This window comes from Planomicrobium soli (assembly GCF_003014655.1).
Lineage (GTDB): Bacteria > Bacillota > Bacilli > Bacillales_A > Planococcaceae > Planococcus > Planococcus soli_B.
The window spans coordinates 1-51,425 of record NZ_PYAT01000017.1 but is presented as its reverse complement, the minus strand read 5'-3'; the positions used below and the strand labels follow the sequence as shown (position 1 = coordinate 51,425).

Here is a 51,425-nt window from a genome sequence, read left to right as displayed (position 1 = left end):
CAATGAAAACCTGCAAAAGTCGCAAATGGAGCGGAAGGCGGCGACTCCAGCGGGACCAGCGCGAGCCGAAGACCCTGGACAGAGCGAAGCGAAGGAAGCGGCTGAGGCCGTGCCCGCGGAAAGCGTCCGCCTGGAGCGAAATGAAAAAAGCTGCCGAGAGTTTCTCGACAGCCTGAAAAAGCAGATGCCAATCGGCATCTGCTTTTTTAATGTCGTTCCATTTCGATCAGCAAGTCTCCGGTCGAAATACCTTCGCCTGTACCGACATAAATTTCTTTTACTGTACCATCAAAAGGAGCTTGGACAGTCGTTTCCATTTTCATTGCTTCAGTCACCAGCAAATGGTCTCCACGATCAACTTTAGCCCCTTTTTCAACAACCACTTTTAAGACCGTTCCCGGCATGGTTGCTGCAATATGGGATTCATCTGTCGGATTTGCTTTTTGTTTTGCTGTAACATCTGTTTCTACTGTCATGTCCTGGATATTCACTTCGCGCGATTGGCCGTTCAGTTCAAAATAAATAGTCCGCTTGCCGTCTTTTTGCGGTTCGCCGATGGACACCATTTTGATCATTAAGGTTTTACCTTTTTCAATTTCCACTTCGATTTCTTCCCCAAGCCTCATGCCATAAAGGAAAGTCAACGTATCAAGAACCGAAACATTGCCAAACTGCTTGGATGTTTCCGTATACTCTTCAAAAACTTTTGGATATAGTGCGTATGCCAAAATTTCATGGCTCGTCACCGGACGCTCAAGCTTGTCGTATAAGGTTTTCTTGATGGCGTCAAAATCGGCTGGCTCAAGCAATTCTCCTGGACGGACTGTAATCGGCTGGCGGCCCTTCAGCACAACCTCTTGCAGTTCTTTCGGAAACCCGCCATAAGGCTGGCCGATATAGCCTTCAAAAAACTCAATGACGGACTCAGGGAAATCGATTGATTTTCCTTTTGTCAGAACCGTGTACTCATCTAAATCGTTCTGAACCATGAACAATGCCATGTCACCAACAACTTTCGATGACGGCGTTACTTTGACAACATCTCCAAACAACAAGTTGACCCGGGAATACATCGCCTTCACTTCATCCCAGCGCATGCCTAATCCTACACCTTTTGCTTGTTGTTGCAGATTGCTGTATTGTCCGCCCGGCATTTCATGTACATAAATCTCAGAATGCGGGCTGTTCATGCCGCTTTCAAAATCAGCATAATATTTACGGACATCTTCCCAATAATGGGAAATCTCTTCGAGTGATCCAATATCGGTTCTTATTTCCCGGCCGCTTCCGTTCATAGCGTAATACAATGAGTTCGCACTTGGCTGAGAAGTCAATCCAGACATCGAGCCAAGGGCTGTATCAACAATATCTACACCCGCTTCAATTGCTTTTGCATAGAGATAGATGCCATTGCCGCTTGTATCGTGCGTGTGAAGATGAATCGGCAAAGAAGTTGTATCTTTCAGTTCAGCTATTAAACGGTATGCTGCTTCTGGTTTCAATAAACCTGCCATGTCTTTTATCGCTAAAATATGGGCGCCTGACGCTTCCAGTTCTTTCGCCATTTTCTTGTAATACTCCACCGTGTACTTGTCGCGGCTCGGATCCAGGATATCACCTGCATAGCAAATTGCTGCTTCAGCAACTTTTCCGGATTGGCGAACTTCATCAATTGCCACTTCCATGCCTTTAATCCAGTTCAAGCTGTCGAATATCCTAAAAACATCGATTCCTGCTTCAGCCGACTTGCGGACAAATTCCCGGATAACGTTGTCCGGATAGTTTTTGTAGCCGACAGCATTAGCGCCGCGGAACAGCATCTGAAACAAAACATTCGGAACTTCTTGGCGGAGTTTGATCAGCCGCTGCCAAGGATCTTCTTTTAAGAAGCGGTATGAGACGTCAAATGTTGCGCCCCCCCACATTTCAAGAGAGAAAAGATCGCTTTGAAGACGCGCAGTTTCTTTTGCAATTTCAAACATATCGTATGAACGCAACCGAGTTGCCAAAAGCGATTGATGGGCATCACGGAACGTTGTATCTGTCAAAAGCACATCTTTTTGGTCATGGATCCATTGAGCTAACCCCTCAGCTCCATGCGCATCCAAAATTTGCTTCGTGCCGCTTGGAGCCGGTGACGTTAAATCCACTTTCGGTTTTCTTGGATGTGAATAAATCGGTTTCTTTTTCTTTTCAATGCCCGGAAAACCATTGACGGTGACGTTACCGATATAACTCAGCAGCTTTGTCCCCCGGTCTTGTCTTACAGGGAAAATGAACAATTCAGGCGTCGTGTCGATAAAGCTTGTATCAAATTCGCCTTTTAAAAAATTCGAATGCCTTACGACGTTGGCCAGGAACGGTATGTTGGTTTTGATTCCGCGGATTCGGAACTCTTGCAAGTTACGGTCCATTTTGGCAGCTGCTTCATTGAAAGTGACTCCCCATGTCGAGCATTTTACAAGCAAAGAGTCATAATAAGGAGTTATAACCGCACCTTGGAAGCCGTTGCCAGCATCCAACCGAACGCCAAAACCACCGCCTGAACGATAAACCATCAATTTTCCGGCATCCGGCATAAAATCGTTTAATGGATCTTCTGTCGTTACACGCGATTGAATAGCAAAACCAAACAACGGAATGTCCGCTTGAAGCGGAATGTTGATTTCCTTGCTATGAAGAGTGTGGCCTCTGGCGATATTGATTTGGGCATGGACAATATCTATGCCCGTCACCATTTCTGTGATTGTATGCTCCACTTGAATTCGTGGATTTACCTCAATGAAATAAAATTCGTCATTAGCTACTAAAAATTCAACAGTACCTGCATTTATGTAATCAATATTTTTCATCAACTTGACTGCCGCTTCACAAATTTCGTTCCGCAATTTATCGTTGATTGAATTAGATGGAGCTATTTCCACTACTTTTTGATGGCGCCGCTGAATAGAGCAATCGCGTTCATAAAGATGGATAACATTTCCATCAGTATCTCCTAGTATTTGCACTTCGATATGTTTTGGCTTCTCAACAAACTTTTCAACATACATTTCATCAGAGCCAAAAGCTGCTTTCGCTTCAGATTTTGCACGTTCATACGATTGTGCAAGTTCTTCCGGCGTTCTGACGATGCGCATGCCGCGACCGCCGCCGCCAAGAGAAGCTTTGATCATTAAAGGAAATCCGGCGCTTTCGCTAAACGCTACTACTTCCTCAAGTGATTTTACCGGGCCGTCTGTACCTGGTATTACCGGAATGCCGGCTGCAATCGCTTGCGTTCTTGCTTTAACTTTATCTCCAAACATATCCAAATGGCGGGATGTCGGGCCGATAAAGACGATCCCTTCTTCTTCACATCGCCGTGCAAAGTGCACGTTTTCCGACAAAAAGCCGTATCCAGGATGAATTGCATCAACGTCTGAATCCTTGGCGATCCGGATAATATCTTCAATATCCAAATAAGCATCAATTGGTTTTTTCCCTTTGCCAACCAGGTAAGATTCATCCGCTTTGAAACGATGATAAGATCCGCTGTCCTCTTGTGAATAAATTGCAACTGTCCGAAGATTCAGTTCTGTACAAGCGCGGAAAACCCTGATAGCGATTTCCCCACGATTTGCTACTAAGATTTTGTTGATTGTCTTCACTCCGCAGCACACCCTTTACTTTTTCAATTTTTCAACTTTGTGGAACATGGAAACATTCATCAATACTCCCATAGCTAAAGATAACAAAATAACAGACGTTCCGCCATAGCTTATGAATGGAAGTGTGACACCAGTCAATGGAATAATTCCTGTTAACCCCCCGAGATTGACGAAGGTTTGAATTCCGATCATGCTAGCCACGCCGGCAGCCAGCATTCTCGCTAGCGGATCTTTTGTTGTCATGGCAATAGACAGTCCGCGAAGGACGATAAATGCCAGACCGACCAAAACGAAAGCTACGCCAAAAACGCCTAGCTCCTCCGCTATAACAGACATAATAAAATCCGTATGCGGTTCCGGCAAATATCCGAGCTTCTGAACTGATTGCCCAAGGCCAAGGCCGCTTAAACCGCCTGAACCTATAGCTAAATAACCGTTAACTATCTGCATGCCAAACCCTAATTCATCTTCAAATGGGTTAAAGAAAGCATCCAATCTGCCAAGCCGCTTTTCTGTAAAAACTTTGTCTTGCGCAAAAAAGATCATTGGCAAAATAAACAGCGCCGCTCCTGCAAGGACAATGGATGAAAGTTTCAAATACAATTTAAAACGAATTCCGCTTGCCAGCATTACGCATAAGCCGACAGCTCCAATGATTATCATGGAGCCTAAATCAGGTTCCAAAAATACAAAAAACAGTACGAGCGTCAAGACGATTACCGGCGGAGCAATCGATTCATTAAAATTGTTGATCATACCTTTTCTGTTTTTATTAGCAAATACGCCTGATAAATATAGAATAATGCCCACTTTCGCCACTTCTGATGGCTGTACGCTCGCAAATCCAAGATTGATCCAGCTTTTAGCTCCCCCACCGGCATAGCCGATAAGATGTACCAAAACTAGCCCAAGAAAAATAACGCCCAGTATGAGTTTCATCATTCCTTTATTGCTGAAATGCTTATACGGGAAAAGGGCGGACACGATAAATACGGGAAAAGCCAGTGATAAGTTGACTAGTTGCTGCTTATAGAAATGGTCCGCTTCCCAGCCGTAAACATTTACAGCCCATGCCATGCTCGCACTATAAATCATCACCAAACCGAAAATCGACAACGCTATGTATGTTAAAAGAAGTGGATAATCCAAATTTTTCGAGTATCTCTTTATGTATTGTTTCATTGCCTATTACCTCATTCATGTTGTGGGATTAGTAAAAAAACTCAAACAGGGTTCGTTTGAGTTTCAAGTCATTTATTCGTATACGCTTCTAACAGGACAGACAGTTTCTTCTCAAGCGTATCTATTAAATTCTTGCCGGTTTCGCGCTCGATCAAGCCTAACTTAACGGCAAAATCAATCTCACGAGACAAGCCGAACATTTGAGTGTCAAGAACTTCTTCATATAGTGGACATGAAGGCAATGTCAAATTGTCCATTTGAACTTTGATCAATTGCTCAATTTTTTCTGCATCTGCTTTGAGGAGTTCTAAAGCCTTGACTTGATAAGTTTGTTCTTCTGTATGTTCCATGAGGACTCCCCCATTTAATGAAATTTCATGTTCAGTGACTTGTTTAAAGTGTATATGCTAGACAGTAAAAATGCAAGCCTCTATCCTCTCGAGAATTAATCCCTTTGGGAATTCCCAAGGAAACGGTATACTGATAAAAGATGGATTATTTTAATGGAGGGTTTTGCATGGAATTTATTATACCGTTTAAAGGCGAGGTTAAGTATAAAATTACAATCGATCCAACAGTTTGGATTTTTGATGACCGCAAACTCGATCTGGAAACTTATTTTGTTGAAGCAAGAGTCGAGCGTGATGAGCTTGAAGAATACAAGCGCGGTATGGGGGAGCACTGGTCGAGAGAAATTATGGAAGGCGCGATTGTCCCCCCGACTTTAAACTCGGAAAAGACTTATAATAGAAAAGAAAAAAACGAGATGATGACCGGAACTTTCGGTATGATTTTCAAACCGTTTTTGGAAAACGCAGAACCGGCAGAGCATGCAAAATCTGTTGTGATTGAAACAGCTAATGGCGAACAGGCTTTTTCCATTGAAGAGGCGAAAAAACTGATTTTTAAATTCAGCCAAGATGGCAAGCCTTTAAAATCAGATGGACCTGTCCATGTGCTGTTGCCGGATGGTTCGAATCAGCAAAATCCGATTACAGATGTGACTGCGATCCGAGTCGAATAGGAGAGATCAATGATGCGTGTACAATGTGTAATTTGCGATAAGATTGAAGAGCTCAATGATGATACCCTCCAAGCTAAACGCTTACGGAACCGTCCCATTCATACACATATGTGCGACGAATGCCACGAACGGATCACAGAGCGTACAAATGAACGCCTTGCATCCGGTTCTTTCCGTTTTTACCGCAGCTCCCGCAGAATAGAGGATGACTTCTGATGAAGCTGCTCAAAGGCATTTGGATTGGTTTTTGGAGCGGCCTCTTAATCGGCTTCTTGCTGAAATGGATTCAATCAATAACAGGTGTTCAAGTATACGCCTTGCTTTTGAATGTTGATTTTATACCGATTGTGGGGTCAATTGATTGGTCGGAGCCGGTGGAATTTTCCTTCCACATTGCCATTTCGTTAATCATCGGCATTGTGTATGTCTATCTCGCCAAGCGACGGCCCTACCCTTTTGGACAACTGGTGCTAATCAGCTTGATTTTATGCGCGCCGACTTACCTGCTTTACTTTCCCTTGTCGATTCTTGCAGTGAATCCTGAAATCCCCGGGGTGTTCGATGGAGAAGCAATTCTTTACTGGGTATTTGCCCACTTGGCATATGCACTAGTATTGCCAGTTCTTTATAAAACTTTTGAACGAAAAAACGCTGCTTCTCATTGAGAAGCAGCGTTTTCGCGTTTTTCACGCCATAAGCGTATTTTATACAAAATTAAAATCAGTGCTGCAATAACAAGGCCTTCGACTACCGGCAAGAAAAGGGCTAAAAATGTCAGCCCTAGTCCACCGACCAGAAGAAACAAAGCAATCACGGCATTTTGGCCGATTGATAATTTCTTAGCAAAGCCTAATTTATAAACAAACGCAGATAGGAGGAAGATCACAGCAAACAGTGCATATCCTGCAATCTCGAAATTAGGCATTGTCTCATACAAAAACCGGGCTAACGGATACATTCTTTCATAGACAAAAGCTTGATCGCCCATGGGTTATACATCCTTCCCATTCATTTATTCTTCAATAGCAACTTTCTTTTTCTTAGCCATGCGCTCGCGTTCGTTCTTATCAAGAATTTTCTTGCGCAGACGGATAGTTTGCGGAGTGATTTCACAATACTCATCATCAGCCAAATACTCAAGCGCTTCTTCAAGGCTCATTAAACGGGCTTTTTTCAATGTAGTAGTTTGATCTTTGTTAGCTGAACGGATGTTTGTTGCAGCTTTGATCTTAACAATGTTTACTGTCAAGTCGCTGTCGCGGTTATGTTCGCCGACGATCATGCCTTCATAAATTTCAGCGCCCACTTCTACAAATGCTGTTCCACGATCTTCGATGCCCATTAGGCCGTAAGTTGAAACTTTACCGCGTTCCATGGAAACAAGTACACCTTGGCGGCGCCCACCAACGCGTCCTGAAGCAACCGGCTGGTAACTGTCGAACGTATGGTTGATAATTCCGTATCCACGAGTTTGCGTTAAGAATTCAGTAGTGTAACCGATTAAACCACGTGCTGGTACGTTGAATACCAAACGAACTTGGCCGCTTCCGTTATTGACCATATCTAGCATTTCACCTTTGCGCTCACCAAGTGATTCAATGATCGCTCCAGTGTATTCTTCAGGAACATCAACTTGTACACGTTCTACTGGTTCACAACGAACACCGTCAACCATTTTTACAATAACTTCCGGTTTTGATACTTGAAGTTCGAATCCTTCACGGCGCATGTTCTCGATCAAAATCGACAAATGCAATTCTCCGCGTCCAGATACAATCCATGCATCCGGTGAATCTGTAGGGTCTACACGCAGAGATACGTCAGTTTGCAACTGAGCATCTAAACGCTCCTGAATTTTTCTAGAAGTGATCCATTTTCCTTCTTTACCAGCAAACGGGCTGTTGTTAACAAGGAATGTCATTTGCAGTGTCGGCTCGTCAATGCGAAGAACAGGCAAAGCTTCCGGGTGGTCTGCCGGACAAACCGTTTCCCCGACGTTGATATCTTCCATCCCCGAAATAGCAATCAAATCGCCAGCTTCGGCTTTTTCGATTTCTATCCGTTTAAGGCCCATAAATCCGTGCATTTTTGTAACCCGGAAATTCTTGACCGAACCATCCAGTTTCATTAAAGCAACAGATTGGCCCACTTCGATAGTTCCGCGGAACACACGGCCAATCCCGATACGTCCAACATAATCACTATAATCAAGAAGCGCTACTTGGAATTGAAGTGGCTCATCTCTGTTATCGATTGGCGCTGGTACATGATCCATAATTGCATCGTAAATAACCTGCATGTTTTCTTCTTGGTCAGCAGGGTCAGATGAAAGGCTGGCAGTTCCATTCATGCCTGAGGCAAAAATAACCGGGAATTCCAATTGCTCGTCATTTGCTTCAAGTTCGATAAACAATTCGATGACTTCGTCAACCACTTCTTCAGGGCGCGCGAAATCGCGGTCAATTTTGTTAACAACAACGATTGGCTTTAAGTTTTGCTCTAACGCTTTCTTTAGTACAAAACGCGTTTGCGGCATACAGCCTTCGTAAGCATCGACAACTAGTAAAACACCATCAACCATTTTCATGATGCGTTCTACTTCTCCACCGAAATCGGCATGTCCTGGAGTATCCAAAATATTGATTTTAGCATCTTTATATTGAATCGCAGTGTTTTTTGCAAGAATCGTAATTCCGCGTTCTCTTTCGATGTCGTTTGAATCCATTGCACGCTCTTCTACGTGTTCATTAGAACGGAAAATCCCAGACTGCTGAAGAAGCTGATCCACTAGAGTTGTTTTACCATGGTCAACGTGGGCAATGATAGCAATGTTTCTTAAGTCGTTACGTAAGTTCGTCATACTTTCACTCCAATATTCTTTTTTCATGTCTATAACTGTGTTAGTATAGCACATATAGGGGGAAAACCCTAAGATTTTATTTCGAGCAAATCAGTGGGAGGCAAAACAAGTGAAAAATATAAAATGGATCTTCATGTTATATTCGTTGGCAGCCATTTTATCAATGGTTGGAATCGGCGCTGCAGTCGGACTTCGGAGCATACCAGGAGTTCTGATTGCTATATTAGCTTTATGCGCAGTTATGGGAATGGGTTTTAAGAAAAAGAAAGAAATGATGGACGCCGGTTTACTATAAAATAAGAAAAGGGCGCAGAAAAATTCTGCGCCCTTTTCTTATTTTACATGGATGTATTCAGTAAGGATTTTTGAATGTACCGATGGGTTCGCTGCGATAAACGAATCTTGTTTTAGCAAGTTGGCAGGTTCGTCCTTGAAATTAGTGGCGATTGCTCCTACTTCCTTTGCAATGACCATGCCTCCCGCAATATCCCAAGGAGACAGCCTCATAGATAGATATGCATCGATCCTCCCTGTAGCTAGATAGGCAAGTTCCAAGGCAGCCGAACCATAGGACCGGGTACCTCTTACATCTTGGATCAGCCGGATGCTGTCCTCATGCCTGATGTACCTGTTTGGCGTAACCCAGGTCGCGTTGATGCCGACTATCGATTTGTCCAATGAAGTCTCCTTTAACGGCAACAACCGTTCGTCGTTGCAGTAGGCACCTTCTCCGTTGACAGCATGATATAAATTGTCATTAACAACATCATATATGTATCCAAGCTTCCCGATTCCATTTTCATAAATTCCTAATGATATGGCAAAATTGCTTTTTTGATGGATAAAATTCATTGTGCCGTCAATCGGGTCCAATATCCAAACAGTACCGTCCAAATTCTCGATAACATCACCAAATCCTTCTTCGCCAAAAACTCGATGCCCTGGAAAATCGCGGCGGATCCGGGAGATGAAAAATTGTTCGATTTCCTTGTCCATATTTGTCACCAAGTCATTAGCATTTGATTTCGCTTCTATGACCAATTCCGTTGCTAATGAATTTCGAATCAAGTGACCTGCTTCTTTGATCAATGATTTTATGTATAAATCTAATGCGTGCAATTCCATTCCTTCGCCTCTTTTCTATTTTTTCCATTATAAACGAAAAAGGCACTTACTGTCTTGAACCAGTAGGTGCCTTTATGTGATGTATAAATTAGAACGCATGAAGTGCCTCCAGTTCCGCATGAATTTCGTGAAGCCGTTTTTTGCTTTTTTCTATCTCTCTGTTTTCATTCACTTTCAAGGCGTCGAACAAAGAAGCCAATTCATAATCTAGTTCAAGTTTCAATACAGAAATATATTCTTTTTCGACGTCCGCCTTACGGATTATTTGTATCATCTGTTTCATATTGAGCACCCCTTTCCGTCCTATTTTTCAATAATTCTGACATATTATTAGAGCAAGAGAAACGGTTGACCAGTGACTTGATGGGAGATAAGTATATTTATACTCTTTCTTCCCAAAGTCAGGTAAGATGAAACATGTAGTGTAAAAATTAAGGAGGATATTGACCGTGACAACTTTTTGGAAAGAGCGCGACTTTGAAGTTTTTGAAACACCAGGGTTAGAGGAACGAATGGCAGCACTGATCGAACGGGTGCGCCCTAAATTTGCAGAGCTGGGAAAAGAGTATTCATCTTTTTTCTCCGGTAAAACCGGCAATGAATTTTTCCCGCATATCGCGAAACACTTACGCCGTACGATAAATCCGCCAAAAGACAGCTGGGTGGCATTTGCTCCATATAAAAGAGGCTATAAAGCGGTTCCCCATTTCCAAATCGGTTTATGGGAAAGCCATGTGTTCATCATTTTAGCCGTTATTTATGAAGCAACAGGAAAAAGCAAAATGGCTGAACAATTGTTAAAGACTGAAATCATCCACTCCTTGCCGGATGATTTTGTTATTGCCGGGGACCATATGAAGCCGGAGGCAACTTCTTTAAAACAATTGGGCCAAGAAGAAATTGAAAGGCTGGTCATCCGTCTTCGTGACGTTAAAAAAGGGGAATTTGTCATCGGCCGGCATATTCCTAGAGAACAAGCTGTATCAATGCCTGAGAAAGACTTTGAAGAACTTGTCGACCAAACATTCGAGGAATTGCTTCCTTTATATAATATATTGACACAAAAGTAAAGAGAAATGCACGATTTGTCTGAATATTAAGTGATATTCTTTTTTTGCCGTTGCCTCTACTTTTGTCCAGCAGGCATTTCTTTTGCAAATCTTTATAATTCAGTTGCTATGAGAAAAACGAATAAAGCAAAACCCGCAGTTTTCCACTGCGGGTTTTGCTTTATTTTTTGTCCAGTCTTATAAAGTCGCCATCACTTTTCGCTTTCATTTCTTTGATAACCGGAAAGCTTGCATAACCGCTTTCTTCTTCAAATTCACGGAAATAGGTTTTTTCCTCTGAAATTGAAGGCACCACTTCCTTGAATTTTTTGTAGCGCTTAAACATATCCTCCCGATTGATGCCTTTTTCGTATGCCATTTCAATTCCTTCGAAAAAACGAACAACGTCGACAATATCATCTGTTGACCAGTCTATTGAAAATGGATAAGAATATTCCATTCATATTCCCTGCTTTCATAATGTAGTCGCCCATCTGTTGCGGATAGCCATGGCTTCCTTCTCCATTCTTTCCATAAGCTCCTGGACGCTTGGCACATCTTTAATCAAGCCAGTTACTTGGCCGGCCCATCCAAATCCTTCTTCCACATTTCCTTCATAGATAAACTTCTTATTGGCTTCCCCGCTAATGAATTCCTTTAATGCTTCATAGCTCGGGGTTTCCTGCTCGATTTGTAAAATTCGGTCTGTCCAACCGTTGTGAAGCGTTCTTGCAGGGGCGCCGATACTTCGCTTGATCACGACGGTTTCACTTTCCGAACTGCTGATCAACGCTTTTTTATACGCCTCAGAGGCATGGACGCATTCTTTTGTCGCAATAAAACGCGTACCCATTTCAATTCCTTCCGCACCAAGCGCATGTGCGGCCATCCACCCCCGGCCATCACCAATGCCTCCTGAAGCGATAACAGGTATTGATACAGCATCTGCCACTTGGGGGATGAGCACCATTGTCCCGACATCGTCGCGTCCTAGATGCCCCCCTCCTTCCTGGCCGACTACCATGACGGCATCTGCACCAAGTTTTTCAGCTTTTTCCGCTTGCCTTCTTGCAGCTACCAAAACCAATTTTTTTATCGGTGTTCCTGCCAGCTGTTCAAATATCGGCGTAGGATTGCCCCCGGTCATCGATACGACAGGAACTTCTTCTTCGATCGCCACATCAAGCATATGGGAAAATACGCGCCCATGGTCGCCTATTGCAAAGTTAACGCCGAACGGCCGATCCGTCAACCGGCGCACTTTTCGGATTTCTTCCCGCAATTGTTCGGGTGTTGCCAAGCTCATCGCCGTAATTTGGCCAAGGCCGCCAGCATTTGAGACAGCTGCTGCAAGTTCTGCATATGCTAGATATGCAAGCCCTCCTTGTATAATTGGCAGCCTTGTTCCCAACAGTTCAGTTACTCGCGTAGTAAATTGCATCCTATCCTCTCCTTTTCCCATATTTTTGTATTCGATGGCTAGAGGCAAAATCCTTTTATTTTTATAGTATAGCGTGTAGCATCATGCTATAATTCTTTTTGTTTTCATTTTTATAAAGCGAGGTGTGCTACCCATTGTCACAATTAGAAACTCCGTTATTCGATGCGCTGTTGAAGCACCGAAACCGGCACCCGATCCAATTCCATATTCCCGGCCATAAAAAAGGCCAAGGCGTCGACCCTGCGTTCCGGGAATTTGTCGGCGACAATATCTTATCCATTGATTTGATTAACATAGCTCCTTTGGATGATCTCCACTCACCTAAAGGCGCCATTAAACAAGCACAAGAACTGGCTGCTGAAGCGTTCGGTGCGGACTATACTTTCTTTTCCGTGCAAGGGACAAGCGGCGCCATCATGACCATGATTTTAAGCGTAGTCGGCCCTAATGATAAAATACTGGTGCCGAGGAACGTACATAAATCCATTATGTCCGCCATCGTATTTGCGGGAGCCATCCCGATCTTCATTCACCCTGAAGTCGATCCTGACCTCGGTATTTCACACGGCATCTCGGCAGAAGCGGTAGAAAAAGCATTAAATGAATATCCGGATGCGAAAGCGGTACTTGTGATCAATCCTACTTATTTCGGCGTAGCGGCTGATTTAAAGCGTATTGTCGATATCGCACATACCCGTGACATTCCGGTTTTGGTGGATGAAGCCCATGGCGTCCATATCCACTTCCACGAATCATTGCCGGTATCGGCGATGGCAGCAGGTGCTGATATGGCAGCTACTTCCGTGCATAAGCTTGGAGGATCTATGACACAAAGTTCCGTCTTGAATGTGCGCGATGGTCTTGTTTCACCAAAACGTGTACAGTCGACGCTTTCCATGTTGACGACCACTTCAACTTCATACCCAATTTTGGCATCTCTTGATACTGCGCGCAGACAGCTTGCCGTCCATGGCTACGATTTGATTGACCAGACAATCCGGCTGGCGCAGGATGCACGCAAACGCATCAATAAAATTGCCCATTTGCGTTGCGTCGGGAAAGAATTGCTGAAAACATCGGCTACCTTTGACATGGATCCGACCAAATTGCTGATCAGTGTCAAAGACCTTGGCATTACAGGCCATCAGGCAGAAGAATGGCTAAGAGAGAAAGCCAATATCGAAGTGGAATTGTCCGACCTTTACAACATATTATGTCTAATAACAATCGGAGATTCCCGAAAAGAACTGAACTTATTGATTAATGCCCTTCAAAGAATGAGCTCCACGTTCGATTCTGAGGCTGCTATTGTTGAGCCGACTGTTCTTATTCCGGATATCCCGCGCCTTGCTATGACGCCTCGTGACGCGTTTTACGCAACAACTGAAGTGGTTCCGATCAATAAAGCAGTTGGGCGTATTTCAGCTGAATTTATTATGGTTTATCCACCAGGCATTCCGATTTTTATTCCTGGAGAGATCATTACACAAGAAAACATTGAGTACATTCGCATGAATGTTGAAGCTGGCCTTCCGGTACAAGGTCCGGAAGACGATACGTTGAAAATGCTTAGGGTTATTAAAGAACAGCAAGCTATCAGATAAAATAAAAACAACGGCCCGGAAGCTCCATGCTCCCAGGCCGTTGTTTTTATTCTACACCTTCAATTTTATTTGGATCGATAAAAGAGTAGCCTTTTTCGCTTAAACCGTCTATTATGTCCCCCAAAGCTTCAGCAGTCCATTCACGGTCATGCATGAGCAGGTTGGCTCCATTTTGCAGTAGTTCTGAATTGACCATAATATCGGTCAAAGCGGCTGCATCCATATACTCTTTGTTCCAATCATAGCCATATGTCCAGTTCATGAGGAGCATACCTTCTTTTTTGACAAGCTCACGGCTAAAGTCGGTATTGGCTCCTAAAGGTGCACGGAAAAACTTCGGCTTATCACCAATTGTTTCTTCAATAGTCTTGCTTACAGCCAGAATTTCCTCCTGTTGCTGCTCTTCGGAAATCCCTTGCAGGTTTGCATGCGTCTCTGTATGATTTCCAATTGCAAAGCCCATATCAGATATTTCCATTAAAACATTTTTCTCATCATCAGTATCCAAGAAATGGCCGTTAACAAAGAAAATAGCCGGAACGTTTTTTTCTTTCAACGTTTTTGCCATTTCCAGCGAACGTTTATCCGGTGCATCATCAATAGTGATCAGAACAGCTTTCGCATTTGCATTATCGATAGGTTCAAATCCCCAAAACGCCGGATTGAGTTTGTACTCCGGTTTTTCTTCTGCAGCTTTAGCTTCTTCCGCTGCTTTAGCTTCTTCTGCAGCTTTTTCTTCTTTTGCTTTTTCCGCCGCAGCTTTTTCGGCGTCTTCTTTTTGAGCAGCCGTTTCTTCAACTGTCTTTTGCTCTTCTGCGGAGTTGGCTGATTCTCCAGAGGATTGTGCACCATTGCTGCATGCAGTCAGCAAAGCTATACTTGCGGCCATTATAAGGATTTTTGTATGTATCATTACGTATCACCTGTCGCCCTTTCGAAATTCAGTTTAGCATAAAATAATAGTGAGTTACAAAATATTACAGAATCTATTAGATATATATGTAGCCCGCAGCTCGGATTCAAGTTTTTTAATCATTAAGCTATTTGAGCTGCTGCAAATAAGCGCCAGTATATTAAATACAAAAAAAGAAGCCGCAAATTGCGGCTTCTTCTCAATTATTTAAGGATGTGGATTGGTGCTCCCATTGCTACTTCAGCAGCTTCCATTGTAACTTCAGCTAATGTTGGGTGCGCATGGATTGTCATTGCGATATCTTCAACAGTCATTCCTGCTTCGATTGCAAGACCAAGCTCGGCGATCATATCGGATGCGCCAGCTCCAACAATTTGTGCTCCAAGAAGCAAACCATCTGACTTGCGTGAAACCAATTTCACGAAACCTTCAGTTGCATTCAACGAAAGCGCGCGACCGTTTACACCGAACGGGAATTTAGCAGCGCTAGCTTCGAACCCTTCTGCTTTTGCTTGTTCTTCGCTCAAACCGACGCTAGCAAGTTCTGGATCTGTGAAGCAAACAGCCGGAATTGCCAAGTAGTCAACTACTGATGATTCTCCAGCAATTGCCTCTGCAGCAACTTTTCCTTCGTATGACGCTTTGTGAGCCAATTGAAGGCCTGCCACAACATCACCGATCGCATAGATATTTGGAACATTCGTGCGGCACTGCTTATCAACGTTAATCAAGCCACGTTCGCCAAATTCGATGCCAACTTCTTCAAGTCCCATTTCATCTGTGTTTGGACGGCGTCCAACAGTAACTAATACATAATCAGCTTCGACTGTTTTTTCTTCTCCGCCGGCTGCATAAGTGACTGTAACGCCTGTTTCAGTTTCTTCTACACCTTTAGCAGATGCATTAGTGATAACTTCAACGCCTTTTTTCTTCAAGCCTTTTTTAACGATAGCCGTCATTTGCTTTTCAAATCCAGCAAGAATATCTGGTGCGCCTTCAAGAATTGTTACATCAGAACCCATGTTAGCATATGCTGTTCCAAGTTCAGTTCCAATGTAACCTCCGCCGATAACCACTAGTTTACCTGGCACTTCTTGAAGAGCCAAAGCACCTGATGAGTTGATCACACGCTTAGAGAATTTGAATGTCGGAATCTCTACTGGACGTGATCCTGTAGCGATAATGGCATTTTTGAATTTGTATGTTTGAGCAGCATTTTCAGTGATAACACGAATTGTATTCGTATCAACAAAATAAGCTTCACCGCGTACAATTTCTACTTTATTGCCTTTTAGCAGTGATTCAACACCGCCTGTCAACTTTTTAACAACGCCATCTTTAAAAGCTTGTGCTTTTTCGAAGTTCAAAGAAACTTCATTTGCAATAACACCCATATCTTCTGAATGCTTTGCTTCTTCAAAGCGGTGGCCGACTGAGATCAATGCTTTTGAAGGGATACATCCAACGTTAAGGCACACGCCGCCGATGTATTCTTTTTCAACGATTGTTACTTTTTGACCTGTTTGTGCAGCACGGATCGCTGCAACATATCCGCCAGGGCCTGAGCCGATGACGAGCGTATCTGTTTCGATTGGGAAATCTCCTACTACCATAATTTACGCCTCCATTAATAATAGTTCTGGTTCGCTCAACAAGCGTTTGATGTGATTCAAAGCATGCTGGGCAGTTGCTCCGTCGATCATGCGGTGATCGAAGCTCAATGACAATGCTAACACAGGAGCCGCTACGATTTCACCGTTTTTAATTACCGGCTTCTCTGCAATGCGTCCGATTCCCAGAATTGCAACTTCCGGATGGTTGATAACTGGCGTGAACCATTGGCCACCGGCAGATCCAATATTGGTAATTGAACATGATGCGCCTCTCATTTCGCTTGGAGACAACTTGCCTGAACGGGCTTTTTCAGCCAACTCGTTGATCTCAGAAGAAATTGAGAAAACAGATTTGCGGTCAGCGTTTTTAACGACCGGCACTAATAGGCCTTTGTCAGTATCCGCCGCGATACCAATATTAAAGTAATGTTTTTGGACAATCTCGCTTGTAGCATCATCAAGTGATGTATTTAAAGCCGGGAATTCGCGCAATGTACTGACTAGCGCTTTTACCACATATGGCAAATACGTCAATTTGATTTGTTTCTCTGCAGCGATGTCTTTGAACTTTTTGCGGTGCGCTACTAGTTCAGTAACATCCACTTCATCCATAAGAGTTACGTGTGGAGCTGTATGTTTTGAATGGACCATCGCTTTAGCGATTGCTTTACGGATTCCAGACATCTTCTCGCGTGTTTCTGGGAACTCGCCTTCTGGAACAGGAGCAGCTGCTGGCGCTTTTGGCGCTTCTTCTTGTGCAGCAACCGGAGCTTCTGCTTTAGTTTCTTCAGGAGCAGGAGCAGCAGCCGGCTGTTGTCCGCCATTCAAGAATGCTTCGACATCTTCTTTCAAGACCCGGCCATTGTTGCCTGAACCAGAAACTTGTTTGATATCAATGTTTTGCTCACGAGCAAATTTCCGTACTGACGGCATTGCAATAACGCGCGCATTCGGATCTGCTTCCGTTTGGACTTGAGGCTGAGCGCCGGCACCAGTATCTCCAACGTTCGGAACGTCTTCTTTAACAGGAGCTTTGTCGATTTTTTGGCTAGACTCAGAAGTGCCGGACTGAACCAATTCCTCTGTGCTTTCTTCAACTTCTTGTACGTTTCCATCTTGTCCAGCGTGGCTGCCCTTAAATTGAATGTCCTCAGCGCCTTCCGCATCGATACGAACCAAGACGTCGCCAACAACAGCTACAGTTCCTTCTTCAACAAGGATTTCTAGAATTGTCCCTGTTACAGGCGAAGGCATTTCAACGACCGATTTGTCGTTTTGCACTTCGAACAGAATGTCATCCTCTTCAATTGTGTCTCCAACTTTGACGAACCATTTTACGATTTCACCTTCATGAATACCTTCTCCGATATCCGGTAAACGAAATTCAAAAGCCATTAGTTTCACCCTTTCTTTTACGCAACTATTAGAACGTAAGAACTTTTTTCGCTGTTTCTACTATATCCTTCGAGTTCGGCAGCCAAACTTGTTCAGCTTGCGAGAATGGGAAGATCGAATCTGGTGCAGCAACACGCAGTACCGGCGCTTCCAAACTTAAAATTGCACGGTCCATAATTTCTGCTACAACTCCAGCAGCAATACCGCCTTGTTTTTGCGCTTCCTGAACGACCATAGCGCGGCCCGTCTTCTCGACAGATGCGATAATCGTTTCAATATCCAAAGGCTGGATTGTGCGAAGGTCGATTACTTCTACTGAATAACCTTCAGTTTCAAGTTCTTCAGCCGCTTTTAAGCTTTCGTGAACCATTGCACCGTAGGTTACGATCGTAAGGTCTTTTCCTTCGCGTTTTACGTCTGCTTTGCCTAAAGGAATTGTATATGACTCCTCCGGCACTTCTTGACGGCCAGAGCGGTACAATTTTAAGTGCTCAAGGAAAACTACAGGATCGTTGTCACGAATTGAAGAAATGAGCAATCCTTTTGCATCGTAAGGAGTTGATGGAACAACCACTTTCAAACCTGGTTGAGAAGTCATCAAGCTTTCCAAAGAATCCGCGTGCATTTCTGGTGTGTGTACCCCACCGCCAAATGGTGAGCGGATCGTTACAGGAGAATTCAAACTGCCGCCGCTGCGGAAACGCATACGTGCCATCTGCCCGTTGATCGAATCCATCACTTCGTAAACGAAGCCGAAAAACTGAATTTCTGGAACCGGACGGAACCCTTGCAGCGCTAAGCCAATTGCAAGACCACCAATACCGGATTCCGCAAGTGGCGTATCGAATACACGGTCTTCGCCAAACTCTTTTTGCAAACCTTCTGTCGCACGGAAAACACCGCCGTTATTTCCGACATCTTCTCCGAAAACAAGAACGTTTTCATCGTTTTGCAACTCTGTTCTCAGAGCGTCCGTAATCGCTTGGATCATTGTCATTTGTGCCATTACTTACTTCGACTCCTTCGCTTTGTAGATTTCCAACTGCTCTTTTACGTTGAAAGGAACTTCTTCGTACATAATTTCCAACATATTTGTAACAGTTTGTTTCGGTGCACTATCGGCCTTTTTGATCGCCGCTTTAATTTCATCTTTTGCTCTTTCGATTACTTCGTTTTCTTTCTCTTCGCTCCATAAGCCTTTTGCTTCCAGGTATTTACGGAAACGTACAAGCGGATCTTTCTTTTCCCACTCGCTGTCGATATCCGACGTACGGTAACGTGTCGGGTCGTCCCCAGCCATTGTATGCGGGCCATAACGGTAGCAAAGTGTTTCGATCAATGTCGGGCCCTCGCCTTTAATTGCGCGTTCGCGTGCATCGCGTGTGACTGCGTAAACCGCTAGCGGATCCATGCCGTCAACCAATACTCCAGGAATTCCTGCAGCTACAGCTTTTTGTGCGATAGTTTTTGCAGATGTTTGCAATTCACGTGGCGTTGAAATTGCATACTGGTTATTTTGAACAATAAAGATTGCCGGTGAACGGAAAGACCCTGCAAAGTTGATCCCTTCATAGAAGTCACCTTGTGAAGAACCGCCGTCTCCTGTATACGTAATTGCAACTGCTTCTTTTTTGCGTTTTTGCATACCAAGCGCAACTCCTGCCGCTTGGATGTATTGTGCGCCGATAATGATTTGCGGCGGCAAGATGTTTAATCCTTCAGGCATTTGGTTCCCCATGAAATGTCCGCGCGAGAACAAGAACGCTTGGTGAAGCGGCCATCCGTGCCAAATAAGTTGGGGCACATCACGGTATCCCGGTAAAATGAAGTCTTCTTTTTTAAGCGCGAAATGAGAAGCCAATTGTGATGCTTCTTGTCCGGCAGTAGGTGCGTAGAAACCAAGGCGGCCTTGGCGGTTCAATGAAATTGAACGTTGATCCAAAATTCTTGTATACACCATACGGCTCATTAATTCCTGAAGGTCTTCATCCGATAGTTTCGGATCTGCCTCTTCATTGACAATTTCGCCTTCTTCGTTCAGAACTTGAACCATTTCAAACTTTTCTTCGATTGAGTGAAGCGTTTCCACTGGATCAAAGATCAGTGATTTTTTCTCAGCCATAAAAGCAACTCTCCTTTTTATCTGTATTAACATTACTCTATTCATTTAGTAATACAATTGCATTTCCTTACTCAGTATACGTTAGTAATTTTACATGGTCAATCATAGCGAACCTAATATTATCAAGCTTTGCTTTGTGCAAGAATATTCAACCTAAAACAAACTGTATCAGTGCGTTTCAACCGCCTGTATTATAAAACAGTGAAGAATACAGCCCTCTTTTATAGCACAGAAAAAAGCAGCCCGGAGGCTGCTGTATCTTCATTCTTCTGTTAAGTTGTCAATCGTGCTATCTTTCAGCTCATTAAACTGTTCTGTTTGTTCATTGAACACTGTAACAGCTTCTTGCACTTTAGTGTTCTGTTCGTTTACTTCTGCTGTTTTTTCCTGCAGCATTTGAAGATCAGTTTCTTCGTTCAGCAGCATTTCATATAATTCTTTCTGCAGGCTTGTTAAATTTTCGTATGCAGCTGCAAAATCAGCATGGGCATTAAAGCGTTCTTGCATCTTTTCTTTTAATGCTGTCAAGTCCGCTTTGACCTCATTTTCCTTCGCTTCTTCAATCACTGTATCGATTTCATTGAAAGTTTCTTCGGCAGTGCCCATCGATTCTTTTTCTTGTTCAAGAAGAGCCAGCCTATCATCTGCAGAGGCCATAGCTTCTTCTGCTTGCGCTTTCACTTCGTCTTGCTGCTCTTGAGTAAGAGCCATAATCGATTCAAATAATTGCTGTTCATTCTTTTCTAGTTTTTCCATTTCGCCTTGAGTATCGCGATAATCTTTTTCCGCTTCGAAAGTATCTTTCAATACCGTGTCCAGTTGTTCTCCAGGAGTCGGTCCTGAGCAGGCACTTAAAAGTAATGCACTTGAAAATAATATAGCTATCATTGACCTTTTCAATCAAAACCCTCCTTACATACATAAATTAACTATAGTCTTTCACTTAAGAAAACACAACTGACTCTCTAGGTTTTTTTCTTTCTACATGGCTTTTATTGCGTTATACTTATTGGCATGGTACGACCAATGAAAGGATGAAACCACTTGATACTTATGAAAGACATAATTCGCGAAGGCCATCCAACTCTTCGCGCGAAATCAAAAGAAGTTCAATTCCCATTATCAGAAGAAGACCGAAAACTTAGCGAAGATTTATTGGAATATGTAATCAACAGCCAGAACGATGAAATGATTGAAAAATACGATTTGCGGCCAGGCGTCGGAATTGCCGCGCCTCAAGTTAATGTGCCCAAACGTATTTTCGCTTTGCATTTTGATGAAAATTCCGGTGAAAATTTAAGCCTAATAGCCATAAACCCGAAAATTGTCAGCCACTCGGTTGAAAAAGCTTATTTGTCAGCTGGCGAAGGCTGCTTAAGCGTTGACCGTCCAATTCCTGGCTATGTACCGAGATATGCCCGAGTTACGGTTAAGGCATTCGATATTGAAGGCAAGGAATACAAAATGCGCTTGAAAGGATTGCCGGCCATTGCTTTTCAGCACGAGTTAGACCATTTGAATGGCATCATGTTCTTTGATCATATCAATCCGAAAAATCCGTTTGCGGAAATTGATAACGCCATTGCAATAGACAGAGCTTCGGGAGAATAACTCCCAAAGCTCTTTTTTAAATCAACCCTATATGGCGGAACGCTTTTGCCAACCCATCATTATCAACATGATCTGTCACATAGGACGCCTGTTTTTTCGTTTCTTCTACTCCATTTCCCATTGCTACACTGTAACCTGCCGTAGCCATCATTTGAACATCGTTGAACCCATCTCCAAATGCAATAGTGTCTTCGATCGAGTTCCCCGTTTTTTGAATCAGCCGCTCAATGCCACGCGCTTTTGTGCCGCCTTTTGGTACAACGTCGCAGGACACGCGGTGCCAGCGGATAAAATCCATATCAGTAAACGCCTCTTCGTATTGCGGTTCTTCTTCTTTTTCACAAAACAGTAAGGCTTGATAGATGTCATTTTTCAAATGAAAGTCTTCGATCATTGCCGGATGAGAATACTTTAATGTTTTGATTCCTTCATCAATATCCGGATGGTAATCGATACTTGATGCCATTTTTTCATGCGTCAAAAATACAAGCGGGTGGTCCCGTTTTTCCGCAAACTCTACAATAGCGGAAAGCGTCTCAGGATTCAGGGCTTCTCTGTAAATCGGCTCTCCTTTATGCACTATGTACTGGCCATTGAAGGTGATATACGTATCAATCTTGAGTTCGTCCAAAACTTTTTTTGCCATGAACGGCCCTCTTCCAGTAGCAATTGCAAGTTCGTGGCCATTGGCGCGAGCCGCAAGGAGTGCCTCTTTTGCAGACGCCGGCAATTCTTTTTTCGAATTCAACAACGTTCCATCAATATCCAAAAGCAATAATTTTCCCATTTTACATTCTCCATTCTTCTTAAGTTTACAGCTTTGATCCACTCCATTTACTTTTGTCAGAAAATACAGTATACTATAGGTGAGGAGTGATCAGCCATGTTAAAGCGTTTAAAAAGAAAACTCGTTAGACAGCTTAATGGCATCATGAACAAAAAGAAAATCGCATGACCCTTTTAGTCCTCCTTTATAAAAAGGAGGGCTATTCTTTATTTTAAAACAATGACATGATAATATAAAGAAAGTGAATTTATTTGAACGTGGAAAAAGGAGAGCATATTATGATTTTTAAAGTATTTTATCAAGAAAACCGTTTCGAGGTACCAGTTCGCGAAAACACTAAAAGCCTCTATGTTGAAGCATCTACCGAGCGTGAAGTGCGACAACATTTAAAAGACCGCAACTACAACATCGAGTTTGTTCAGCTGCTTGAAGGCAGTCATTTGGAATACGAACAAGCGAGCCAAAATTTCGAAGTTGAGAGTATTAACTAAGCATGAAATTTGTAAAGAATGACCAAACAGCTGTTTTCGCACTCGGCGGACTGGGCGAAATCGGCAAAAATACGTATGGCGTTCAATTTCAGGATGAAATTATCCTTATTGATGCCGGCATCAAATTTCCGGAAGACGATTTGCTCGGAATCGACTATGTAATTCCAGATTACACGTATTTAGTAAAGAACATGGATAAGATTAAAGGCCTGTTCATCACTCATGGCCATGAAGACCATATCGGTGGAATTCCTTACTTACTGAAAAAAATTAACATTCCTGTTTACGGCGGTAAATTAGCCCTTGGCTTACTTCGCAAAAAACTTGAAGAACACGGGCTTTTGCGCCAAACGAAAATGACGGAAATCGAAGAAGACGATGTCATTAAATTCCGTAAGACAGCAGTCAGCTTTTTCCGGACGACACATAGTATTCCAGACGCATTTGGCGTTGTTGTTAAAACGCCGCCAGGCAATATTGTGCATACGGGCGATTTCAAATTCGATTTCACTCCGGTCGGAGAGCCTGCCAACTTATTAAAAATGGCTCAGATTGGCAGTGAAGGTGTTCTATGCCTACTCTCGGACAGCACCAATGCTGAAGTTCCCAACTTCACGATGTCTGAACGCAAAGTCGGTGATACGATTCGGGACATTATGAGAAAAGTGGATGGCCGCTTGATTTTTGCGACGTTCGCTTCGAACATCTATCGCCTGCAACAAGTAACGGATGAAGCTGTAGCCCAAGGACGCAAAATTGCAGTCTTCGGCCGCAGTATGGATAACGCTATCACGATTGGCCGTGAGTTAGGTTATATAAACGCACCTGAAGATGCTTTTGTTGACACGCAAACATTGAACCGCCTTCCTGCAAATGAAGTTTTGATCCTTTGCACAGGTTCTCAAGGCGAACCAATGGCTGCATTATCCCGCATTGCCAATGGTACGCATCGCCAAATTCAGATTCAGCCGAACGATACGGTCGTTTTCTCTTCTTCCCCTATTCCGGGCAATACGAGCAGCGTAAACCGTACGATCAACTTATTGTTCCGTGCTGGAGCAGATGTTATTCATGGTTCACTTAATAATATCCATACATCTGGCCACGGTTCGCAGGAAGAACAGAAATTGATGCTTCGTCTGATCAAACCAAAATTTTTCATGCCGATCCACGGTGAATTCCGGATGCTGAAAATGCACTCGCAACTTGCCATCGATTGCGATGTGCCTGAAGAAAATACTTTTATCATGGAAAACGGTGAAGTACTTGCTTTAGGTCAAGATGAAGCTTCAGTTGCAGGCCGGATCCCTTCCGGAGATGTTTACATCGACGGCAGCGGCATCGGTGATATCGGCAATATTGTACTTCGCGATCGCCGCATTCTTTCAGAAGAAGGCTTGGTTATCGTCGTTGTATCCGTCGACATGGAGAAAAACAAAATGGTTTCAGGACCGGATATCATTTCCCGCGGATTTGTCTATATGCGCGAGTCTGGAACAATGATTTACGAGGCGCAGCAAATGTTGAACCGTCACCTGAACAAAAAAATAAATGGCAAAAACACGGAGTGGGCTGAGCTGAAAAGCGAAATTTCCGACGTACTTGGACCTTATCTTTACGAAAAAACCAAGCGTCGTCCAATGGTATTGCCTATCATTATGGAAGTATAAGACAAACAAAAGGAGTCCCTAATAGGGGCTCCTTTTGTTTGTAGAGAAACTTCATTAAGAGGTTAGAATTGATAACGTTCTTGCTATTCCTTAAAACAGCTGTGAAACCAATGTACGAAGCAACATCGTCCGATGGCATTCTGACGAAGCATGTAGTGATGCAACGGTTTTTACAGCAGGACAGCGGCTCCAGCCGTGCCTGCGGAATGCCTCTGCCTGAAACGAAATGCAAAAAGCTGCCGAGAGTTTCTCGACAGCCCGACAGAAAGTCCTTAATAGGACTTCCTTTTTTAGTTGAGAACTTTTTTCTCAAAACGATTAATGTCAGCATCTGAGCCGATGATGATTAAAATATCTCCCAAACGAATTTGCATATCCGCTTGCGGCGATACGATGATCTCTTCTTCCCGTTTGATAGCCACAATGTTGATGCCGTATTTGGCGCGTATATCAAGCTGAATTAATGTATAGCCAGCCAATTTTTCATTTGCCCGGATTTCCATTATGGAATGCTCATCCGAGAGTTCCAAGTAATCCAGTACGTTGTTCGATAACATATTGTGGGCAATACGAATTCCCATATCCCGTTCCGGATGGACTACGTGATCCGCCCCAATTTTGCTCAAGACTTTCGCATGGTAGTCGTTTTGCGCTTTTACCGTAATTTTCTTTACACCGATATCTTTGAGCATTAGAGTAGTCAAAATACTCGCTTGGATGTTTTCACCAATCGCCACAATAACATGTTCGAAATTCCGGATGCCAAGAGATCTCAGGACAGCTTCATCTGTCGTATCCGCAACAACTGCTTGAGTAGCAATCGAAGCAAACTCATCCACTCGTTCCGAATCTTTGTCAATCGCCATAACATCTGCATCTTGTTCAATTAGTTCTCTGACAATACTTCCGCCAAAACGCCCTAATCCGATTACTACAAATTCCTTTTTCATATTGTTTCCTCCAGATTCTATACTCTCTCTATTTTACCTTACCCTTACTACTGTAATAAAGGATAAGCTTTAATAGATTTAGATGTCCTTTTTCTTATCAAATATAAAAAAAGAAAGCCCCGTCTTATCGACGGGGATCCAGCGGCCGTACCGGCCGGTTTTCACAATATTCACAGCTGCTGTCGCTGCATTGCTCTTCTCGCCATTCGTTGCATGTAGCACAATAGCTAGCGTCAAACTCATCATCGAATGTAAGGGCAGCTAAGCACGTATGGCAATACGTATGGACTTCCATCCAATTGATAAACTTTTTATTGGCAACTAAATAAAGGCCTTGTTGGTTTTGTTTATAATTCATAATTGAAGATTTTCGGACTACCCTTTTTGTCGGGTCCAGAAAAAAATTCATTTTTCCGTTCAAGTGGATCACTCCCAAAGTAATGGTTAAGCTTTTTGTCTATGGCACCTTTAACATAATAGCATCAATTGGCCCGTTTGCGGCAAAAAATTCTTTTTCTCGTTTCCTTATAATAGAGACTTCCGAAGAAAAATTGCAATAGATATATGTCATTTCCTAATTTTTTTTCAATATCGGCTGTAAGCGTTGCCAAAAAATGATGTAACGGCCTAAATTTGCAGCTTATAAATTATATATACGCTAACATATTGAATATAAAACATAAATAGTGGAATCAGGTTTTTCTGCTTGTTTTTATTGTTCAGAATCGGGTATAGTTGTTCAATCAGCTATACTAAACTTTAGGAACACGAAACAATAAGAGAGAAGGATTGACAATGGCAACAAAATCAAATAATTTTGCGCTCTATGTGCTGATGTTCAATATGTTTATAGCAATGAGCGGAATAGGGCTAATCCTTCCAATCATGCCCGCTTACCTCGAAACTTTCGGCGTTGCCGGACAAGCACTTGGAACATTAATCGCCACATTTGCTCTTGCGCAGTTTTTATTTTCCCCTATTTCCGGACAATTATCGGATAAATACGGACGGAAAAACTTGATTGTTTTTGGACTGATTGTTTTTGGACTGTCTCAGCTTGTTTTCGGTGTGGCCACGGACCTTTGGATTTTATATTTAGCGCGTTTTTTCACCGGCCTTGGTTCCGCGTTTTTGATTCCGCCGATGATGGCTTTTGTCGCGGATATCACTTCTTATGAAGAGCGTGGCAGAGGCATGGGATTGCTTGGTGCCTCCATGTCGCTCGGGTTTACCATCGGCCCTGGAGTCGGCGGATTCCTAGCGGGAGTCAGTTTGCAATTTCCTTTTTATATCGCCGCATCCGTCGCCTTGATCGCTGCAGCCATATCATTTTTTGTTTTGCCGAATATTGTGCCTTCTGCACCCATCGACAATGAGAAGCGGGAAAATCTTTTCCGGCAGATGAAACGTTCTACTGCCACACCGTATTTTGTCATGCTGCTAGTTATGCTGATTTTCTCTTTTGGACTCGCAAATTTTCAATCGACCATTTCACTTTATGTCGACCATAAATACAATTATACGCCGACAGATATTGCCGTGTTGATGACAGTCGGTGGATTTGCAGGAGTTATTGTCCAAACTTTCGTCATTGGAAAATTGTTTAAGCGCTATGGCGAAATGAAAATCATCCAGGTGAATTTAATAATTTTGTCAATTTCCATGATTGCTGTTTTGTTCGTCCATACTTATTGGACAATCTTGCTTGTATCCTCTGTCTTCTTTACAGCGGCTGCTCTTCTACGTCCGGCAATCAACACATTGATATCAAAACTTGCAGGCAACGAACAAGGCTTTGCCGCTGGCATGAATAATGCCTATATGAGCTTAGGAACTATGATCGGCCCCACTTTAGCCGGAATTCTATTTGATATCAATATAAGCTTCCCCTATATCGCCGGAACCGTCATTTTGCTTAGCTGCTTCTTCCTTGCTACTATCTGGTCGTTAAAAAAACAGCACATATTGGAATTGAGCAGAACTTAAACTGGTTCCAACAATAAAAGCGAAAAAGAGACTAACTTCTCTTTTTCGCTTTTATTAATTGTTCAACGGTTTCCGGTACCTGATTCTCTTCTTCAGCTCTTCTTGTCTGTCGTGCCGGCAGCTTTATACCAAAGCGACGCAACGTAATGTCGATGAAAAACAGAATCATTGCAGCTAAAATTAAGCTTTGCTGAATAGACTGTTTTGTTCCACTTTCAAACGGAATATCCCGAAATGCCCCATCAAGAGAACTTAACACAGTTCCGCCTGTTCTTTCTGCAAGGGTCGTCAACATAGTTATGTTCGGCTCCACTATGTTGTATTCCTCCCCATACGGCACAGTCAATCCGGTTTTGTACGTTGCCCCGTCTTCATTGGCAATGCTGAAAAAAACCAAGCCTGGTTCTGCATCCAGCAACACTTCCGCTTTCCCTGGAGTTGTCGGCTCAGTTTGAACCGGCAGCTCCTCGCCTTTTTCATTTATTACAGTGATGTCCAGTATAGCGGATGAGTGAGATGGGTCTTCTACTGTATAGACTCCCTGCGCTTTTTTTGTAACAGCAAAAGGCACTTCTTCAAATGAAGGAAGCAACTGGGAAACAGCCCGGTTCCAAAAAGCTGGCCAGTTTTCCCAACTTTGGAAACCGCCGCTCCATGCTCCACTGCCAGACGTATAAGCGACTGCGTTGCCAATCCCGTAATTCCATGACGCAAGCACTGGATCCCCTTCTTCGCTTTCTAAAGCAACAGAAGCCGTTCTTTTTGAGGTTGTAGCAATATATGTGTTTATCTCAGGGACGCCATCTGCAAAAAGCGAGTTCCACTTGCTGTCATATACAATTGGATAAAAAGGTTCATCAACAATATAGGTACGGGACATCATAATGGTTTCTCGGGATAAAATGGCCGGAATAGTAGTAGCGTCCGAGACATCATAAAATCGTCCGCTCCCTGTTTCTGCAAGCCTCTCCAATAATCCTTTATCGGCATCCTGGCCAATCGATACAGTCGACAATGTAACGTTGCTTTCTATTCCGCCTTCTATCAACGAGTCATAATCGTTTGAAGTGGCTGATTGTCCGTCAGTCAGAAGAATAATGTGTTTACGCTGCAATTCTAAGTCTTCCAACTGCTCATAAGCTTTTTCGAGCGATTTGTATATTTCTGTGCCGCCTCCCGGCGTAACCGATAAAATCTTGTCTACCGCTTCTTTTTGGTTGCCCAATTTTTCTGTCGGGAGGATTTCCCATGGACGGTCATCAAATGCGATAACGCCTACTGTATCATCTTCCCTCAATAATTCCACAGAACGCGCCGCCGCTTCTTTGGCAAGTTCCATTTTCCCTCCGGCCATGCTTCCTGAACGGTCCATGACAATGACCAGTCCGAGGGAAGGCAGTTCGTGTTTGCCTTTCACTTCCATATCAACTGGCAACAGCTTTTCGATCGGGGTTTTAAAATAGCCGCCAAGTCCATAGCTTTGGTCACCGCCTATCATCATAAACCCGAGCCCAAATTGCTTGACCGCTTGTTCTATGACGTTCATCTGTTGTTCGCCAATCGCTGTGGCCGGTACATTATCAAAAATGATGGCATCATATCCGAGAATCGAAGACAGGTTTTGCGGAAGTTTCGGTGCAGGCATTTCCGAAACATGAATTCGTTCTGTATCCATCAGTGCCGGTATCGGACTCTGCTCTTTTCCGCTTACGATAAGCACTCTCGGCGTTCCACCCACATCGGTGATACTGGTCAGCTTGTTATTTTCTAAAAAGGCATCATCAGCTACTTCAATCCTTGCCTCATATTTAGCAAGACCGTCTTTTTCAGCTGGATAAGCATATGAAAAAACATTGTTCCCTTTCGATAAGGACACTTCCTTCTGATCATAATCCTCATCATTTAGCGAAAAGATTAAGCGGGCAGTCGTCTCGACGTCCGCTTGAATAGTTACAGTAAAGGTTTGCGATTCGCCAATAAAAGCACGCGCTGGGGTTTCAAATCGGCTGATTGCTGCATCGGTTCTTGCTTGTTGCGTTATTGGAAAAACATCTACTTGAAGCCGGTCGGACTGCAGCCGCTGCAAACTTTCAATTGCCGATCCTTGTGTTTCATTGCCATCAGTCAGCAATACGAGACGCGTGGCCAAATCTTTATTCCCGCTGTTTGAAGCGAGTTCCAGGGCCTGAGCGATATTGGTATGCCTTTCTTGATTGATTGCCATGTCCATAGGCAGAGGCTTTTTATCTTTTGTTATAGGAAGCAAGGTTTGGAAATCTTCTGCAAACGTAAAGACACCTGTCCATTGATGGCCTTCTTTTTCAGCGATGGCCGCATCGATTGCTTTAGACAGCTCCGCTTCCATGCCAGCCATCGAAGCAGAACGGTCCATCAGAAAAATAATTTGTTCCTGCTGATCCTTTTGATAAAAGAAAGGGTCAGTCAATGCAAAAATCAACAACGCGACGGCTGCAACTCGCAGACAATAGACAATCCGGTAAAGCAAAGAACTTTTTGTCCATGTTTTGATAGCGGTAAATCCAAAATAAAAAAGGATAAGCAACAAAAACAAAAGCCAAAAGGGATCATCGATGCGCATTTCCACGGCGATACACCTCCCACTCCACCAATAGAAGAAACACTACTGCAAATAGAAGCCAAGGAACGATCGAGAGTTCGGCCGTTTCAGCTGTTTCTTCCGCTTGCCCAATTCTGTAACTAGTTCCCTGGACTAATGTTTTCTCTTCGTTACTCAATTGCACAATCATCTTTAAGGTTTTGCCTTCTCCTACCACCTCGTAAATTCCCGGCTCTTGGGGTGCGGAAAATGCACCCTGTCCTTCAATATAAGAATAGAAAAATTCGCCATCCTTATAAATCTCCCATTCTCCTCTAGTGGAAGCGAGAGCCACTGCACGCTGTTCGTTTGGCTGGAAAAAGCCGAAAAAATTATCTGTTCCCGACAGTTCTCCAATAGCGCTCCATAAAAAAAGCGGGAAGGACGGATGAAGTGGCCAATCCGTCAATTGTATATCTGTCAATACAGCAATATCCCCTTCGGGTGACAGCTGGATTAATGGTTCTCCATCAATGGTGGCAATGGTTTCATATTCTTCAAATGGAGGGTAGATTTCCGATATATATATTCCATCAAACGGCGCATACGTGAAAAGTGCATGCGGAACAGTTTCTATTGCTCCTGCCACCCGGTGGGTTTTTTCATCATTCCGGCCGATCAGCAGTATGGGCATCTGTCCTGCCAATAAATCTGTCTGATTGGTCACTAGCGGCGAACCTCCCGCTTTCCGTAATTGCATCGGATCCATCAAATCAACTTCGACATTTAAAGACCTGAATCCGGCACCGACCAATTCGTGTAGTGAAGAATCAACCGCGACTCTAGTGGAAGCCTCCTGAACAAAAGCCGCCATCGAATTGTCAGCCGTATAATCATCTTTGACCTGCAGGACGGCTTGCCAAACTGGACTATCCGGCAATTGTTCAAAAGGTACCAGCAGCTCTTCCTCTGCTTCTAATTGAATATTCGCCGTTTTCTCTACTTCTCCATCTGTAAGGATTACTTTACCGGAGACAGGCTCTGCAGTCTCATTGACCAGTTGGACAATAGCACGTATGCCATCTTCTGTTTTCGCCAAGCCAAATTGCCGCATAGAGACGTTCTGGAGCGGTTGATCGATGCCATGGATTTCGTATGCCATGCCAGCTTTATTGGCAAGAATTGACCGGTCCAAGGCATCCGTAAAAACATGAATAACTGTAGACTCATCATCAATAAGTGTTTCGGCGAAAAGTATGGTTTGTTCAATTTTTGCATTTTCATAAGTGACGGCTAATCGATCTATGGCGGTTTCCAATGCCTCCCGATTAGGCTCTTTTCTCAAGACTATTTCCGGATTTGCTCCTGTCGTGACAATGGTAACCGGTTTGCCTCCAGTTTGGGTGGCCATTTCTTTCATCAGTTCCTGCTGCAGTTCAAAAGCAGCCGGTTCTCCTGCTAGCATGGTAGCTGAAGTGTCGACCACAAAGATGAATTCGTTGCCTTCTAGTGCCTCTGAAGTCAAATGCGGCCCTAAAAGCGCAAAAACGCAAATCAGAAGAGCTGCCAATTGCAAATAAAGCAGTATGTGATGCTGCAGTTTTTTTAAATAAGGCGATGCTTTAATTTCTTTCATTAGCTCCTGCCAAAACATAGTGGAAGCAACATGCTGGTCTTTATATTTTTTTCGGAAAAAATAATACAACAGTACGGCAAGCGGCATTACTGCAGTCCATACATATCCCCATCCTGAAAAACTCACGCCGCTTCACCTCATTCTATCCATTTTTTTCGCGCCATTTGTTGAAATAATACATGCTGAATTCCTTCTTCAATTGAAACTTGTAAATAATGGATTCCGTGTTTTCGGCACAGGGCCTCCAATCCTTTTTCATGAAGCTCGCGTTTTTCCTGATAGCTGGAACTTGAATTGGGTGTTAATGTGACATTGATGGCTTCTCCTGTTTCATCATCGATAAATCGCAAATCTCCAGAAAAATCCGGTAACCGTTCTTCTTCCGACAGTAAGTGAAGAAAACGGATGTCGTGCGAATATCGCGGAGCTTGTTTGAAAAAATGCTGCCATTCTTCTAGTGGTTCTAAACCATCTGTTAAGACAAACAAAACAGTGGAATCTTTTGCTGCATGAAAACTTGCCAATTTAGCAAATGACAAAGCAGCTGGCTCTGGCAAGTTCGATATATAATGTTCAAACAATTTCCGCGCAGATTTCCCTTTTTTCCTGAAGGGTGCAACTTCTTTTTGACCGGCTGAGATTGTCAAGCGGTCATCATTCGACAACACCATCATGCCTAGAGAAAAAGCCAGCTGCTTCGTAAATAACCATTTTCTTTGCATCGATTTCGAACTATCAAGCAGTAAATGAACACGCATCTCCTGTTCATCCAAAAAGCGCTTTATGTAGACTTTATCGGTTCGTGCATAAACATTCCAGTCAATGTGGCGGACATCGTCTCCAAGATGGTATTCGCGGAAATCCGAAAAATCCAATGAAGAGCCAAACCGCATTGATCGGTGAGATCCTTTATGATGGCCTCGAATCTTTGCTTTTGTACCTATTGAATAACGGCTTAAGCGGCTGACCCAATCATTGGGCAGATGAAGGGAAGTCATTTTAATACGCCTTTTCCGGCATTTTCTAAGATTCGGCTGATCAATTCGTCAACCTCCTGCCCAGTTGCTTCCCCTTCATAATTCAACAGCAGCCGGTGCCGCAATACCGGTTTTGCCACATGCTTCAGATCTCCAATCGACACATGGAAACGCCCTTCGACTAATGCACGCGCTTTTGCCAGGCGGATTAAGCTTTGCAAGCCACGGGGGCCGCTGCCGTACTGCACGAATTCCTGAATGTGGGTAATGCTGCTTTCAATGGGATTCGTGTCTTGGATAATATCGACGGCCACCATCAAAATATCATCTGCAATCAGGATGGATTTGACCAACTGTTGAGCTTCTACCAGTTCATTCGCATCCATCTTCTTTACCAATTCTATATTTTCCGCTCCTGTCGTCCGTCTGCTGATTTCTGCTAATTCTGCTCGATTTGGATAAGGCACAAGGATTTTGCAGAGAAATCGGTCCATTTGCGCCTCTGGCAATGGATATGTTCCTTCCATTTCAATGGGATTTTGAGTAGCCAAAACAAAAAATGGCCGTGCCATCTTTTTCGTTTCCCCTAAAATGGTCACCGTCTTTTCGCCCATCGCCTCCAACAGTGCACTTTGCGTTTTCGGTGTCGCCCGGTTGATCTCATCGGCCAAAACCATCTGGTGGAAAATCGGCCCTTCCCTGAATGAGAAATGCTGCTTTCCTTCTGCGTCACGTTCAATTAAACTAGTTCCGGTAATATCAGAAGGCATGAGGTCAGGGGTAAACTGAATACGTGAAAACGATAAATCCAAAACTTCGGAAATGGTGCGGATCAGCATCGTTTTACCAAGTCCCGGCAACCCTTCAAGAAGGGCATGTCCATCTGCTAAAATGGCATACAAGGAAAATTCGATTGCTTCTTCTTGGCCGACGATAAAGCGGCCAATTTCTTCCCGAACTTCTTGAAGCCGCCTGCTCATTTCTATAAATTTATCTGGTGTCAATGTCATATTCTCCCTGCTTTCTAGTTTTCAGTCTCAATTGATGTGAAATATTGCTCGACCACTTTCTGAAGATCTGGCGGCAATTGCATTTGCTCCGTACTTGAAAAATAAGAATCCGAATAATTGCCTACAACATCCGAATACGAGCGTGCAGTCCCTTTTTCAGCTGACACTGCACCTTTCTGCTCACCGGCTGCTTTTCCATCGCCAAGTTTGCCGTTATCTACAGCAGTTTCACCGGATCCCCCGATTCTAGAAGGGATTGTCAAGAGTTCCCGGTTGCCTTGACCAAATCCAGCTCCTTGACCTTGTCCCTGTCCTTGTCCTTGACCTTGACCTTGACCCTGGCCTTGTCCTTGACCCTGGCCTTGTCCTTGTCCTTGTCCTTGTCCTTGTCCTTGTCCTTGACCTTGACCTTGACCTTGACCTTGACCCTGGCCTTGTCCTTGACCCTGGCCTTGCCTTTGACCCTGGCCTTGTCCTTGACCCTGGCCTTGCCCTTGACCCTGTCCTTGTCCCTGACCCTCGCCTTGCCCCTGTCCCTGGCTATCAGAGTCCGAATTATTCGACGGATTCGCAGAGGCATTTCCCGCAGCCTGTTCCGAAGAGCCGGTAGCAGCCGATCCAGAATTCAGATTATTATTAGCAATCGTCCGTTCAAGCGGAAACGGCACTGGTTTGCCCATATTGCTAAGCGCCGTCTGGGTTTTTCCGGCTTCTTCAGCCAACTTTCCAGAAGCAGCCTCCAACTCTTTCTTCAATGTTTTTTGCGCTTCTCCACTTTTTAGCTGTTGATTCTGCAAATTCAGTTCTTTTTGCTTTTTGACCATTTGCTTTAAAGCTTGCTCAGCTGTTTCACTTTTCTTTACGGTATCCTGCAATTCCTGCAATTCTTTTTTTACTTGGTCAACCGTAGTTTTGTCTTTTGCTTCAGCAACTTTTTTTTCCATTTCTTCGATCAATTCACGCTCACGTTCATTTTCTTTCGCCTGCTCTTGCAATGTGCTCGGAAAAACAGTCAGAAGAATTAGCAAAACAGCACAGAGCATCGATCCTACCAACCATTTTCCATTAAGCCATTTTTTCGGCTCTTTTTTAAATAATTGAAAGCTATATGGCAAGACTTCTTCAGTGTTATTGACTAAAGCTCTAGTTAATTCACTGTCCTCTTTGGACTGCCAAACGGTCAAGAGCTGGTTATGCGGAGTATAGCGGTCTAAAACACGTACCGCTTGCTCCCGCTTTGGCATCTGATAAAGTGAAAAGAGGAACCACAGTATAAAAAGCAGGCAACCTGCTCCATACGAATAAAATGCATAATAAGGAAGGACGAACAGCCGGGAAACGAGCAGTATCGCGGTTGCAGCTCCCAACGCGCAAAATATGGCTCTTTGGAAACCTTTTCCTATATGCTCCCATTTTAAATACCTGCTGGTTTTAGATACGTATTTAACAATTTCCCGGCTATTCATGAATTCTCCCTCCTTATTTGTATTTATTCATATTAACGCGCAGCCGTTTGACTGCTATAAACATAGAGACCGCCACAAGCAGTGTATAGACGATAAGATAGCCTGCCCATAATGGCAAAGGCACTAATGTCATCCCTTGAATTTCTTCCCCATACGCCGGCTGCAGCAAGGTAAACATAACAACTGCTGGATTGATGCTTGCCCAAAAATGGGTTAAAGGTGAAAAACTTGCAGTTGTCATGCCCATTTGCGAAAGCTGCATCGAAATGATCATGAAAAAGCCAGTAACCGCTACGAGGAAAATCATGGCACCAAAAGTGGCTATGATGGCGACGATCGTTTTCCGGATTAAGGTTGAAAACATAACTCCGATGCTCCCGATTGTCAACAACGTCAAAAAGTAAAACAAAAAGATAACTATAAGCTGGCTTGGGGAAACACCTCCATACAAAAACACCAAACTGTATATAGGCAAGCCTGAAACAATCATCAAAAGCAAAAATGCAACAGATGATGTCATTTTCCCGAAAATGATTTGGAACGAAGTTTGCGATGTTGTCAGCAAAATATTCAATGTCTGCTTTTCCCGCTCTGTACTAATTGTACCTGCAGTCAGGGCAGGAGTGATAAAAAGAATTAACCCAAGTTGGATATATGTCATCATGCTAAAAAGCATAAAGCTTTCATCAGGCCGGAAATAACCGCTCCCGCTGAAGGAAGTGGTTAATAAAATAAAACCGAAAACAAAAATGCTCATCGCAATCAGATAGAATAAAATACCCGTAAAGCTTTTTAGATTACGGAATCTTAATTTGATTTCTTTGACCAATACCGGATTTGCCAGGAGGGTTTTCATTTGCTTTCCACTCCTTTCGTGATAGCCATAAAGACATCTTCCAAATCTGTTTCTTCTTCCGAAAAAGATAAAATTGGCAACTGCCGCTCAATCGCTTTCTGCAATAGCTTTAGCTGATCTTCCTCAGTCCCTCTGTACAAAAATTGTATGAGCTGCTTTTCCGGTGATTCGACAATCTTAGAAATAAACGGATCGTTTTCGAAAAATAGAACCGCTTCTCTTGTGGGGCCTGCCGTTTTCACCCGAAGCATTTTCTCACTTTGAAGCTGTGCTTGTATCTCAGCGACCGAGCCTTGTGCAATTAATTCACCTGAGTCAATAACACCAATACTGTCACACATTTCTGCAAGTTCCGGCAAAATATGAGAAGAAATTAAGATTGTTTTGCCCATTGCTTTTAACTCTTTTAAAATGTCCCGCATTTCGACCCGGGCCCGTGGGTCAAGGCCGGATGCCGGTTCGTCCAAAATAAGGATTTTAGGATCATGGATTAATGCCCGGGCGAGGCAGAGACGCTGTTTCATTCCGCGCGATAAAAAATCAACATATTCATAACGTTTTTGTTCCAAGTTGACAAGTTCAAGCAATTTAGGAATGAGCACTTCACGTTCTTTTGGTTTCAAGCCGTAGCTGGCCCCATAAAAATCCAAGTATTCATTTGCTTTTAGTTGATCGTAAACACCGAAAAAGTCTGGCATATACCCAATTTGTTTTCTCACTTCATGGGCATGCTTCGTGACACTTTGTCCATTGATAAAAGCGTCGCCGGCTGTCGGTTGAAGAAGAGTAGCCAAAATAGAAAAGGTCGTTGATTTTCCGGCACCATTAGCTCCTACAAAACCGAAGACCGTTCCGTCTTCCACAGTCAGATTCAAGTCTTTCAACGCATAAAAAGAGCCATATTTTTTTGTTAGCCCTACAGTTTCTATCATGGCGCAATCTCTCCTTTCAACTTTAGCTTAGGCAAAATGACTTCCGGTGTACCTGAAGCACTAGCTCTCATCTCGAGCGCAAATTTAATCGTTCCTTCAGGCGAGATGTATTGGTCCACTTGTTTATCAATCGTATGTGTGTTGCCTGAAATTTCTTCAAACTTTTTTGTTTTTTCGTTATATATGGAAATAGCAAGGCTTGTATTAGATATACGTACGCCAAGTTCTTTCCATTCTGCCTGTTTTAAATTGATGGCATCGATTACTTGATACGTAATTTCGTAATCCCCGTCATCAAAATAATAAGAATAAGGATCTTCTGAAACATTCTCAAAATACGATTGCTGATTTACACTTGCCACTTCCATATTGAACGTTTCTGCATCCAAAGTAATATCTCCGCTCAATGCCGTATTCGGCTTAAAGCTTTGGGCGATCAAATGAAGAGATGAAAGGGATGCACGTTGCTTGTCCAAAGAAATCGGCACGATGGCATCTTTTGTATAACCGATAACATAGGGCGTTTTTCCACTTTGTTCAAGTTCCTCATACGAAACTGAAACAAGTGACTGCCGCCTTGCATTATTCAATGCTTTCGCATCTGCAATCGGTTGATAACCATAGCTTTGGCCAACAGAAGATGCAGGAGCTAAAATATCAGAGTTGATCGTTTCTTCGACTTGAAGCTCTTGGCCTGGATTTAGGTCGCCTAACGCTATTAAGCGTGAACCTGTCCAAACTGAGACATCTTCCACTGCAAATGGAAAGTTATTCGTGATGGTTCCGCCTATTTTCTTGTTGGCCACATTCAAGCGGACATCGAAGCTTCCAGTATTTTCAATATAGGACTCTCCCATGATGGTAGCCACTGACCAATAGCGCATATCGCGTAATGTCAAGCTGTTCCCAGCAGCTTGCCGCTCCAGCATCGCAGCTGAATGAGGCACTTGCTCCGTCATTTGCGACTTTAACCGATATGTCATCGTTGTAGAAGATGGGGCGACAAACTGATAATCGCCTCCTTTGTTTGATAATATCGAGTTGACGTAATGGCCATTCAAGCCGTTAGTAGCATTTACTTCAAAAAATCCGGTTTGCTGTATTTGCGCATTGCCAAGGCGGTCTTTTGCTCCAAGCGCAAAAAGCCCGACCGATGTCACTACTGCTGCTGCCGGAATGATAATCCAGGCATATTCACGCTTATCCTTTTTCTTCAAGATAATATAAAGCACGGGAATAATTAACAAAATATATAAAATGACAATACCCATAATCAACATTTTTGATACGGCAAAGCTTTCAAACAGTTCGTTGACATCCCCTACTTGGTAAGCCATCCTATCGCGCAAAGGTTCGCCTTGAAAGTTTAGCTGTGAAACTTTGTTTTTTTGCAATAAGCTGCTAATCAATGGAGCATATCCTTTTTGCGTTGAAACAACTTCATCCCCTAAAGAGAAACTGGTCTGTGTCAGCGTCCCAGAGCCGATCTGCTGACTTGCTGCAAGCACTTGATCATTGGTTTCCAGTAAAGTTTTTGCATTCTTTTTTGCTTCCGCTTCAAACACCGGGACTTTTTCATCGAGGCCAGGTATAAGAACATCAATGGAGCTTCCTAGATTCAGCGGCAAAAACTCACTTAAGTTGCCAAGTTCAGCATCCAGATTCCCAGTCGAACCTACAACAACATGGCCCCCTTGCTGAACCCACTGAAGTACAGCTTGCTGGACGGAATCCGGCAAATCGCTGTAGGCAAACTCATCAATCACTAAATAATCCACTACTTCCCACGCCACAGCTTCCGACGGCAGCGTAAATTGATTCATTTGATTAAGATGGAAAAGTTGTGTTCCTTCGCTGTTGCCCATAGAAATTCCTCTGAGTTGCTGAAGGCGATCTGAATTGGAAGTTAAGCTCGCAATAAACAAAGACATTGGAGAAAAATAGGCAGGCTTTATCGTTTTTGATCCTGTAAATTTAATCGATTTTCCTTTTTCCCATCCATCCTCAAACAGAAATATGTTTTGAGCAGAGGTGCCTCCCATGTAGGACATATCTGATAGACCGGATGAAGCTACCTGGATTGTTTTGGTTTCGCCGGCAGATAGTTCAATCGGCACAGCTAATCCAACTCCCGATGAATAGCTTTCAGAATAACTGAACACCAGGTCTCCTAAAAACGCCGATCCATTATTTGTTAATGTGAATTGGAGCGGCAAGCCTTTCTCGTATTTCACTTTATTCTGCAGCCCCGCACTAGCATCGATTGTAATGCTTGGCGCAGCAAGCGAAACTTGCGGCATTAAAAATAACCCCATTAAAATTGCGCTTGCCACTATTGCCACCAAGCGTCTGTACATAACAAATCCCCCTTTTTTGCTCTCTTGTAATTAGTACGTTATGAACGAGAAATAGTTCCTTCTTCACAGAAAAAAAGTAGGTCGCCTTTGGGCGCCTACTTTTCAAAGTGATTTAAAAAATTGGTGAACTAAATTCGGCATGATGCCAAGGATCGCTTCGTCCGGATTCAGCTTGGAATGATGCAAACCGAAATTAGATTCGACACCTGCCCAAAACATCAAGCCCGGTATTTCAGCAGTAAAGTAACCAAAGTCTTCGCCAGTCATCGCCGCTTCGCTTCTGACCGCAGTAACGCCGTTGAAACTGCCAGCAAACTGAAGAAACTCTTCTGCCAATTCCGGATTGTTATTGACTTCTAAATAGCTGGAGCCATAATCGATAGACACCCGGCAATTGTATGCTTCTTCAACTGCCCGGCAAATCCTCTCGATGCGCTGTTTCACCTTCGCCATCGACTCGTTGTTCAGTGTCCGGATAGTTCCTTCTAACCGAGCGTGTTCAGCGATGATGTTCTGTACTGTACCCGCACTTAACTTTCCAACCGTCAGCACGGCGCTATCCATCGGATTGATATTGCGGCTGACAATTGTCTGCAGCTGCATCAGCAACGAAGCAGCTGCAACTGCCATATCTTCCGTCAAATGCGGGAAAGCGGCATGCCCACCTTTGCCATGCAAATCAATAAAGAGTTCCGAAGTATTGGCAAACAACAGACCCGGTTTTGTAGCAACCGTTCCAATCGGATGTTCCGGCGCTATATGAAGGGCACAAATAAGATCCGGCATAAAATCCGGTTTATCGTTTTTTAGCCAATCCAATAGTGGCAACGCACCTCCTGGCCCTTCCTCGGCAGGTTGAAACAAAATTACAACATGATCTTCAAGCGGCTCTTCAATCAATTTCCCTAAAAGTCCGAGGGCCGTCGCCATATGAATGTCATGGCCACAAGCGTGCATAAATCCGGAATGCTTTGAGCTGAAAGGCAGGCCAGTTTCTTCACTAATAGGTAGACCATCAATATCCGTTCGCCATGCTATCGTTTTTGCTGGATCTTTTCCCGCAACTTTAACTGCAATTCCAGTTCTCCATTCGGTTACTTCTAACCGCTCTTGCGGCAAGGAAGCAATAAGGTCAAGCAAATATCGCTGAGTTTTGAATTCTTGAAACCCGATTTCCGGAATTTCGTGCAATTCTCGTCTAATTTTAATTAAATCCATATACAGTACCTTTTACAGCTGTCTTAGTTCATGTTTGATTTCAGTTTTCGAACGTGTTTTTTCATCCATGAGCTTCAAGACGCGGGCTGGAGTTCCGCCAACGACTGAGTTTTCAGGGACATCTTCAATAACGACTGCTCCGGCTGCAACGACCGCGCCCTTGCCGATGCGAATACCTTCAAGGACAACCGCATTAGCTCCAATCATCACATCATCTTCCACAATCACTGGTGTCGCTGAAGCCGGTTCAATGACGCCAGCTAGTACCGCACCTGCACCGATGTGGCAATTTTTCCCAACTGTCGCACGACCGCCAAGCACAACGCCCATATCAATCATTGTGCCGTCGCCGATTACTGCACCGATATTGATTACTGCGCCCATCATAATGATACAATTATTTCCAATTTCAACATTTTCACGGATAAATGCCCCCGGCTCAATGCGGCTGTTGATGTTCTTCATATCCAACAGTGGAATAGCAGAATTTCTGCGGTCATTTTCAACAACATAATCTGCGATAGCTGCAGAATTAGCTTCTAATACCGGTTGAATTTCAGACCATTCCCCGAACACAGTTGCACTGTTATTTTCACCAAAAACTTTAGCAGAAGCACCAAAATCAAGAGAAGCAACTCTTTCGCCTTTTACATAAACTTTTACAGGAGTTGTCTTTTTTGCGTTTTGTATGTACGAGATAATTTCATTTGCATCCATTTGTTTCATCATTAAACCTCTTTCTATTATGTAATGAATCAAGTATAGCGGATTTCGAATAATAATTCATCCACTCTACTCAAATAAAGCAGCATGTTTTTTTACCACATCGACGAATGCTTCGACTTGCCTCAGTTGAAATGCGGATTCATAGCCAATAAGCCACGTATCCCGCGTCAATTCCAGCTCTTCTGCATTGCTCGAAAGCGGCACCGTATGCACATTTTCTGTTCCGTTTAACGTGATGGACGGCAAAATAGCATATCCGATTCCGTTGACAGCCATTTGCTTGCATGTTTCAATTTGATCCACTGTAATCTGCCTTTTGGGATTGGACTCGAAATGCTTTTGCCACCACTGCTGGATTTCTTCATAGTAATTGGAGTCGCTTTTGAATTGGATAAATGGACGCTCTGTTTCCATAACTTGATCTAAAGAGTCAATTTCTTTGTCCACCAAATACAAAATGTCTCGGAACAAATGGATTTTAGCCCCTTTCCAATCCGTATGCCCCCGAACAATGCCAATGTGCGCCTCTCCTTCATACAAGGCTCGGACAATTTCAGAACTCCATCCAGTGATAAGCTGGATTTTCGCTTCCGGATAAAGCGTAACAAAATCTTTTAATACTTTAGGAAGCCAATTTTGCCCTATGATTGTTGCACAAGCAATTTTCAACGTTCCATGCACTTTTGATGTTAATGTATGCAGCACTTCGAAGACTTCTTCTTTTCGCTGCAGCACTTCATTGGAGTAAGCGATCACCAATTCTCCGGCTGGCGTCGGTGTTAACCCTTTCTGTGAACGGATAAACAACAGTTCTCCCCATTCTTTTTCTATCGATTGAAGACGCTGGGATAGAGCGGGCTGGGACAGAAATAACCGTTCAGCCGCTTTTCTCATATTTCCTTCTTCAGCAAGCACTTTGATAATGAGTTCTTCGTTCGCCATTCTTTAGGCCCCTTTCTTTCTAGGCAGACCAAATATCAGCAAAAAGCTGATCGCTGCAAATAACGCCGTCACTCCATAAACATTTTGCAAAGACATGGAAAGGCCTTTCTGGAGAAAACTTAATGTTTCCAGTGAAAGACTTGCCCTGCCTTTTTCTGTCAACAATCCGTTGATGGCATTGACCGACATGTCTTCGCCTCGCTCTTTAAAGTAAGCTAATAGGGATGTATTCAAGATGCTGCCAAGAAGCGCTACTCCCATAGTACTGCCCAAATTGCGCATGAACATGAAAGAGGCTGTTGCCGATCCCCGCTGTTCATAGGCGACAGCCGCTTGAATCGATACGATGAACGCTGTACTAGTCAACCCCATGCCGACTCCAACAAAAAAGCTTGAAATCGCTGCCCAAAAAGGCCCGAATTCTGGTCGCATAAAAACAAACAGCATTGTCCCAATCACAAGAAAAACACAGCCGGCCAGGGTCGTCCGAAAATAGCCAATTTTGATTAACAGCCTCCCCGAAAAAAAGGCGGCTACTGGCCAGCCGATAGACATAGCTGTCAAAGTAAATCCAGCAATCGTCGCCGGCTGCTCCATCACTCCTGTTACATATGTAGGCAGATAACTGGTGACCCCAATCACTATGATTCCTGTTGCCAGCGATACTAAGTTTGCATAAAGGATTGCATTGTTTTTCCAAATATCGAAAGGCATCATCGGATCTTTTGCCGCGCGTTCAACCCTTACAAAAATGATGCCGCTAATTACAGTCCCACTTAATAAAAGCAATGTTTCATAAGAAAGCCAATCAAACCCTACACCACCTTCAACAAGCCAGTATAGGAAACAAGTCAACGACACGGTCAACAAAATAGCTCCTGCATAATCGATCGAAGGTTTTTGCTGTTTTGGAGGCTCCACTAAAAATAACATTACCCCTAACAGCGCTAATATACCCAGTGGAATATTCACCCAAAATACATATTGCCATCCGATGGTTGCTACCAGCATTCCTCCTATTGCAGGTCCAGTTACTGCAGAAATGCCCCAGACGCTTGATAAGTAGCCTTGGACTTTTGCACGCTCTTCAGCCGAGTAAATGTCGCCGACAATGGTAGTGGCAATCGGCAGGACCGCTCCTGCCCCCAACCCTTGAATAAAACGGTAAAAAATGAGTTCTTCTATGGATGTAGCAAAGCCGCATACCAAAGACCCGATTAAAAACAGTAAGATTCCGACAGCAAAGATCGGTTTCCGGCCAAAAATATCGGATAATTTCCCATACAGCAAAACTGTCACTGTACTCATCAATAGATAAGCGGAAAAAACCCAGCTGTATTTGGAAAACCCTCCAAGGTCTGCTGAAATGCTAGGCATGGCGGTGGAGACGATGGTCGCTTCAACTGCTCCGACAAACATGGCGAGCATCACCGAAGCCAGCACAAGGGGCCGATTCGTTTTTTTCATACCAAATGTACCTTCTTCCTGACGACAGAAAAAAGGCCTCTTTTAAGAGACCTTCCTTTATCCATTATTGACTGTTTCTTATTTGATAAATTTGCTTTTTTAATTGCTTCAGTATGACGCGCCGAGTCAAGATCCCCATAAACATGCCATCATCATCCACTACACAAAGAAAGTTTTGGTTGATCAGTAAATCCAATGCCCGTTGGAAGCGGTCGTTTATTTTTATTAAAGGGAGATCTGTCTGCATAATATCTTCAACTCGTATTTCCGGCAAACGTTCGTATTCGATATGGTTCATGCCTAAAATTGATTCCGTTATGCGCTGAGCGTTAATCAAACCGCAAAACCGGTATTTCAAATCCAGAACAGGTACTGCCGAATAACCTGTTTTCGTTAATACAAGCAATGCATGCTCAGCACTATTGCCTAATTGAACATGAGCGACTTTTTCAGACGAAATGATGTAATCTTCAATTCGAGTTTCAAGAAAATCTCTGCTCGGTAATGAAATCATGTGCATTACTCCTTCTGCTGCCCGTGATAAAGAAATTAATCGATTCGACTTCATCTTATCACAACATCTTCATCAAAACTATTTAATTGTTAGCGCTATCTTTGCTTAAAATGGAAATTTGTTCAACCACTGACCACCGTCAAGCGTCACAATTTCCCCGTTCATATACGAAGCTTTGTCCGACATGATGAATGCAGCCAGTTCTGCCACTTCTTCCGGCTTGCCTAAACGCCCAAGCGGAATCGACTCCAGCGTCCGTTTGGCAGCTTTTTCGGATTCCCAAAGTTTATCAGCTCCGCCTGTCCGTTCAATCGGTCCTGGGGCAATGCCATTTACCCGGATCCCGTATTGAGTCCCCCATTCGACTGCCAATGTCCGGGTCAACGACATGACGCCAGCTTTTGCTGCAGCTGAATGGGCTACACCTGCTCCTGCATTCCAAGCGTATGTAGCTAGCATATTAAGAATATTCCCTTTTACGCCATTTTCAATCCAATAATTTCCGGCTGCATGTGAACAAAAAAATGTCCCGTTCAACACGATATCAATGACCGATTTCCAGCCATTGGGAGAAAGCTTCTCAGCATGGACAACAAAGTTCCCTGCTGCATTATTGACCAACCCGTCTACCCTTCCAAATGTATCATGGGCAAACTTCACCATCGCTTTAGCATGTTCCGGTTCACGGACGTCCATCTGGAAAACTTCAACAGAACCTCGATCTCCCCTTATTTGGACGACCGCATCGTTCAAACGTTCCATGTCGCGGCCGGTAATAACAACATTCGCTCCTTCCGAAGCGAACTTCTTGGCCATATGCAAGCCCATTCCACTTGAACCGCCAGTAACAATAATTGTTTTGTCCGTGTACATTAAGCATCCTCCTTAGCATCTAAAAATCGACTTAAATCAATCACTTTCGACATTCTCGATCAGTATACACTTATACAAAACTTTGCTATGATAAAGAAGCAGAACAGCACGTTAGTTTTAGAGAAAGGAATGAGTTCATGGCAATTCGAAAATCGGATTCGGATATTGCGCAAGCCATTTTCACAGTCAACAGGCATGCGAAAACCGCACCCGATAACCAATACTTATATGCTTTAAAAAAAGAAGCACTGATGGTAATGATCCTTCAAGACCGCGCTAAAAAAATTGGCCTACACTTCAGTAAAAACCCTCGGAAAAGTCAACAGCAATCTTCAGTCCTCGTCAAATGCGGAGAATATTATTTTCATATGCTGCCGAAAAAAGAAGACTTTGACCAACTTGACCATTTGGGCCACTTGGATGAGTCTTATCGCAATCCGGCCAGCCGGATGAATTTGAAAGTAGCGAAAGAGATTTTAAGCAATCTGACAGGGCTTCAGCCGGAAAAGAAAACACAGCCCATGCAACCTATCGCTAAACCATACAACGCCCGGCAAACAGACCGGTTTTATACACCAAAAAAATCATATTTTGATTAACTTACAGAAGCTAAAGACTATTAAAGGTCTCTGGCTTTTTTTATTTTTCAAAATAGTGGATGAGCGCTTGTGTTCCATTGTCATTATAGCCTTCATCCGCCAAACTTTCGTACATCTGCAGCGACAACTGCAGACCTGGCAGATCCAACCCCCACGCATGGGCTTCTTCCGCTGCTATTTTCATATCCTTGATAAAGTGTTTGATATAAAAACCCGGCTGGAAATCTCCTTTGATCATTCGGGGAGCCAAGTTCGACAGCGACCAGGACCCTGCTGCTCCGGTGGAGATAGATCTTAAGACCGTTTCAGGATCGAGTCCGGCTTTTTTCGCGTAAATGAGTGACTCGCATACGCCGATCATGTTGGAAGCGATGTTGATTTGGTTGCACATTTTGGTATGCTGTCCCGCACCTGCAGGCCCTTGATAGATGATATTTTCGCCAAACAGTTCCAATAAAGGCAATACACTCATAAATGTCGGCTGTTCTCCGCCCACCATAATAGACAGCGTTCCTTTTTGTGCGCCGGTATCGCCGCCTGATACAGGAGCATCAAGCGTATGTATGCCTTTTTCAGCTCCAGCTTGAAATATTCGCTGTGCCAAATTCGGTTTAGATGTTGTCAAGTCAATCAAGACCGCATTTTCTTTTGCATGCTCCAATAAGCCATTTTGGCCAAAATAAATATCCTCCACATCTTTCGGATAGCCGACCATAGTAAAGATGACATCCGCTTGTTTGGCCACTTGCATTGGCGATTCAACAAGAACTGCTCCTGCTTCCACCAGCTTCTCTGCCTTCTTAGCTGTACGAGTATAAATAGCCACTTCATGATGGTTGTTCAGCAAGTGTTTGACCAAACTGCTGCCCATGACTCCCGTCCCAATAAATCCCAGTTTCATCTAAAAACCTCCCTTTCTCCTTATCTTCAGTCTATCAAAAATCTTCTGTTAATTCACTGTATGTTTTTAAACAACAAAGCAACGCCACTTTTCAGTGTGCGATATTTCCAGAGCTCCGTTAAATGATACAAAACAGTGATGACTCTTCTTAGTAAGAGAAGCAACATAGTTAATAAAAGGAGGATCGGCCTCAAAAAGTCCTGAGAAAATTTCTAAGCTGCAGGGGTCGATCTTCTATTAAGGAACTTTAGATTAGGCTGTTAGACATTTACTTAAAAATAAGCAAAAAAAGAAGCCGACCCGTAAAACGGACCGACCACAAAAGGGGGAAATGAGAATGTTGCTGTGTTCAAGTATACAATACCCGGGGCATATTTCTTTAAACATTTAATTTCAAATATTTTTCTTTTATTTTTTTTATTTCTTCCAAAAATGGCAGTACTTTTGTTTCTGGAATTTCCCCATTTCCGTACCGGGCAAATTCATAAGTTTCGTAAAATTGTTCGGTTGCCGTCCAGCCCATTCTCTTTAGCCACTCCCGGACAGTTTCATGGCTTTTCCGCCCTTTGTCCCCTCTTTCAGCTGTTCGTTCAAAATCAAGGAAAGCTTTCCGGACAACGTCTGAATCCACCATGGTATAGAGAATTTCTTCTTTGGCAAATGGCGAGGATGATGGAGCAGTGAAGCGTTCAATTTTGATAGTTGTGGCTTTTCTTTTTTCTGCTTTGTCGATTTTCACTTTGCGCAAACGGAGCACGAGAAAGAACAGCAGAAATAGCAAGATTGCAATCAAAATCAGTTCAAAAGGAAAATCCGCAGCAGCAGGGGTTATGTCACTCGAAGGCGGATCGTTCCCTTCAGTCATATTCATATTCTCACTGGTTTGCTGCTTTTGTTCTTCATTCGATAAACCGTTCAGAAACTCGACGAGTTTGTCCATCAACACAGCCAGTGGCCAAAATAAGATGCTGGCTAATCTACCAAGCAAAGCACCTAAAGCATATCTTGTATCTTCTGCAATCCCATAGACTAAGACACCGCCGACTGCTGATAACCCTAAAATTCCCAAGACCGACAATAGGAGCTGATGGAGCAAAGCACCCTCGTTTCTGGCTTTGATATAGTGATGAAGCAACCGGGAGACTACGTAGAAAGAAACGGCGATAATCGCGATAGCATAAAGAATGCCACTTTTGCCAGCGTTCGGATTGATCAAGCTGATACTCAAGACTGTTACAAACAGCAAAATAAATTTAATGAGAAAACGGTTATCCGAATCGAGTTCTTCATCTCCAGCTGAAAAGTGCACATGGAGGCGATAAATAGCTGCTAAAGAGAAGAGCAAAAAGGTAATTGTAGAAGCTCCGGCAAAAAAAGCCAAGCTCATTGACCCGGCACCGAGCACAGCTAGGACGTCCGATCGATAAGGAATTTGCAGAAAAGCTGCAAATGACAAAAGAGCGGCTAGTGCATTAAGCGACAGCCATATAAACGGCAGCGGCATACTAGTTCCAGCATCGATAAAAACCAGAAATAAAGAAAGCAGGAAAGCATCAAGCATATAATTAGATGCGGAAAGAAGTCGCTGAGTCATCCCGTATTCCCTCCATTCCGGCTTTCTAAAATGCCTATGTTGGTCCGTGTACTCCATTCTGCCAGAAAGCGGCTTGTGTCTCCCAGTTTATCAGTCAATAAGTAAGTGCTAAATGGCAAATCGATGTGGACATCCATATGCGCCATCATCACACGAAGCGGAAGAGTCGAATGATTTTTCGAGATGACAGCCAGCAATTCAAGCGCTCTTTGCCGCTGCATCGCACCTGCTTCAGCTGCTAAATAAAAATAAGGATATTTGCCGGCTGAGCGCATGTTAATGGCAATAGCGTACGGAATATTATCGGCGTAGCAGTGTTCAATATAAGCTGCGAGTTCCTCGATGCGCTCTTCTAAGTTATGAATGGTGGAATATCCACTTGCCACATCGAGTACAAAAAGCATCGATTCATTTGTTACTTTGGTAAAGATTTTTGTCTGGAAAGCCTGCATGCGTGCACTGGCTTTCCAATGAATTTGATTAAATTGGTCAGTCGGCACATAATCCCGGGTGCCGACCGGCTGAAGCATATCATCGTACAAGGAATACTTTAAATTGAATTGGCCTGGTTTCTGGCGGGTTGGTATATTGCGAATCGAATAACTTCGTAATTTTGGATAGACTACTAGCTCCTGCAACACCATCGGCCGGTATTCGAGCGAGGCATGCCCTTCTGCAAACGGATGCGGAATAAGAAGCTCCATTTTATATATTCTTGATAAGCCTCTTTTTTGTGCGATTAATGGCACTTGTACGGTCATCTTCTGATTCAACCCGATTGTGAATGGTACATCCACTTCAATTGTTTCTGTATAGTTGCTTCCCGTGTTGCATAGAGGTGCAACAGAATCGTAAAAAGAAAGTTTCAGTATTCCTCCCCAAATCGGCAAGCCTCTATTCTCGAATTCAAGCTCCCATGCTGTTTCGCCTCCGTTTAAAACGCGTTTGCGATATTTTGAATTCTGAAATTCCAGCCCTTTGCCGACCTGCTTGAAATAAAGAAGCTGCAAACCGGCAATTGCAAGGAGAAACGCTAATACAGCTGCAGCGGTAAACTGGAGGAAGGCCATCATCAGGAAAAAGAACACTGCCAATAATACAATAAGCCCTTTTATGCTTTTTGTATTATACTCATGGCGTATCCACTCCATTAAACCGCCTCTACTGGTGAAGCGATAGTATTAACAAGTTCCCGCAGTACGGCAGCTGGTTCATGAATAAGCATTCCTTCCGGATTCAGCAAAATACGATGGACGGCGACAGGTTCAAAAATGTATTTTACATCGTCTGGCGTCACGAAAGCGCGGCCATCTATAAACGCTTTTCCTTGGGCAGCGTGGACAAGCGCCAACGCGGCACGTGAACTCAACCCAAGCTCTATCATCGGATGTTCCCGTGTTGCCCGGACAAGCGCTACAATATATTTTTCAATGTCTTCATGGACGGTTACATTTTTCGCAGCAGCTGACCATCCCTTAACTTCTTCAATTGAAGCAACCGGACGGATTTCTTTTTTATGGGATACGTTATCGCGAAAATTGCGGATAATCGCCATTTCTTCAGTCATGTTCGGATACCCGATCTCCAATCGGAATAAAAAGCGGTCTAATTGAGCCGCTGGAAGCGGAAATGTTCCTTGTTGCGACTCCACTGGATTTTGTGTCGCAATAACAATAAACGGATTGGGCAATTGCACTGTTTCTCCGTCGATCGTCGCCTGCTTTTCTTCCATAGCTTCAAGCAAACTGGATTGCGTACGTGGCGTAGCTCGGTTGATTTCATCAGCCAGCAGCAAATTGGTCAAAACCGCACCAGGGCGAAGTTCAAAATCTTGGGTTTTTGGATTAAAGAAACGGATGCCAGTAACGTCAGAAGGAAGCACATCCGGCGTAAATTGCAGTCGCCGGAACACTCCCTGAAATGAACCGGCAAACGCTTTTGCCATCCATGTTTTCCCGGAGCCGGGGACGCTTTCTAGAAGAACATGCCCTTCTTGGATCAATGCGATTAACATAAAATCAATTTCTCTTTCTCTGCCTACAACCAACTCATTTAAATGTGCTTTCACTTCAGATAACGTGCCCACAATTCATCCCCCTTGGTTTTGCTGGTTTCTATAGATTATTTGCTGCTTCTTCCTGGTATGTATAGATGGTCGTACCATGATGGAAAGCGGCACCTTTAAAGTGTTTAAAATCAGGACGTGCGATCAATACTGCCCGAAAGTCCAAAAACTCCTCTTTCTGGATGGTACTTGAGGAAAGTTCACCTGCTTTTAATTGGTCGAGCATGCTGTTGTAATTTGTCATTGCAATTCTCCTTAGCCCTGCATAAAATTCGGCAAGTTCTGTTATAATAATCGGTGGACGAATAATATTCGCCCTGTTTAATAAAATTACTTCTTGAAGTGGTTTGCTTATCAATAGCAATAGAAGGACTCTCCATTATTATACAATAACCCTGGAAGAGAACCATCTTTGTTCTTGCCGTTCTTACAATGCGGAAGTTCGGTTTTTATTTTTAGGAGGATTTTTATGTTAAGATTTTTTGCAAGCCACAAGCTTTTACTTTTTCTTCCGTTGGCTTACGGGCTCTATTATTGGTCATTTGATAAAACGTCGACTTTTTGGTATATGTACACGTTTGCTTTACTCGTTTTAATGTCCGCTTCCATTGTTTTCAGCGATATTTCAGATGAACTGCCTACTTGGAAGTCGATGATATTCGGATTGGGATACGGAACTCTTATTTATGGGATCATTGCCCTTGGCTATAAACTTCTCCAACTCATTCCTGTGCAAATTGAAAACAGCGTTTCCAGCTTCCTGGCAAATTTTGCTCCTACGACAATTTGGCACTATTTGCTCTTAATGTTCATCATTGTACCCGGGGAAGAAATATTTTGGCGAGGATTTGTTCAACAGCAACTCAAGCAGTATATGACGACATTTGCAGCAATTTTTCTTTCTGCTATTCTTTTCGGCCTTGCCCTCGGGCTTGGGAATTTTTGGCCTGGCCAATTAGCAGGACTTGCAGCAGGACTGGTCCTGGGTGCTCTCTATGAATGGAAGCGCAGCATGCCGTTGATTATTATCGCTCACCTTGTCATGATCGTCTTGCTGTTCCTCGTGCAGCCTCTTTCAATATTGTAATTTTCATTTTAGCGAGCAGAAAATTTCTGCTTTACTTAAATCATTGTAAACAAAAAGACGTATTGGATTTTTGAACTGACCCGTTAATTTGAGACATTTGAAAAAAACACCTAAGCTGCCATTGTCCGATATTCAATCGGAGAGTGGCAGTTTAATTTTTGAAATGGTCGGATGTAGT

Annotated in this window: 50 protein-coding genes; 12 read left to right on the top strand and 38 right to left on the bottom strand. The window is 43.5% G+C overall.

Annotated elements, in window-relative coordinates:
* The 4 genes from B0H99_RS17950 to B0H99_RS15855 all read right to left on the bottom strand — a co-directional run.
* Positions 1 to 191, bottom strand: a 191-nt coding sequence (locus tag B0H99_RS17950; protein WP_219905828.1) for a hypothetical protein, incomplete at its 3' end; no start/stop codon positions are given.
* Positions 192 to 206: 15 nt separating this feature from the next.
* A complete protein-coding gene (pyc, locus tag B0H99_RS15865) occupies positions 207 to 3,647 on the bottom strand; it encodes a pyruvate carboxylase (protein WP_106534666.1) in 3,441 nt (1,146 codons plus the stop codon).
* 15 nt (positions 3,648 to 3,662) lie between these two features.
* A complete protein-coding gene (locus tag B0H99_RS15860; protein ID WP_106534665.1) occupies positions 3,663 to 4,829 on the bottom strand; it encodes an FtsW/RodA/SpoVE family cell cycle protein in 1,167 nt (388 codons plus the stop codon).
* A gap of 68 nt (positions 4,830 to 4,897) precedes the next feature.
* Positions 4,898 to 5,179 (bottom strand): Fpa/YlaN family protein, encoded by a 282-nt coding sequence (locus B0H99_RS15855; RefSeq protein ID WP_106534664.1) that lies wholly within the window; start codon positions 5,177 to 5,179, stop codon positions 4,898 to 4,900.
* Positions 5,180 to 5,346: 167 nt separating this feature from the next.
* Here B0H99_RS15855 and B0H99_RS15850 point away from each other — a divergent pair, with 167 nt between their 5' ends.
* Genes B0H99_RS15850 through B0H99_RS15840 form a run of 3 tightly spaced genes read left to right on the top strand, consistent with a single transcriptional unit; the run spans position 5,347 to position 6,518 of the window.
* The gene (locus tag B0H99_RS15850) at positions 5,347 to 5,853 is read left to right on the top strand and encodes a hypothetical protein (protein WP_106534663.1); all 507 of its coding nucleotides are present in this window, start codon (positions 5,347 to 5,349) and stop codon (positions 5,851 to 5,853) included.
* 12 nt (positions 5,854 to 5,865) lie between these two features.
* Positions 5,866 to 6,069 carry a YlaI family protein gene (locus B0H99_RS15845; RefSeq protein WP_106534662.1) on the top strand — a complete coding sequence of 68 codons (204 nt, stop codon included), beginning with the start codon at positions 5,866 to 5,868 and terminating at the stop codon, positions 6,067 to 6,069.
* Positions 6,069 to 6,518 (top strand): hypothetical protein, encoded by a 450-nt coding sequence (locus B0H99_RS15840; RefSeq protein WP_106534661.1) that lies wholly within the window; start codon positions 6,069 to 6,071, stop codon positions 6,516 to 6,518. Before B0H99_RS15845 ends, B0H99_RS15840 begins: the two co-directional genes overlap by 1 nt.
* On the opposite strand, the gene B0H99_RS15835 is transcribed toward B0H99_RS15840, so the two are convergent.
* Together B0H99_RS15835 and typA are read right to left on the bottom strand one after the other, a co-directional pair.
* The gene (locus B0H99_RS15835) at positions 6,512 to 6,841 is read right to left on the bottom strand and encodes a YlaH-like family protein (RefSeq protein WP_106534660.1); all 330 of its coding nucleotides are present in this window, start codon (positions 6,839 to 6,841) and stop codon (positions 6,512 to 6,514) included. The genes B0H99_RS15840 and B0H99_RS15835 overlap by 7 nt on opposite strands.
* 24 nt (positions 6,842 to 6,865) lie before the next feature.
* Positions 6,866 to 8,713 carry a translational GTPase TypA gene (gene typA, locus B0H99_RS15830; protein WP_106534659.1) on the bottom strand — a complete coding sequence of 616 codons (1,848 nt, stop codon included), beginning with the start codon at positions 8,711 to 8,713 and terminating at the stop codon, positions 6,866 to 6,868.
* A gap of 109 nt (positions 8,714 to 8,822) precedes the next feature.
* On the opposite strand from typA, the gene B0H99_RS15825 reads away from it, so the two are divergent.
* A complete protein-coding gene (locus B0H99_RS15825) occupies positions 8,823 to 9,008 on the top strand; it encodes a YlaF family protein (protein WP_106534658.1) in 186 nt (61 codons plus the stop codon).
* Between the two features lie 38 nt (positions 9,009 to 9,046).
* On the opposite strand, the gene B0H99_RS15820 is transcribed toward B0H99_RS15825, so the two are convergent.
* Together B0H99_RS15820 and B0H99_RS15815 are read right to left on the bottom strand one after the other, a co-directional pair.
* Positions 9,047 to 9,838 (bottom strand): inositol monophosphatase family protein, encoded by a 792-nt coding sequence (locus B0H99_RS15820; RefSeq protein ID WP_106534657.1) that lies wholly within the window; start codon positions 9,836 to 9,838, stop codon positions 9,047 to 9,049.
* Between the two features lie 88 nt (positions 9,839 to 9,926).
* Entirely contained in the window at positions 9,927 to 10,121 is a 195-nt protein-coding gene (locus tag B0H99_RS15815; RefSeq protein ID WP_106534656.1) for a hypothetical protein, read from the bottom strand.
* Between the two features lie 166 nt (positions 10,122 to 10,287).
* Between B0H99_RS15815 and B0H99_RS15810 the strand changes: the two genes are divergently transcribed.
* Entirely contained in the window at positions 10,288 to 10,908 is a 621-nt protein-coding gene (locus B0H99_RS15810; RefSeq protein ID WP_106534655.1) for a YktB family protein, read from the top strand.
* Between the two features lie 160 nt (positions 10,909 to 11,068).
* Here B0H99_RS15810 and B0H99_RS15805 read toward each other — a convergent pair whose 3' ends face one another.
* Both B0H99_RS15805 and B0H99_RS15800 read right to left on the bottom strand, forming a co-directional pair.
* Entirely contained in the window at positions 11,069 to 11,347 is a 279-nt protein-coding gene (locus B0H99_RS15805) for a UPF0223 family protein (protein WP_106534654.1), read from the bottom strand.
* Positions 11,348 to 11,362: 15 nt separating this feature from the next.
* A complete protein-coding gene (locus B0H99_RS15800; RefSeq protein WP_106534653.1) occupies positions 11,363 to 12,328 on the bottom strand; it encodes an NAD(P)H-dependent flavin oxidoreductase in 966 nt (321 codons plus the stop codon).
* Between the two features lie 134 nt (positions 12,329 to 12,462).
* Between B0H99_RS15800 and B0H99_RS15795 the strand changes: the two genes are divergently transcribed.
* Positions 12,463 to 13,932 (top strand): aminotransferase class I/II-fold pyridoxal phosphate-dependent enzyme, encoded by a 1,470-nt coding sequence (locus tag B0H99_RS15795; protein WP_106534652.1) that lies wholly within the window; start codon positions 12,463 to 12,465, stop codon positions 13,930 to 13,932.
* Between the two features lie 46 nt (positions 13,933 to 13,978).
* On the opposite strand, the gene B0H99_RS15790 is transcribed toward B0H99_RS15795, so the two are convergent.
* The 6 genes from B0H99_RS15790 to B0H99_RS15765 form a co-directional block, all read right to left on the bottom strand.
* On the bottom strand, positions 13,979 to 14,845 hold the full coding sequence (locus B0H99_RS15790; RefSeq protein ID WP_106534651.1) for a polysaccharide deacetylase family protein: 867 nt from the start codon (positions 14,843 to 14,845) through the stop codon (positions 13,979 to 13,981).
* Positions 14,846 to 15,048: 203 nt separating this feature from the next.
* A complete protein-coding gene (lpdA, locus tag B0H99_RS15785) occupies positions 15,049 to 16,458 on the bottom strand; it encodes a dihydrolipoyl dehydrogenase (protein WP_106534650.1) in 1,410 nt (469 codons plus the stop codon).
* A 3-nt stretch (positions 16,459 to 16,461) separates the two neighbouring features.
* Positions 16,462 to 17,853, bottom strand: a complete 1,392-nt coding sequence (locus tag B0H99_RS15780) for a dihydrolipoamide acetyltransferase family protein (protein WP_106534649.1) — start codon at positions 17,851 to 17,853, stop codon at positions 16,462 to 16,464.
* Positions 17,854 to 17,881: 28 nt separating this feature from the next.
* Complete coding sequence (locus tag B0H99_RS15775; protein ID WP_106534648.1) at positions 17,882 to 18,859, bottom strand: alpha-ketoacid dehydrogenase subunit beta; 978 nt, start codon at positions 18,857 to 18,859, stop codon at positions 17,882 to 17,884.
* Between the two features lie 3 nt (positions 18,860 to 18,862).
* Entirely contained in the window at positions 18,863 to 19,975 is a 1,113-nt protein-coding gene (pdhA, locus tag B0H99_RS15770) for a pyruvate dehydrogenase (acetyl-transferring) E1 component subunit alpha (protein WP_106534647.1), read from the bottom strand.
* 261 nt (positions 19,976 to 20,236) lie between these two features.
* The gene (locus B0H99_RS15765) at positions 20,237 to 20,875 is read right to left on the bottom strand and encodes a YkyA family protein (protein WP_106534646.1); all 639 of its coding nucleotides are present in this window, start codon (positions 20,873 to 20,875) and stop codon (positions 20,237 to 20,239) included.
* 144 nt (positions 20,876 to 21,019) lie between these two features.
* Between B0H99_RS15765 and def the strand changes: the two genes are divergently transcribed.
* Entirely contained in the window at positions 21,020 to 21,586 is a 567-nt protein-coding gene (gene def, locus B0H99_RS15760; RefSeq protein WP_106534645.1) for a peptide deformylase, read from the top strand.
* Between the two features lie 16 nt (positions 21,587 to 21,602).
* Here def and B0H99_RS15755 read toward each other — a convergent pair whose 3' ends face one another.
* A complete protein-coding gene (locus tag B0H99_RS15755) occupies positions 21,603 to 22,373 on the bottom strand; it encodes a Cof-type HAD-IIB family hydrolase (RefSeq protein WP_106534644.1) in 771 nt (256 codons plus the stop codon).
* Between the two features lie 278 nt (positions 22,374 to 22,651).
* Here B0H99_RS15755 and B0H99_RS15750 point away from each other — a divergent pair, with 278 nt between their 5' ends.
* On the top strand, positions 22,652 to 22,864 hold the full coding sequence (locus B0H99_RS15750; RefSeq protein WP_106534643.1) for a DNA-dependent RNA polymerase subunit epsilon: 213 nt from the start codon (positions 22,652 to 22,654) through the stop codon (positions 22,862 to 22,864).
* Between the two features lie 2 nt (positions 22,865 to 22,866).
* Entirely contained in the window at positions 22,867 to 24,534 is a 1,668-nt protein-coding gene (gene rnjA / locus B0H99_RS15745) for a ribonuclease J1 (protein ID WP_106534642.1), read from the top strand.
* A 290-nt stretch (positions 24,535 to 24,824) separates the two neighbouring features.
* Here rnjA and B0H99_RS15740 read toward each other — a convergent pair whose 3' ends face one another.
* Together B0H99_RS15740 and B0H99_RS15735 are read right to left on the bottom strand one after the other, a co-directional pair.
* Positions 24,825 to 25,484, bottom strand: a complete 660-nt coding sequence (locus tag B0H99_RS15740; RefSeq protein WP_106534641.1) for a potassium channel family protein — start codon at positions 25,482 to 25,484, stop codon at positions 24,825 to 24,827.
* A gap of 124 nt (positions 25,485 to 25,608) precedes the next feature.
* A complete protein-coding gene (locus tag B0H99_RS15735; protein WP_245894551.1) occupies positions 25,609 to 25,914 on the bottom strand; it encodes a hypothetical protein in 306 nt (101 codons plus the stop codon).
* A gap of 365 nt (positions 25,915 to 26,279) precedes the next feature.
* On the opposite strand from B0H99_RS15735, the gene B0H99_RS15730 reads away from it, so the two are divergent.
* Entirely contained in the window at positions 26,280 to 27,470 is a 1,191-nt protein-coding gene (locus B0H99_RS15730) for an MFS transporter (protein ID WP_106534639.1), read from the top strand.
* Between the two features lie 31 nt (positions 27,471 to 27,501).
* On the opposite strand, the gene B0H99_RS15725 is transcribed toward B0H99_RS15730, so the two are convergent.
* The 14 genes from B0H99_RS15725 to fadH form a co-directional block, all read right to left on the bottom strand.
* Positions 27,502 to 30,069 carry a VWA domain-containing protein gene (locus B0H99_RS15725; RefSeq protein WP_245894550.1) on the bottom strand — a complete coding sequence of 856 codons (2,568 nt, stop codon included), beginning with the start codon at positions 30,067 to 30,069 and terminating at the stop codon, positions 27,502 to 27,504.
* Entirely contained in the window at positions 30,056 to 31,789 is a 1,734-nt protein-coding gene (locus tag B0H99_RS15720; protein WP_106534637.1) for a vWA domain-containing protein, read from the bottom strand. The genes B0H99_RS15725 and B0H99_RS15720 overlap by 14 nt, the downstream gene beginning before the upstream one ends.
* An 11-nt stretch (positions 31,790 to 31,800) precedes the next feature.
* Positions 31,801 to 32,661 carry a DUF58 domain-containing protein gene (locus tag B0H99_RS15715; RefSeq protein ID WP_106534636.1) on the bottom strand — a complete coding sequence of 287 codons (861 nt, stop codon included), beginning with the start codon at positions 32,659 to 32,661 and terminating at the stop codon, positions 31,801 to 31,803.
* Positions 32,658 to 33,650, bottom strand: coding sequence for an AAA family ATPase (locus tag B0H99_RS15710; protein ID WP_106534635.1), 993 nt, complete (start codon positions 33,648 to 33,650; stop codon positions 32,658 to 32,660). The genes B0H99_RS15715 and B0H99_RS15710 overlap by 4 nt, the downstream gene beginning before the upstream one ends.
* A gap of 14 nt (positions 33,651 to 33,664) precedes the next feature.
* On the bottom strand, positions 33,665 to 35,116 hold the full coding sequence (locus tag B0H99_RS15705) for a hypothetical protein (protein WP_106534634.1): 1,452 nt from the start codon (positions 35,114 to 35,116) through the stop codon (positions 33,665 to 33,667).
* A gap of 13 nt (positions 35,117 to 35,129) precedes the next feature.
* On the bottom strand, positions 35,130 to 35,972 hold the full coding sequence (locus B0H99_RS15700) for an ABC transporter permease (protein WP_106534633.1): 843 nt from the start codon (positions 35,970 to 35,972) through the stop codon (positions 35,130 to 35,132).
* Positions 35,969 to 36,904, bottom strand: coding sequence for an ABC transporter ATP-binding protein (locus B0H99_RS15695; protein ID WP_106534632.1), 936 nt, complete (start codon positions 36,902 to 36,904; stop codon positions 35,969 to 35,971). Before B0H99_RS15695 ends, B0H99_RS15700 begins: the two co-directional genes overlap by 4 nt.
* Positions 36,901 to 39,261, bottom strand: coding sequence for a hypothetical protein (locus B0H99_RS15690; RefSeq protein ID WP_106534631.1), 2,361 nt, complete (start codon positions 39,259 to 39,261; stop codon positions 36,901 to 36,903). The genes B0H99_RS15695 and B0H99_RS15690 overlap by 4 nt, the downstream gene beginning before the upstream one ends.
* Before the next feature lie 102 nt (positions 39,262 to 39,363).
* The gene (locus B0H99_RS15685; RefSeq protein ID WP_106534630.1) at positions 39,364 to 40,479 is read right to left on the bottom strand and encodes an N-acetyldiaminopimelate deacetylase; all 1,116 of its coding nucleotides are present in this window, start codon (positions 40,477 to 40,479) and stop codon (positions 39,364 to 39,366) included.
* 12 nt (positions 40,480 to 40,491) lie between these two features.
* Positions 40,492 to 41,205, bottom strand: a complete 714-nt coding sequence (dapD, locus tag B0H99_RS15680) for a 2,3,4,5-tetrahydropyridine-2,6-dicarboxylate N-acetyltransferase (protein WP_106534629.1) — start codon at positions 41,203 to 41,205, stop codon at positions 40,492 to 40,494.
* A 66-nt stretch (positions 41,206 to 41,271) separates the two neighbouring features.
* Entirely contained in the window at positions 41,272 to 42,147 is an 876-nt protein-coding gene (locus tag B0H99_RS15675; protein ID WP_106534628.1) for a transcriptional regulator CcpC, read from the bottom strand.
* Between the two features lie 3 nt (positions 42,148 to 42,150).
* The gene (locus tag B0H99_RS15670; protein WP_106534627.1) at positions 42,151 to 43,614 is read right to left on the bottom strand and encodes an MDR family MFS transporter; all 1,464 of its coding nucleotides are present in this window, start codon (positions 43,612 to 43,614) and stop codon (positions 42,151 to 42,153) included.
* Positions 43,615 to 43,678: 64 nt separating this feature from the next.
* Positions 43,679 to 44,128 carry a cyclic-di-AMP-binding protein CbpB gene (cbpB, locus tag B0H99_RS15665; protein WP_106534626.1) on the bottom strand — a complete coding sequence of 150 codons (450 nt, stop codon included), beginning with the start codon at positions 44,126 to 44,128 and terminating at the stop codon, positions 43,679 to 43,681.
* Between the two features lie 105 nt (positions 44,129 to 44,233).
* Complete coding sequence (fadH, locus tag B0H99_RS15660) at positions 44,234 to 45,001, bottom strand: 2,4-dienoyl-CoA reductase (protein WP_106534625.1); 768 nt, start codon at positions 44,999 to 45,001, stop codon at positions 44,234 to 44,236.
* Between the two features lie 137 nt (positions 45,002 to 45,138).
* Between fadH and B0H99_RS15655 the strand changes: the two genes are divergently transcribed.
* The gene (locus B0H99_RS15655; RefSeq protein ID WP_106534624.1) at positions 45,139 to 45,600 is read left to right on the top strand and encodes a YkyB family protein; all 462 of its coding nucleotides are present in this window, start codon (positions 45,139 to 45,141) and stop codon (positions 45,598 to 45,600) included.
* 40 nt (positions 45,601 to 45,640) lie between these two features.
* On the opposite strand, the gene B0H99_RS15650 is transcribed toward B0H99_RS15655, so the two are convergent.
* The 5 genes from B0H99_RS15650 to B0H99_RS15630 form a co-directional block, all read right to left on the bottom strand.
* Positions 45,641 to 46,501: an NAD(P)-dependent oxidoreductase gene (locus tag B0H99_RS15650; protein WP_106534623.1), complete on the bottom strand. Its 861-nt coding sequence runs from the start codon at positions 46,499 to 46,501 to the stop codon at positions 45,641 to 45,643.
* Positions 46,502 to 46,880: 379 nt separating this feature from the next.
* Positions 46,881 to 48,095: a hypothetical protein gene (locus B0H99_RS15645; protein ID WP_106534622.1), complete on the bottom strand. Its 1,215-nt coding sequence runs from the start codon at positions 48,093 to 48,095 to the stop codon at positions 46,881 to 46,883.
* Complete coding sequence (locus B0H99_RS15640) at positions 48,092 to 49,246, bottom strand: DUF58 domain-containing protein (protein WP_106534621.1); 1,155 nt, start codon at positions 49,244 to 49,246, stop codon at positions 48,092 to 48,094. Before B0H99_RS15640 ends, B0H99_RS15645 begins: the two co-directional genes overlap by 4 nt.
* On the bottom strand, positions 49,246 to 50,181 hold the full coding sequence (locus B0H99_RS15635; RefSeq protein ID WP_106534620.1) for an AAA family ATPase: 936 nt from the start codon (positions 50,179 to 50,181) through the stop codon (positions 49,246 to 49,248). The genes B0H99_RS15640 and B0H99_RS15635 overlap by 1 nt, the downstream gene beginning before the upstream one ends.
* A 28-nt stretch (positions 50,182 to 50,209) precedes the next feature.
* Positions 50,210 to 50,404, bottom strand: coding sequence for a hypothetical protein (locus tag B0H99_RS15630; RefSeq protein WP_106534619.1), 195 nt, complete (start codon positions 50,402 to 50,404; stop codon positions 50,210 to 50,212).
* A 225-nt stretch (positions 50,405 to 50,629) separates the two neighbouring features.
* On the opposite strand from B0H99_RS15630, the gene B0H99_RS15625 reads away from it, so the two are divergent.
* Positions 50,630 to 51,247: a CPBP family intramembrane glutamic endopeptidase gene (locus tag B0H99_RS15625; protein ID WP_106534618.1), complete on the top strand. Its 618-nt coding sequence runs from the start codon at positions 50,630 to 50,632 to the stop codon at positions 51,245 to 51,247.
* The last annotated feature ends 178 nt before the right edge of the window (positions 51,248 to 51,425 follow it).

Excerpts from the sequence above, each read along its gene's own strand:
- B0H99_RS15860 (WP_106534665.1), bottom strand. The coding sequence starts at position 4,829 with ATGAAACAATACATAAAGAGATACTCGAAAAATTTGGATTATCCACTT.
- B0H99_RS15855 (WP_106534664.1), bottom strand. The coding sequence starts at position 5,179 with ATGGAACATACAGAAGAACAAACTTATCAAGTCAAGGCTTTAGAACTC.
- B0H99_RS15850 (WP_106534663.1), top strand. The coding sequence starts at position 5,347 with ATGGAATTTATTATACCGTTTAAAGGCGAGGTTAAGTATAAAATTACA.
- B0H99_RS15845 (WP_106534662.1), top strand. The coding sequence starts at position 5,866 with ATGCGTGTACAATGTGTAATTTGCGATAAGATTGAAGAGCTCAATGAT.
- B0H99_RS15840 (WP_106534661.1), top strand. The coding sequence starts at position 6,069 with ATGAAGCTGCTCAAAGGCATTTGGATTGGTTTTTGGAGCGGCCTCTTA.
- B0H99_RS15835 (WP_106534660.1), bottom strand. The coding sequence starts at position 6,841 with ATGGGCGATCAAGCTTTTGTCTATGAAAGAATGTATCCGTTAGCCCGG.
- typA (WP_106534659.1), bottom strand. The coding sequence starts at position 8,713 with ATGACGAACTTACGTAACGACTTAAGAAACATTGCTATCATTGCCCAC.
- B0H99_RS15820 (WP_106534657.1), bottom strand. The coding sequence starts at position 9,838 with ATGGAATTGCACGCATTAGATTTATACATAAAATCATTGATCAAAGAA.
- B0H99_RS15815 (WP_106534656.1), bottom strand. The coding sequence starts at position 10,121 with ATGAAACAGATGATACAAATAATCCGTAAGGCGGACGTCGAAAAAGAA.
- B0H99_RS15805 (WP_106534654.1), bottom strand. The coding sequence starts at position 11,347 with ATGGAATATTCTTATCCATTTTCAATAGACTGGTCAACAGATGATATT.
- B0H99_RS15800 (WP_106534653.1), bottom strand. The coding sequence starts at position 12,328 with ATGCAATTTACTACGCGAGTAACTGAACTGTTGGGAACAAGGCTGCCA.
- B0H99_RS15790 (WP_106534651.1), bottom strand. The coding sequence starts at position 14,845 with ATGATACATACAAAAATCCTTATAATGGCCGCAAGTATAGCTTTGCTG.
- lpdA (WP_106534650.1), bottom strand. The coding sequence starts at position 16,458 with ATGGTAGTAGGAGATTTCCCAATCGAAACAGATACGCTCGTCATCGGC.
- B0H99_RS15780 (WP_106534649.1), bottom strand. The coding sequence starts at position 17,853 with ATGGCTTTTGAATTTCGTTTACCGGATATCGGAGAAGGTATTCATGAA.
- B0H99_RS15775 (WP_106534648.1), bottom strand. The coding sequence starts at position 18,859 with ATGGCACAAATGACAATGATCCAAGCGATTACGGACGCTCTGAGAACA.
- pdhA (WP_106534647.1), bottom strand. The coding sequence starts at position 19,975 with ATGGCTGAGAAAAAATCACTGATCTTTGATCCAGTGGAAACGCTTCAC.
- B0H99_RS15755 (WP_106534644.1), bottom strand. The coding sequence starts at position 22,373 with ATGGGAAAATTATTGCTTTTGGATATTGATGGAACGTTGTTGAATTCG.
- B0H99_RS15750 (WP_106534643.1), top strand. The coding sequence starts at position 22,652 with ATGATTTTTAAAGTATTTTATCAAGAAAACCGTTTCGAGGTACCAGTT.
- rnjA (WP_106534642.1), top strand. The coding sequence starts at position 22,867 with ATGAAATTTGTAAAGAATGACCAAACAGCTGTTTTCGCACTCGGCGGA.
- B0H99_RS15740 (WP_106534641.1), bottom strand. The coding sequence starts at position 25,484 with ATGAAAAAGGAATTTGTAGTAATCGGATTAGGGCGTTTTGGCGGAAGT.
- B0H99_RS15730 (WP_106534639.1), top strand. The coding sequence starts at position 26,280 with ATGGCAACAAAATCAAATAATTTTGCGCTCTATGTGCTGATGTTCAAT.
- B0H99_RS15725 (WP_245894550.1), bottom strand. The coding sequence starts at position 30,069 with ATGCGCATCGATGATCCCTTTTGGCTTTTGTTTTTGTTGCTTATCCTT.
- B0H99_RS15715 (WP_106534636.1), bottom strand. The coding sequence starts at position 32,661 with ATGACTTCCCTTCATCTGCCCAATGATTGGGTCAGCCGCTTAAGCCGT.
- B0H99_RS15710 (WP_106534635.1), bottom strand. The coding sequence starts at position 33,650 with ATGACATTGACACCAGATAAATTTATAGAAATGAGCAGGCGGCTTCAA.
- B0H99_RS15705 (WP_106534634.1), bottom strand. The coding sequence starts at position 35,116 with ATGAATAGCCGGGAAATTGTTAAATACGTATCTAAAACCAGCAGGTAT.
- B0H99_RS15700 (WP_106534633.1), bottom strand. The coding sequence starts at position 35,972 with ATGAAAACCCTCCTGGCAAATCCGGTATTGGTCAAAGAAATCAAATTA.
- B0H99_RS15695 (WP_106534632.1), bottom strand. The coding sequence starts at position 36,904 with ATGATAGAAACTGTAGGGCTAACAAAAAAATATGGCTCTTTTTATGCG.
- B0H99_RS15690 (WP_106534631.1), bottom strand. The coding sequence starts at position 39,261 with ATGTACAGACGCTTGGTGGCAATAGTGGCAAGCGCAATTTTAATGGGG.
- B0H99_RS15685 (WP_106534630.1), bottom strand. The coding sequence starts at position 40,479 with ATGGATTTAATTAAAATTAGACGAGAATTGCACGAAATTCCGGAAATC.
- dapD (WP_106534629.1), bottom strand. The coding sequence starts at position 41,205 with ATGAAACAAATGGATGCAAATGAAATTATCTCGTACATACAAAACGCA.
- B0H99_RS15675 (WP_106534628.1), bottom strand. The coding sequence starts at position 42,147 with ATGGCGAACGAAGAACTCATTATCAAAGTGCTTGCTGAAGAAGGAAAT.
- B0H99_RS15670 (WP_106534627.1), bottom strand. The coding sequence starts at position 43,614 with ATGAAAAAAACGAATCGGCCCCTTGTGCTGGCTTCGGTGATGCTCGCC.
- cbpB (WP_106534626.1), bottom strand. The coding sequence starts at position 44,128 with ATGATTTCATTACCGAGCAGAGATTTTCTTGAAACTCGAATTGAAGAT.
- fadH (WP_106534625.1), bottom strand. The coding sequence starts at position 45,001 with ATGTACACGGACAAAACAATTATTGTTACTGGCGGTTCAAGTGGAATG.
- B0H99_RS15655 (WP_106534624.1), top strand. The coding sequence starts at position 45,139 with ATGGCAATTCGAAAATCGGATTCGGATATTGCGCAAGCCATTTTCACA.
- B0H99_RS15650 (WP_106534623.1), bottom strand. The coding sequence starts at position 46,501 with ATGAAACTGGGATTTATTGGGACGGGAGTCATGGGCAGCAGTTTGGTC.
- B0H99_RS15645 (WP_106534622.1), bottom strand. The coding sequence starts at position 48,095 with ATGACTCAGCGACTTCTTTCCGCATCTAATTATATGCTTGATGCTTTC.
- B0H99_RS15640 (WP_106534621.1), bottom strand. The coding sequence starts at position 49,246 with ATGGAGTGGATACGCCATGAGTATAATACAAAAAGCATAAAAGGGCTT.
- B0H99_RS15630 (WP_106534619.1), bottom strand. The coding sequence starts at position 50,404 with ATGACAAATTACAACAGCATGCTCGACCAATTAAAAGCAGGTGAACTT.
- B0H99_RS15625 (WP_106534618.1), top strand. The coding sequence starts at position 50,630 with ATGTTAAGATTTTTTGCAAGCCACAAGCTTTTACTTTTTCTTCCGTTG.